Origin of the sequence: Duganella violaceipulchra (assembly GCF_019166075.1) — a bacterium.
GTDB lineage: Bacteria > Pseudomonadota > Gammaproteobacteria > Burkholderiales > Burkholderiaceae_D > Rugamonas > Rugamonas violaceipulchra.
The window spans coordinates 227,390-282,483 of record NZ_JAHTGR010000002.1 but is presented as its reverse complement, the minus strand read 5'-3'; the positions used below and the strand labels follow the sequence as shown (position 1 = coordinate 282,483).

Sequence of the window (55,094 nt, the reverse complement as noted above, 5' to 3'; positions counted from 1 at the left end):
CCTTCCTCGACGTTTGCTGGGACGGCCGGCACGGCAACCCCGAGCCCTCGGTCAACTACGTGGCCGCGTGCCAGGACGCGGCCGGCGACGCCGCCCCGGCCAACGGCGCGCTGGTGTTCCGCGACGCCGCCCGGGACGGCGCCAACCTGCGCGCGCTGGTGGCGCTGAAAAGACAGCATCCGCGCTTCAAGGTGGTGGTGTCGGTCGGCGGCTGGGACTGGTCGAACCGGTTTTCCAACGTGGCCGACAGCGCGCCGGCGCGCGCCAGCTTCGTGGCCTCGGCGGTGAAGCTGATGCGGCGCTACGGCCTGGACGGGGTCGACATCGACTGGGAATATCCGACCGAGGCCGGCGTGCCTTGCGTGGCGGGCGCGGTGTGCGCGCGGCCGGCGGACAAGCAGAACTTCATCCTGCTGGCGCGCGAGCTGCGCGCCGCCTTCGACGCCGCCGGCAAGGCCGACCGCAAGCATTACAGCATCACCATCGCGGCCGGCGGCAACGCCAACTACGTCAACGAAGGGGCGGCCGGCAGCGGCTGGATCAAACAGCTGTCGCAGAGCCTGGACTGGATCAACATCATGGCCTACGACTACCACATGCCGTGGGAGAAAAACAGCGGCCACCACGCGGCGCTGGCGGCCGACGCGGGCGATCCGGTGACGGCCAGCGGCTTCCACGCGGCGGGCTCGGTGCAGCGCTACCTGCGGGCCGGCGTGGCGGCGGACAAGCTGGTGCTGGGCGTGCCGTTCTATGGCTACGGCTGGAAGGGCTGCGCGCCGGGCGCCAACGGCGACGGCCAGTACCAGCCATGCGACGGCGGCGCCACGGGCGGCGTGGACGGCGGCAATTCGTATGGTTACAGCCATCTGCTCAAGCAGGGCTACCTGACGGCGGAGGGCGAGGGTGGCCAGGGCTATCGGCGCTACTGGAATGATGCGGCCAAGGCGCCGTACCTGTACCACGCGGCGCAGCGGGTCTGGATCAGCTACGAGGACGCGGCCTCGATCCGGGAGAAAGCCGGCTACATCAAGGCGCAGGGCCTGCGCGGGGCGATGTTCTGGGAGTTGAGCAACGACGGCGGGCATCAGCTGCTCGATGCGTTATCGGGTGCCATGCGCTCGCGCTGACCCCGTGGGCTTAAGCGATACGCCAGCCGCCCCACATAGGGGTCAGACCCCGTACGGGGTCTGACCCCGCCTGGCCGTGCGGGGTAAAAAAAACCGGCGCGAGGCCGGTTTTCGTGGATTACTTGGCTTCCGCCGGTGCCGCTTTTGGCGGGTTCTGGTACATGATCCAGTAGCGCGCCAGGTCGCCGCGGCCGTCGGCGCCGCCGATGGTTTCCAGCAGCTTGACCGATTCATCCTTCTTGCCGGCGATGGCCAGCGCGTAGGCCAGGCGCAGCTTGGCGTCCTCTGGATTCTTGGCCACGCCCTTGGCGATACCTTGCTTCATCAGCTCGATGCCCTTGTCGGCCTGGCCCAGAGTCACGAAGTTGTAGCCCAGGTTGACCATGCCGACGCCGTCCTTCGACTTGGTCGCCGATTCGATGCCCTTGTCGATGTTCTTCGCGTCGTCGGCGGCGCCCTTGTTGGCGCTGTCGCGGATTTTTTGCAGCGCGGCCTTGTTCTTGTCGGCCGGGATGGCGCCCGGGTAGCCCTTGTCCATGGCGATCTTGGCTTCGGTGAAGAAGCCGCCCAGCACCGCCAGTTCGGCGATTTCCGCGTAGTCCTCGGGCTCCATCTTCGATGGCGCGGCCAGCGCCTTCAGGCGGGCGATGTCCAGGTCCAGGCGCGGCGCGTAGGATTTCTTGCCGCGGGTGCGGTTCAGCAGGTCGAACCAGTAGTCTTCGCTTGGGTAGTAGCGGGTCAGCTCTTCCACCGCTTGCAGATACAGCTCGGTGTCCTTGGTCTTGATGCCGACGTTGCCCAGCAGGTTGAGCTCGTCCTTCGGCGGGATGGCGCCGGACTTCTTGGCCGCGGCAACGTCCTTCAGCGCTTCGGCCTTGGCGGTGGCGAAATCGTCCTTGAAGAAGTAGGAGCGCACGATGAACTGGCGCTGCTTGAGCGTGTCGCCCGACTCGACGCCGTAGCGGGTGAACCAGGCGATGGCCTGGTCGTAGTCCTTGATGTTGCTGTAGTAGATGCCGCCGACGGCGTCGATGAAGCGCAGCTTGTCGTCCGGCTTGAGGCGGCCCGAGTCGATCATGCCGGTCAGCGCCTTGACGGTGCCTGGATAGTCGCCGCTGGCCTGGCCCAGTTGCACGCGCATCTGGTTGAGGATGAAGTCTTCGTACGGCGTCACGTTCGGCATCGCGGCCGCAGTGTCGATGCGGTTCTTGAATTCGGCGTAGTTCTTGGCCGCCAGCAGTTCCTTGGTCTGGGCCGGGTCGATCAGCTTGTAGATCTCCGGACGCACGGTGTCCTTGGGCGGCTCGGCCGGCTTGGCGGCTTCGGCGGCGTAGGCAGGGGACATGCCCAGCATGGCCGGTGCGGCGTTCAGGCCGATGGCGGCCAGGATCAGGCTAATACGAGCGAGACGAATGTGGGACATGAATTATCCTTCTATCAAACAATTTAGAGAGCCGGCGGGTACGCCATGCCATCGCGACAGTGTGTAAACCCGCGTATTGTTACATAAAACCGGTTCGAATTACGAATTCAAGCGTGTGTCGGCCCGCGCGCCAGCGCCCGGCCGCCGGCGTCAAACAGCAGGCAACGCGACGGCGGCAGGTGGATGCGGGTAAGGTCGCCGGCGCGCAGCGGCAGCGCCTCGGCGGCCCGCTTGACGGCGATCATTTCGCCGGCACCGGCCAGGGTGGTGTAGACGATCGACTGGTCGCCCAGGTATTCCACGTGGCCGATGCCGACGTCGATGGTGTTGGCGCCGTCGCCGGCGCCGTCGACGATGGACAGGTGCTCGGCGCGCACGCCCAGCGTGACGCGGTCGCCGCGTTGCGGGCCGCGTTCGGAACCGCCCGCGTCCACGTCGACCACGGCGCCGCCGGGCAGCAGCACGCTGGCGTGGCCGGCCGACGTGGCGATGATCTCGCCGGCGATGAAGTTCATCTTCGGCGTGCCGAGGAAGCCGGCCACGAACAGGTTGGCCGGATGGTTGTACAGCGCATGCGGCGTGCCGACCTGCTCGATGCGGCCGGCGTTGAACACCGCGATGCGCTGGCCCAGCGTCATCGCCTCGACCTGGTCGTGGGTGACGTAGATCATGGTGGTCTTGAGTTCCTGGTGCAGGCGGCTGATCTCCACCCGCATCTGCACCCGCAGGCTGGCGTCAAGGTTGGAGAGTGGCTCGTCGAACAGGAACACCTCCGGCGTGCGCACGATGGCGCGGCCGATGGCCACGCGCTGGCGCTGGCCGCCGGACAGCTCCTTGGGCCGGCGCTTGAGCAGCGGGGCGATCTGCAGGATGGTCGCCGCGCGCTCCACCGCCGCCACCACCTCGGCCGGCTTGCGGCCGGCCAGCTTGAGGGCGAAAGCCATGTTCTCGTACACTGTCATGTGCGGATACAGCGCGTAGGACTGGAACACCATGGCCAGCTTGCGCTGCGCCGGCGCGATATCGTTGGCCAGCGCGCCGCCGATGTGCAGCGTGCCGCCGCTGATGTCTTCCAGGCCGGCGATCATGCGCAGCAGCGTCGATTTGCCGCAACCGGAAGGGCCGACGAAGACCATGAATTCGCCGTCGGCGATATCGAGGTCGACGCCGTGCACCACCGGGGTTTGGTCGTAGCGCTTGACGATCTGTTGGAGGCTGACGCTGGCCATCCGCTTAACCCGCGCGCACGGCTTGCGGCGCCGGCTCTTCCTCGGCCTGCGGACGTGCCGTCATCGGAATGAGCTGCGACAGGATCGCCACCGGAATCGCGCACAGCATCACCCACACGAAGAAGTGCTGGTAGCCCAGCGACAGCTGGATGTCGCCGCTGAACAGTTTGAACAGCACGAAGCCGAGCTGCATGATGCCGGTCGAGAAGGCATAGTGCGCGGTCTGGTATTTGCCCGGCGCGACCACCTGCATCATGTACAGAATCAGGCCGACGAAGCCGAAGCCGTAGCCGAACATCTCGACGCTGAGCGCCACGCCGATCACCGACAGCTCGGTGGGCTGGAACACCGACAGCAGGTAGAACGCGACGTTGGGCAGGTTGACCGCGAGGATCAGCCACAGGATGGCGCGCTTGAGGCTGAGCCACGAGGTGAAGTAGCCGCCGGCGATGCTGCCGACCACGAAGGCCACGGTGCCGACGGTGCCGTACACGGCGCCCACTTCGGCGGTGGTCAGTCCGAGGCCGCCGAGGTTGCGCGCCTCGCGCAGGAACAAGGGGCCGATCGACTGCACCTGCGCCTCGCCGGCGCGGAACAGGATGATGAACAGGATAGCGACCCAGATGCCGGGCTTTTTGAAGAACTCGACGATCACTTCCCACAAGGTGCGGGCGATGGCGCCGGCGTTGGTGTCGGCCGTGACTTCGTTCTTCGCGGTCGGCAGCGCCCAGCTGTTGTAAAGGCCCAGCGTCACCATGATGACGGCCAGGATGCAGAAGCTGATGGTCCATGCCGGCACCACGCCCAAGGTCTTCTCGAAGTGGCCGGCCAGCAGCAGCAGGCCGCCGGTGGTGAAGAACTTGCCGGCGTTGAAGAAGGTGCCGGTCCAGCCGGCGTATTTGGCCTGGCCTTTTTCATCGAGGCTGGAGATGTACAAGCCGTCGCAGGAGATGTCGTGCGTGGCCGACGAGATGCCCACCAGCGCGAGCATGGCCATGCAGGCGGCGAACCAGAACGGCGCGTGCAGCGCCAGCGCCACGCCGCCCAGGCACAAGCCGCCGAAGATCTGGAAGCCGACCACCACCAGCTTCTTGCTGCTGGCCAGTTCGAGGAAGGGACTCCACAGGGGCTTGAACACCCAGGCGAAGCCGATCAAGCCGGTCCAGTGATTGAGCTCGTCGTTGGGCACGCCCATGCTCTTCAACATCTGGTTGGCGACGATCGCCACCGCGAAGAACGGCAGGCCCTGCGCCAGGTACAGGCTGGGAACCCAGAACTTCGGGTCGCGTATTTTTTTGTTGTCCATATTGCCTCCTCCCCTGATTGATTGCTTATGCGAAGCCGGGCACCGGTGCGTTGCCGGTCGCTTCCAGTTCGCCGCACAGCCAGCCGTTGACCGCGTCCAGCGCCGGCTGGGCGAAGCCGTAGGTCATCAGCGATGGCGACTGGATGTCGAGCGCCTGGTACGGATTCCACAAGGCCAGGTGCAGGTCCGGCTTCCAGGTGGCGCGCGCGTGCTCGCCGTAGCGCAGGCGCGAGGTCGAGGCCAGGATCGTGTAGCGTCCGTCCTGCGGCAGCGCGCTCCAGTCGAAGGTGTCGGCGTCGGCGAAGGTGGTCAGTTCGACGTCATACAGGCGGCGCAGCGAGGCGGCCACGCCTTCGGCCGGCACGCCGGCTTCGGACACGCCGTCGCTCACCACGTCCTGGCGCACCACCAGGCGCACCCGCGCGCCCACTGGCGGCCGGGTGGGCGCGCCGTAGGCGGTCAGGCTGCGGCGCCAGCCTTCTGCCATCAACTCGCGGTCGGCGGCGTCTTCCTTGTAGGAGCGCGGCTTGCAGGGATAGGCCAGCGCCAGCGACGCCAGGCGGTCCAGCCGCAGCTTGATCTCGTCCATCGCCAGCTCGCCCGAGGCGATGGCGGCGGCGATGGCGTCCAGCGTTTCGTTCTGGGTTTCGGTGGTGCCCAGCGCCATCACCAGGTCGGCGCCGGCTGCCAGCGCGCGCACGGCGGCGTTGCCCACGCCGTAGCGGCCGGCGATGGCGTGCATGTCCATGCCGTCGGTGATCAGCACACCCTTGTATTGCCATTCATCGCGCAGCAGGTCGTGCAGGATGCGGCGCGACAGCGAAGCCGGGTTGTCGGCGTCCAGCGTCGGGTAGACGATATGGGCCGTCATCATGGCGGGCGCCTGGCCGGAGGCCATGCGGAACGGCGCGAACTCGAACTGCGCCAGTTCCTCCAGCGACTTGTTCACGGTCGGCAGGGCGCGGTGCGAATCGACGTTGGTGTCGCCGTGGCCGGGGAAGTGCTTGACGCAGCAGGCCACGCCTTCGGCATGGCTGCCGGCCATCCACGCCATCGCCAGTTCGGTGGCGCGTTTCGGATCGGCGCCGAAGGAGCGCTCGGCGATCACCGGGTTGTGCGGGTTGTTGTTCAGGTCCAGCACCGGCGCGAAGTTCCAGTTGAAGCCCAGCGCCTTGACCGCGCGCGCCACGGCGGCGCCGGTGCGTTGGGACAGGTCGGTGTCGTCGGCCGCGCCCAGGCCCATCGCCGCCGGCGGCGCCGGCACCCAGGTCGAACGCACCACGGCGCCGCCCTCCTGGTCGATGCCGATCAGCGACTCGGGGCCCATGACGGCGCGCAGGTCGGCGGTCAATTTGGCCAGCTGTTCGGAGTCGGTCATGTTGCCGCGGAATAGACAGACGGCGCGGATGCCGTTGGCCTTGATGAAATCGGCGGTGGCGGCATCGAGCGCGGTGCCGGGGAAGCGGATCATGATCAGCTGTCCGGCGATCTGTCTAAATTCGCTGAGGTTGTTTTGGGTAGGGGTCATTTCACAGCTCCGTCCATGCCACGCATGAAGAATCGTTGAGTAAAGAGGAAGGCTGCCAGCGTGGGCAGGATGGTCAAGATGGTGCCGGCGGCGATCACGCGCGTGCTGCTGCCGAAGGTGCCGCGCAAATACAGCACCCCCACCGACAGCGGGAATTCGTCCGGCTTGCTCATCACGATGGAGGGCCAGATGTATTCGTTCCAGGCCTCGACCGCCGTCAGGATGCCGACCGTGGCCAGCCACGGCGCGATCAGCGGCAGCATGATTTTACTGAAGATGGTCCATTCGGAGGCGCCGTCGACGCGGGCGGCGTCGATCAGGTCCTGCGGCACCTCCTCGAAGGCTTGCTTGAGCAGCAGGATGGCCACCGCCGTGACGACGTTGGGCAGGATCACGCCGGTGTAGGTGTCGACCAGGCTCAGTTTCGTCACGGTGATGAAGTTGACCAGGAAGTTCACCTCCGACGGCAGCACCAGCGTGGCGAGGATCAGGCCGAACACCAGCTTGCGGCCCTTGAAGTGCATGCGCGCCAGCGGGTAGGCGGCGGCGGAGCACAGCGCCAGCTTCCAGAACACGGTGCAGGCGGCGATCAGGATCGAGTTGCGGAAGAAGGACCAGATCGGAATCGCCTTGAATACTTCGATGAAGTTCTCGAACGACGGCTGGTTCGGCCAGAACGTCGGCGGGAAGGCGAAGATGTTGCCCTCGGTGGAGATGGCCGTCACCAGCGTCCACCAGAACGGGAACACGCAGACCACCGCGATCGCGCACAGCAGCAGATAGTGGGTGAAGGTCTTCATCATCGGTCTCATTGGCTATGACGCGGCTTGATGTAGCGGAGGCAGAGCAGGGCGATGCCGATGCAGAAGATCGACATGACGAAGCTGGCGGCCAAGGCGCGCGGCAGCTTCAGGTGCTTGAGGCCCTGGTCGTAGGCGTAGTACAAGCCGGTGAAAGTGGAGTTCATCGGGCCGCCCTGGGTCAGCACGTCCACTTCCTGGTAGGCCTTCAAGGCGGCCAGCACGGACAGGATGGTGCAGACCATGATGGTGGGGCGTAGCATCGGCACGGTGATTCGCCAGAAACGCTGCCAGCGGTTGGCGCCGTCGAGGATGGCGGCTTCCTGCATGTCGGCGGGGACGGCTTGCAGCGCGGCCAGGTACATCACCATGTACCAGCCCAGGCCGCGCCACAGCGTGACGAACATGATGGCGAACAGCGCCAGGCTGTCGTTGGAGAGCCAGCCGACCGGCGCGCCGACCAGCCGCATCGTCATCAGCACGTAATTGAGCGCGCCCTGTTCGTGGAACATGAAGCCCCACATGATGCCGACCACCGATACCGTGGTCACCACCGGCACATAGAAGGCGGCGCGGAAGTAGCGGATGCCGGGCAGGTGGTTGTTGACCAGTACCGCGAGCGTGAGTGCGCCGATCTGCACGAAGGGCACCATCAGCAGGAAGACCAGCGAGTTTTTCAGGCCGGTGACGAACATCTCGTTGTCGAAGATGTAGCGGAAGTTGTCCAGACCGACCCAGTGGGTGTCGCGTATCAGGCTGTAGTCGGTAAAGGCCAGCAGGGAGCCGAAGGCCACTGGCCAGAACGAGAACACGGCCAGCAACGCCAGCGCGGGGGCGAGGAACAGCCAGGCGGTGAGGTTGCCAGTGCGGTTGCGCATCAGTGGCTCCGCTGCGCGCTGAGTTTCTTGTTCCAGATCGCCACCGCCTGGTCCAGCGCTTCCTTTACATCCTGTTTGCCGGTGACGCCTGCTTCGACGGCCTTGACCAGGTAGCGGCGCAGTTCGTCGTAGTCGGTGATGCCGGCCACGTACAGCGTGTGCGAATGCGGCATCGACACGGCGCCCGCCGATACGGCCTTCTCGGCCGCGCCGGCGCCCGGCGGCACGGTCATGAAGAAGGGATCGTTGGCCGCCTGCGCCATCGCCGGATAGACGCTGGCCTGCTTGGCGAACGCCAGCTGGTTGGCGTCGTTGGTCAGGTAGCGGGCGAACTTGCCGACCGCCGGCAGCAGTTTGGCGTCGACGTTTTTCGGCACGGCGAAGTGGATCAGCCAGCCGCCGTCGGCGATGCCGGTGGGGCCCAGCGGCGCGGGGGCGACGTCGGTGATGGCATAGATGTCCCTGGCGTCGCTCTGGATGCGTTTGACGGCTGTCGGTGGCGCCAGCAGCATGCCGAGGCGGCCGCCCTTGTAGGCGTCGATCGCGGCGGGGAAGTTATCTTCGGCGAACAGCGCGTCCTTCAGCAGGCCGCCGGCCTTGTAGGTCTCGGCCAGCTTTTTGATCAGCGCGATGTGGGCGGGCGAGTTGAACACCGCCTTGCCGTTCTGGATCACGGCCAGGCCTTGCTGCATCATCAGGCCGTCGATCTTGGACAGCGCGGGGCACAGGCCGGCCTTGCCGGTGCGGGCGGCGATCTGGCGCGCGAACAGCAGCTGCTCGTCGAGATCGCGCGGCGCGCGCGCGATGCCGGCGGCCTTGAAAATCCGGGTGTTGTAGGCGATGACGGCGACGTTGCTGTACATCGGGAAGCCGTAGATGTGGCGACTGAGCTTGCCGCCGAAGGTCAGGTCTTCCAGCGTGCTGGGAAGGTAGCGCGGGCGGGCGTCGCCGAGCAGGGCGTCGACCGGCGTGAGCAAACCGTCGCGGGCGAATTCGTCGGCCCAGGGCACGTTCAGGTTGACCAGCGCGGGCGGGGTGCCGGCGACGATGCGCGTCACCAGCTTGGTCTGGATCACGTCCCACGGGAAGTCGACCCATTCCACTTTCACTCCCGGATTGCCGGCTTCGTAGTTCTTCACCAGCGTCTCGAAATAGGGAGTGAATTTGGGCTTCATGCTGAAGGTCCAGAATTCGATTTTTTCCTGGGCGGCGGATGCCGGGTTCGCGCAGAGCGCCGCAAGCGCCAGCAGCCACCCCGCACGGCGGCATGCCGGGGTCGGACCCCGGACGGGGTCCGACCCCTTCGGTTTGCGGGGTGGGCGCGGCGCAATCACGGACTTAGTTGGTCTTGGTGACTTTGCTCAGGTGGCGCGGGGCATCCGGGTCCATGCCGCGTGCCGCCGACAGCTGGGCCGCCATCACGTAGAAGGCCTGGATCGCCACGATAGGATCGAGATCCGGCGTCGCCGCCACTGGCAACGTCAGGTCGCGTTCGGCCACGTCGGCCGGTGCGGCCAGCAGCACGCGCGCGCCACGGCCGCGCATCTCGGTCGCCAGTTGCAGCAGGCTCGCTTGCGTCGGGCCACGGGTGGCGAAGATCACCAGCGGGTAGCCTTCTTCGATCAGCGCCATCGGGCCGTGCTTGATCTCCGCGCCGCTGAAGGCTTCCGCCTGCAGCGCCGAGGTTTCCTTGAATTTCAGGGAAGCTTCCAAAGCCACCGGGAAGCTGATGCCGCGGCCGACCACCATGATGTTGCGGGCCGGCGCCAGCACTTCGATGGCCGAGCTCCAGTCTTCCTTGGTCGCTGCGCGCAGTGATTCAGGCAGGGCTTCCAGGCCGGCCAGCAGCTCCGGATCGTTCTGCCAGGCGGCGACCAGGCGCGCGCCGGCGACCATGCTGGTGATGAAGCTCTTGGTGGCGGCCACGCTCTGCTCTTTGCCGGCGCGCAGCGGGATCGCCCATTCGGCGGCGTGCGCCAGCGGCGAATCGATGTCGTTGACCAGCGCGATGGTGGTGGCGCCGCCGTCGCGGAAGTAGCGGATCGGTTCGACCACGTCCGGGCTCTGGCCCGATTGCGAGATCGAGATCGCCAGCGTGTCGCGGGTGATCAGCGGCGATTTGTTCAGGGTCACCAGCGACATCGGCAGCGACGCCACCACGCGGCCCAGGCGGGCCATGATCAGGTAGGCGGCGTAGGCGCAGGCGTGGTCGGAGCTGCCGCGGGCGATGGTCAGCGCGGTCGAGAAGGACGTGCTCCTCAATTTGCGGCCCAGCTCCGCGTAACGGTCGCCATCGCTGGCCAGCTGGAGGGCTACGCAATCGGCTGCGGACAGGGCTTCTTTCAACATCATTGAGGTCACAACAATTCTCCTTCGATATAGACGGCTTTGAGATTCAGGTCACGGTCGAGCACTACAAAGTCGGCGTAGGCGCCGGGGGCCAGGCGGCCCCGCTCTTGCAGGCCGAGATAATCGGCCGCATAGGTTGAGACCCGTGCCGAGGCGTCCGCCAGATCGAGGCCGAGTCCGACCAGGTTGCGCAGCGCCTGGTCCATGGTGAGGGTGCTGCCGGCCAGCGTGCCGTCGGGCAGGCGCACGCCGCCCATGCATTTCATGACGGTGTGGCGGCCCAACATGTACTCGCCGTCCGGCATGCCGGTGGCGGCGGTCGAATCGGTCACGCAGTACAGGTGCGGGATGCAGCGCAGCGCGGTGCGGATGGCGCCGGGGTGCACGTGCAGCAGGTCGGGAATGAATTCGGCGTACTGCGCGTGGGCCAGCGCGGCGCCGACCATGCCCGGTTCGCGATGATGCAGGCCGGTCATGGCGTTGAACAGGTGGGTGAAGCCGTGCGCGCCGTGCTCCAGCGCGGCCACGCCGTCCTCGTAGGTGCCGAGGGTGTGGCCGATCTGCACGCGCATGCCGGCGTCCGACAGTTCGCGCACCAGCGCCAGGTGGCCGCCGATTTCCGGCGCCACGGTGATCAGTTTGATCGGCGCCATGGTCTCCAGGCGTTCGACGTCGGCCAGCTTGGCGGTGCGCGCGAACGGCGGCTGCGCCCCCAGCTTGCCGGAGTTGATGTACGGTCCTTCCAGGTGCACGCCGAGCACGCGCGCTTCGCCCTTGCCGCGCTGGGCGGCGGCCTTGCCTATGCCTTGCAGCGCCAGCTCGATGTCTTCCGGCGGCGCCGTCATCGTGGTGGCCAGCATGCTGGTGGTGCCGTGTTTGGCGTGGATGGCGGCGATGGTGTGGACGGCGTCGCCGCCTTCCATCACATCCTTGCCGCCGCCGCCGTGCACGTGCAGGTCGATAAAGCCAGGCAGGATATAGACGTCTTGGTTCTTCGACGGGTCGGTGCTGCTGCCGTGGATGGCGGCGATGCGGTCGCTGAAGCTGATCTCACCGCGGACCCAGCCCGCCGAGGTCAGGATATTGCCTTGGATTGCACTGCTCATCTGCGCGACTCCGCTACGAATTCATAATAATCACTGCGGCAATACGAGTGGGTCAGTTCCACCGCTGCGCCGTTGTCGAGATAACTGACGCGGGTGATGTGCAGCATCGCGGCACCCGCAGGAATATTGGCCAGGCGCGCTTGTTCCGCGCTGGCGTTGACGGCGCGGATATGCTGCAGCGCGCGCATCGGAATGGTGCCGTTGGCTTCCAGGTAGCCGTACAGCGAATCGGTCACGCTGTGCGGATTCGGCATGTACTGGGCCGGGATGGTGGTGGTCTCGATCGCCATCACCACGTCGTCGGCGGTGCGCAGGCGCTTCAGGCGCGCCACCGGCATGTTGGGCGACAGGCCGAGCGACAGCAGCTCGACCGGCGAGGCGATGCCGATGTCGCGCTGTAGCCAGCGCGAGCCGGCCGTGAAGCCGCGTTCGCGCAGCTCTTCGGAAAAGCTGGTCAGGCGGGATAAGGGCTGCTCCAGTTTCGGCGTGATGTAGGTGCCGGAGCCGCGCTTGCGGGTCAGCATGCCGCGCTCGCACAGCATGTCGATCGCCTTGCGCGCCGTCACGCGCGAGATGTTGAGCATGTCCGACAGCACGCGTTCGGACGGCAGGGCCTCGTTGGCGCGCCAGTCGCCGGCCGCGATCCCGTCGGACAGCTTGTTCGCCAGCTGCATGTAGAGGGGGGTGTCGCTCTCGGCATCGGGCTTGAAATCGCTCAACTGGGCTAGCACGGGCTTACTCCTTCAGACGTTGTTGGATCAGCCGCAAGGCGCCCGCAGCGGAATCGCCTTGCGGCGCGACGATCCGTTTCAACATCGAGACCGGCAGGTAGGGGCGCAGCGGCGCGGCCAGGCCGCCGCACAGCGCGATCGGCAGCTTGCCGCCGGCGTCGAGCGCGTTGCCCATCAACTCCACCTGGCGTCCCGCTTCGAGCAGGATGGCGCGCGCGGTGTCGTTCGATTCGCCGTGTTGCAGCACGATGCGCGCCAGTTGCGCGTACTGCGTTTGGGTGGCCTTGGCCAGCCAGTTCTGCAGCGCGTCGCGGCCGCCGCCGCAGGCTTGCGCCAGGTCGGCGCTGAAGCGGGAGGCCGGCATGCGGCCGTCCAGCACCTGCTGCACGTGGTTGACGGCGCGCAGGCCGATCCAGGCGCCGCTGGCTTCGTCGCCGGCCGGGAAGCCCCAGCCGCCGACTTCGACGTGGACGCCGTCCATGCGCTTGATCTCGCCGACGCTGCCGGTGCCCAGCGCGATGATGGAGCCCGGCTGGCCGCGATGGGCGCCCAGCACGGTGGTGTGGCCGTCGGTCTCCAGCGCGACGCGGGCGTAGCCGGGATTGGCGGCGACGAATTCGGCCGCCCAGGCGCGGTTGTGCACGCCGGCCAGGCCGAGGCCGATGGCCACTTGTTGCTTGGCGGGGATGGGCAATTCGGCGGCGCGGAAGGCCATGGCTGCCGCGTCTTCGACGGCGGCCCAGGCGTTGGCGATGCCGTGCATCAGGCCGGATGGACCGCTGACGCCTTCGGCCAGTTCAATGCCGTCGACGCGCGCCAGTCGCACCCTGGTGCCGGTGCCGCCGCCGTCTACGCCGATTAAAAATTCGATCATGATTATCCGAGAATGCTGTGCCGGGATACCCCGTGTGAGGGCACTATATGTTTGGCAAACCAGCTTGTCAACAGGTATTTAACTGGTATTATAAAATATTGAAGTGGACTGGCGTTGTCGACTTGGAATGTATTTGTAAGTGTTTGTTTTTACTGATTATTGCTGGATTTTTCGGCAAGTGGTCCGGTGTCGCATTTGCATGCCACTTTGGTCTGCTTTTGGTAGGGGGCGGGGCGAGGGAGTACACTATGGCTTTAGTGCACTTTGAAAGCAAGATGATGAACGACTACTGGGATGACTGGCAGAAGGAAGCGTTGGCTGCCGGCGTGAAGGCGCCGCTGGCCAAGCTGGGGATGGAAGTGATGAAGGCGAACCGCAAGAATCGCTGGCCCAAGCATTTCCTGGGGCGCATGGAAGATGGTCCGATGATGCTGGCGATGTGTCTGGAAGAACCGGACGAGACCGAACTGTTGTTTGTGGAAAACCTGCATCCATACGACGACAAGCTGATCGCCGCCACCAAGAAGCGCCTCTGCTTCGATTAAACCGCCGGGGGTCAAGTCTGACATTCGGACACGAGCTCTGCCGTAACAACGCTTACGGCAGAGCTCGTGTCCGAATGTCAGACTTGACCCCCGCTTTTTATTGGCTCCGGCCTTTGCGGTCGTAGGTGACGGCTTTGTCGGCGACGTTGACGATGGCGTTGCCGGGGCCGCTCACCTTGACGTCGGCCTGGCTGGTCCACAGCTGGCGGGCGTGCAGGCTGCCCGAGCCGCTCAGCTGCGCGACCAGGGTGTCGGTCTTGCCTTCGAGCTTGACCTCGCCCGGGCCGTGCATGGTGAGCTTGACGTTCTTGCAGGCGGCCGTGGCGCTCAGGTCGCCCGAGCCGCTCAACTCGGCGTCCAGCGCGTCGCTCACTTTGCTCAGGATGATGTTGCCGGGGCCGCGGCTGCGCGTGACCGCGCGCGCCACCTGCAAGGCCTGCCCCTCCAGATCGCCCGATCCGCTCACTTCCGCGCTGAGCACACCCACGCTGCCCGACAGCTTCATATTGCCCGGCCCGCTGAGCAGGGCGCGCGCGCTCGGCGCTTGCAGGCCGCGCACCGTCAGGTCGCCCGAGCCGTGCACTTCCGCTTCGAATTTCTTGATGGCGCCGGCCAGGCAGGCTTCGCCCGGACCGTGCAGCATGGCGCTGGCCGCTTCGGTGTTGAGCGAACACGCTTCCAGGTCGCCCGAGCCGGCGATCTCTGCGCGGATTTCCTTGCTGGTGCCGTGCAGCGACACCGAGCCCGGCCCGTGCATCGAGGCGTTGATCTTGCCCGCGTGCAGATCGCTGAGGTCGAGGTCGCCCGAGCCGCTGACGGTCAGGTTGACGTCCTGCGTCATGCCGCCGGCGGTGACGTCGCCGGGGCCGCTCATCATCAGGTTCAGGCTGGCCGCCTTCAGCGTGCGCAGGTCGACGTCGCCGCTGCCGGAGGCGGTGACGGTCAGGTCGCGCACGGCGCCGCTGGCGTGCACGTCGCCCGGGCCTTCCGAGGTCAGGCTCAGTTGTTGGCCCTGGAACTGTTGCAGATCAACATCACCGCTGCCGGAATTGCGTAGGCTCTTCAGGCCGGCCGCGCTGATGCGGATGGTCATCGGCGGCTTGCTGTCTTGTTTGCCCCAGCCGAAGTTGAACACCCAGCCCTTGTTCTTACGCGGCTGCCGCACGGTGAGGGTGTCGCCGCTGACCGAGGTTTCGATGTCGGCGAACTGGCGGCGCAGGCCGGAGAGCTCGATGGCGTTGCCCGGCTGCGCGGTGACGATCACCCGGAACGGGCCGCTGATGGCGATGTTGCTGAAGGCCGCCACGGTGCGGGTTTCGGTGCCGATGGTATCGTCCTGTTTGGTGTCGGCCTGGGCGGCGAAGCTGGCCAGGGATGCCACCATCAGGGCGGAAACCAGCGCGGTGTGTTTGATCGTCTGCTTCATTTTGATCTCGATTATGGGAAGTGGCGAGGATTGAACGATAGGGCAAACGCCGCCGGCCGGCGCGTGGAATGGGACGGACGCGCGGAATGGGGGGATCAGCTGCAAAAAAACGGTGATGAACTGTCATTCAACTTCAGTGCGGTACGACCGTTAATGTCATAATGGACGTAAGGATGTATTGCCGGGGAACACCTGCGCAGGTCAAAGGAGCGCACATGATCAGGTACATGGGGACCAAGAATACGGACGACGGCTCGGTGCTGTATATTTTTTTGATTAACGGCTTGCAGAAGGAAATTCGGGAAAGCGCCTTGAAACAATATCCTGGCTGTTACGAAGCCCTGCCTGCCACCGCCAAGGCGCGCATCAGCGCCAACCGGTCCTGGTTGCAGAAATTATAATGCCGCCGTTCATACGCTTGCTGCGCGGCGCCCTGTCCGCCGTGCTGGTGGCGTTTTGCTGCGCCGCCGGCGCGCAAGCGGTGCCGACCACCTTCGGCACCATCGTCGGTAACGGCCTGCTGTGCCGCGACCAGACCGACAATCTCTACTACTACGACTATCTGCGCAAGGCGTTCGGCCCGGCGTACAAGCACGACGGCGGCGCCTACTGGTTCAAGACCGACGGCGCCAATCTGTGGGGCAAGCCGATCACCGAGGTCATGGTCAGCGACGACACCAGCACCTATATCTTCGTCGGCGCCGTGGCCGAGGCCACGCCGGAGGAGCTGGAGCAGGCCATCATCACCCAGGTCGGCCTGCATTATGCGAGAATCGACAGCTCGGCCTATCCGGTGCGCGAGGCCAAGCCGGCCAGCCGCATCGTGTATTTCGATACCAAATCCAAGATTTACTGCGCCAAGTTCAAGCCCTTGCCGCCGGTGCAGCCGCCGCCGGTGCGCCAGCGCTTGAAGTAGCGCATCGCCAGGGTCTTCATGTACACGCATTTTTTTAATTTGAAGCAATCGCCGTTTTCCATCGCGCCCGATCCCCGCTACCTGTTCATGAGCGAACGCCATCGCGAGGCGCTGGCGCATCTGCTGTACGGCGTCGGCAGCGGCGGCGGTTTCGTGCTGCTGACCGGCGAGATCGGCGCCGGCAAGACCACCGTGTGCCGCTGCTTCATGGAGCAGATCCCGGAGAACTGCAAGCTGGCCTATATCTTCAACCCCAAGCTGTCGGTGGAGGAGCTGCTGTTGTCGATCTGCGACGAGTTCGGCATCGCGCTGGCGCCGCCGGGCGCGGGGGCGGTCAGCGTCAAGGGCTATGTGGATGCGATCAATGCCTACCTGCTGGCCAGCCATGCGCAGGGCCGCAACAATGTGCTGATCATCGACGAGGCGCAGAACCTGTCGGCCGAGGTGCTGGAGCAGCTGCGCCTACTGACCAATCTGGAGACCAGCGAGCGCAAGCTGCTGCAGATCATCCTGATCGGCCAGCCGGAGCTGCGCGCGATGGTGGCGCGGCCGGTGCTGGAGCAGTTGGCGCAGCGGGTGATCGCGCGCTACCACCTGGGCTCGCTGAGCGAGGCGGAGACCGGGGCGTATATCGCGCACCGGCTGGCGGTGGCGGGCGCGGCGGCGATCGCGCCGTTTCCGCGCGGCTTGATGGGGCTGGTGCACAAGCTGGCCAAGGGCGTGCCGCGCCGTATCAATCTGCTGTGCGACCGGGCGTTGCTGGGGGCCTATGTCGAGAACCAGCCGCAGGTGACGCGCACCATCCTGCGCAAGGCGGCGGCCGAGGTGTTTGCCCGGCCGGATGCGGCGATCGCCGGCGAGGGCGCGCGCGCGGCGCGCTGGCCTCTGGTGGCGGCCGGCGTGCTGGGTGGCGTGGTGTTGAGCGTGGCGGCGTGGCAGCTGGCCGCGCATGATGCGAAACCGGTTCTGCCGGGGGCGCAAGCGGCTTCGGCGGCAGTGCGGGCGACGCCGCCCAAGGCAGCGACGGTGGCTGCGCCTTTGCCTGCGCCAGTGGCAGCGGCGGGCTCGGTGCCCGTGCCGGCGCCTGCTTCGGCGGGCGGCAGCGCGGCGGCCTTGCGCCAGTTGGCGGCCATCTGGGGACTGGCGCTGCCGGATGGCGAGCCTTGTCCGACGGCGGCGCGCTTGAACCTGCGCTGCTTGCAGGTCAAGGGCGGCGTCGCGGAATTGCGTCTGCTGGACCGCCCGGCGATGCTGACCTTGCACGACGATCCCACGGCGCCGAACTACGTGCTGTTGACGGCGATCGGCGAGCACGAGGCGACCATCGTCGCGCCCGGCGGCAAGCCGCAAAGCATCAGCCTGGACGCGCTGGAGGCGCGCTTCGACGGCGAGTTCACGACCTTCTGGCGCGCGCCGCGCAGCTGGCGCGACGAGGTGCATGGCGGCGATCATGGTCCGGATGTGGACTGGCTGGCGCGCCGGCTGGCGCAGATCTATGGCCTGAAAAAGCCGCAGGAGGACCAGCCGCTGAGCAACGGCTTGCGCGAGCGCCTGACCGAATTCCAGACCGAGCAGCATCTCAAGGCGGACGGCGTGGCCGGTCCGAAAACTTTCATCCGGCTGTATCAGCTGGGCGGCGTGCAGGAGCCGCGCTTGCTGGCCAGCGCGGACGCCGGTGTCGGCAGCGGAGCAGGGAAATAATATGTCCTATATTTTGGAAGCGTTGAAGAAGGCGCAGGCGGAACGTCAACTGGGCAGTGCGCCGACGCTGCACGCCCCCACGCTGCATGGCGCGGACGGCCAGTCGGCCGGCGGCGCCTTGAAGAAGCCGGTCGTGCTGGCGCTGCTGGCGATGGGCGTGGCGATCGCGGTGTTGCTGGCGCTGGTGCTGCGCCCCGCGCAGCAGGCGGCCGCGCCGGTTGGCGTGGTCGGCGTTGCGCCAGTCGCGGCAGCCGCGCCCGCTGTCGTCGCAGCCCCGGCGCCGGTCCCGGCTGCAGCCCCGTCGGCGGACATCCCGCCGCTGGCCGCCGCCTTGCCGCCGCCGATGGCAACGGTGACGCCGGCGCCGCGCCCGCATCCGGCGCCGGAGCCGGTGGCAGCGGCGCTTGTGGCGGAAAAAGCCGCCAAGCCGGCGGTCGCGCAGGAAGAGGCGGTCCAGAACCTGCGCGATTTGCCGGAACCGATACAGCGCTCGATCCCGCATATCGCCGTAGGCGGCTATATCTATTCCAAGAATCCCGCCGACCGGCTGTTATTGATCGACAAGATACTGCGCCACGAAGGCGAGGAGGTCGCCCCCGGCCTGATTCTCGACAAGCTGCAGCCGCGCGAAGCCGTGTTCAACTTCAAGGGTTATCGCTACCGCGTCCCGTATTGAAAGCTGTCATCTGCCCGTCATGTGGGAATGATATTTTCCTATCATTGATATTCATGCACGGGAAATACGATGAAACACTTGAAACTGCTGCCCTTGCTGATCGCCGCGGCCTTCGCGGTGCCGCGCGCCCACGCCGCTGAGCAGGCACAACAGGACACCGGCTCCCACGTCGCCGGTTTCATCGGCATCGCACTGTTGCTGCTGGGTACGCGCAGAGGCCGCAGCGAACGCTTCAAGGCCTTGAACGAAGAGTAAGCCGCCATCCCCGCGTCGATGTTGCTGCGTATAATGGCGGCAACATGATGCAGCGGAGATGTAGGGAATGCAAAGAGAAATCGAGCGCACCGTGCTGGCGGTCACCGGGACCTCGGGCAGCGGCAAGACCACGCTGCTGGAGTGGCTGATCGCCGGGCTGGCCGGGCAGGGCTTGACAGTCAACGTCATCAAGCACAGCCATCACGACCTGGAGCTGGAGCCGCCGCACAAGGACAGTTCGCGCCTGCGCCGGGCCGGCGCGGCCGAGGTGATGGTGGCGTCACCGTTCCGGGTGGCGATCGTGCGCGAACTGCGCGGCGCGCCCGAGCCGTCGCTGGACGAGCAGCTGGACCGTCTCGCCCCCGCCGACCTGACCTTGCTGGAGGGCTTCAAGTCCTATCCGGTGGCCAAGCTGGAGGTGTATCGCGCCGCGACCGGCAAGGCGCCGCTGTACCCCGACGACGCGCGCGTGATCGCGGTCGCCTCCGACCAGCCGGCGCCGGCGGACTTGCGGGCCGGCGTGGCGTGGCTGGACCTGAACCAGCCGCAGGCCGTGCTGGCCTGGTTGGGCGGCTATCTGAAAAAAGTTTCAGCAAACGCCTAAAGTTACGCCCGGAACGTCCGTAAAAGAAGTGATACGCCTTACTGGAGAATCACATGGACGTTTCAGGCATTGCTCAAACAGCCACCACGATTGCAGACACCGGCACCAAGCAGGCGGTCGGCATCGCGGTATTGAAAAAAGCCCAGGATATCCAGGCGTCGAGCGCTGCTGCCCTGATCGAGGCGATTCCTCCGGTGCCGTCGGCGCCGAATCTGCCTTCGCATCTCGGCAACACCATCAACACGACTGCCTGAACGGCATCGCCGCGGCCCGCCTGGCGCCGCGTGACCGCTCTGCGCGCCGGCCGGTGCGCGGCATGCCGGCGTGTACCTGCGCCCGGCGTCCCTTCCCGAATTGAATCCTGTCAACAGAATGATGCGTAGAGGCGTTATTGCTGGTACGCTAGCTCTGCCTTCGGAACTTGCGAAAAAAAGTCTGAAAAAAAGTGTAAGGCTGGAGCGCTGTTTGTCGACTACCGTACAGTTGCAGACGATTTTCGTTGCACGTTGAACTTAACTTCCATCCTTGAGGAGACTTACCATGAACAAACGTCAAGCCCTGATCGCCGCCGCCCTGGCCACCGTATGCGCCGCTTCGGTCGGCACCGCTTCCGCCGCTGCCGCGTCGGCTTCCGCTGAAAAAGAGAAATGCTTCGGCATCGCCAAGGCTGGCCAGAACGATTGCGCCGCCGCCAACGGTGCGCACTCCTGCGCCGGCCAGTCGAAGACCGACAACGGCGCCGCCGAGTGGAAATACGTGGCCAAGGGCACCTGCGAAAAAGCCGGCGGCAAAACCGCAGCGCCAGCCAAGTAATCGCAGCGAGCGGTCGCGGAGCCATGTCCTTGCCAAGTCCAGCGCAGCCTCTGCCGGGCGTGGGCGTGGGCTTGAGGGCTCCGCATTACCGCCAGTTCATCGAGCAGCGGCCGCGCGCCGCCTGGCTCGAAGTTCATACCGAAAACTATCTCGATCAAGCCGGCTGGGACTGGCACGTGTTGCAGCAATTGCGGCGCGATTATCCGATCAGCCTGCATGGCGTCGGACTCGGACTGGGTTCGGCGCGCGGCTACTCCGGGCTGCACCTGGAGCGCGTGCGCGCCCTGGTCGAGCGGGTGGAGCCGGTGCTGGTGTCCGAACATCTGTGCTGGGGCGCCGTCGGCGACCGGCAACTCAACGACCTTTTGCCGCTGACCCTGGACCAGGCCGCGCTCGACCTGCTGTGCGCCCGCGTGGACCGCGTGCAGGACACGCTCAAGCGCCAGCTGCTGCTGGAAAACGTCTCGACCTATGTGCGTTTCCACGACGACGCGATGAGCGAGGCGCAATTCATGGCGGCGCTGGCGGCGCGCACCGGCTGCGCCCTGCTGCTGGACATTAACAATCTGTACGTCAATCAATGCAACCACGGCGAGGACGCGCTGGCCGCGCTGGCCGCGATCCGCCCCGGCATGGTGGGCGAGATGCACCTGGCCGGCCATCTGGTGACGCCGCAGGCGGTGATCGACCATCACGGCGACACCGTGGCCGAGCCGGTCTGGCGCCTGTACGAGGCGGCCTTGCAGCGCTTCGGCGCGGTGCCGACGCTGATCGAGTGGGATACCGATATTCCCGAGCTGAGCGTGCTGCTGGGCGAGGCCGGCAAGGCCGAGGCGCTGCATCGCCGCCATGCCGCGCCGGCGCCGGCGCCGGCCGCCGCGCCGTGCGCGGCCGTGGCGGCGCAGGCGCAGGCGCCGGCGGAGCAGGCGGCGCTGGCCGCCAGCCAGCAAGTGTTTGCCGGCGCGCTGTTCGACGCGCGCCAGACGCCGGCGGCGCTGGCGCTGTGCAAGGGCGAGCACAAGGAACACCGCTACGCGCTGTATCGCGGCAACCTCGGCGCCACCTGGAGCAAGACCTTGGGCGCGGCCTATCCGGTGATCCAGATGCTGGTGGGCGAAGAATTCTTCGGCGGCCTGGCGCAGGCTTACGGCCATGCGCATCCGTCCGACAGCGGCGACCTGAACCGCTTCGGTGCGCACTTCGGCGCCTTTCTGCGCGCCTTCCCGCATGTGGCCGATCTCCCCTACCTGCCGGACATGGCGGCGCTGGAGTGGACCCTGCACCGCGCCCACTACGCCCCCTCGGCCGAGGGCGTGACGGCGCAGCAGATGGCGGCGCTGACGCCGGCGCAGATCGAGTCGGCGCGGCTGCAACTGCATCCGGCCTGCACGCTGCTGGCCTCGGACTGGGCGACGGTGGCGCTGTGGCAGGCGCACCAGCCCGGCAGCGGCGTGGCGTTCCCGGCCGAGCTGGCGGCGCCGTCCCATGGACTGGTCACGCGGCCGCGCTGGAAAACCCAGGTCCTGCCGCTGAGCGCGGCCAGCCACGCGGCGTTGTCGGTGCTGGCCGCCGGCGGCGAGCTGGGCGCGGCGCTGGACGCGGCCTTCGAGCTCGACGACGACTACGACTTCGCCGCCAATCTGCGGCAGTGGATAGATTTCGCCTTGATTGTCAGGATAGACGCCTAGCGGCGACTAACTCATTTTGAAAGCGTAATGATGAAAACTATCCTCGGACTGCACCAACAAATTTCCCGCTACGACGCGGCACTGAGCGCGTGGGGCGGTTCCCTGATGAGCATGGCGCTGCGCTGGTATGTGGGCTGGCAATTCTTCAAGGCCGGCCTGGTCAAGGTGAGCGACTGGAGCGCGACCCTGGCGCTGTTCCACGACGAATACAGGGTGCCGCTGCTGCCGCCCGATTTGGCGGCCTGGTTTGGGGCGGCCGGCGAGCTGGCGCTGCCGTTGCTGCTGTGCGTGGGCCTGGTGTCGCGGCCGGCGGCGCTGGCGCTGTTCCTGGTGAATGCGATGGCGGTGATTTCCTACCCGCAGCTGTTGAGCTTTGAATGCCCGGCCGCGCTCAACGACCATTTCTACTGGGGCGTCATGCTGCTGGCGCTGGTGGCCTTTGGTCCGGGCAGGTTTTCGCTGGATGCGTGGCTGGCCGGCCGCCGGGCGGCCTAGGTCGGGCGGAAGGCGCGCAGGATTTTCGCTTCGCCGGTCAGGTCCTGGTGCAGGCGGTTGGCGGCGGCGGTCAGTGCGATCATGCGGTCGAGCTGGGTGTCTTCGAAGCGCGCCAGTTCTTCGGTGGCGGTCAGCAGCGCCTGCGCCAGCTTGGCGCGGGCCGCCTGGTACAGCGCGCCGTTGTACTGGTCTGTGTTCTTGAGCAACTCCTCGGCGTTTTCGATCACTTGCCGCAGGTCGTCGAGCAGGCGTTCCTGCGTCTGGAGATTGTGTTCAGGATCGTCCATGACGTTCCCCTGGTCGTAAGAAAACTGGTTGAACAAGCCGGGTAGCGGGCCATCCCAATATATCGGCGGTCAGGGCCGCCGGTTTGCGCCGGGTCAAACGCGCCCACCCGTCCTGACCTTCAGCTTAGGTCGTTATTGCCCAAATGCAAGATCAATTCACGCCGCTGCGACGCTGATGCGGATGTCGCCCACGCTCACTTGCTGGCCGGCGCGGATCTTGGCGGTCTTGCGCAATTCCTGCTTGCCGTCGACCTTGACGCCGCCGTCGGCGACCATCATCTTGCCGGCGCCGCCGCTGTCGCACAGGCCAACCAGCTTGAGCAGCTGATTCAGCTCAATAAATTCCCCGCTCAATTCAAAACTTACTTTCTGCATTTTATCCTCTGTTGCTATGATGTGAAATCGGCGCTGCCGCTTACTTTCAGTAGTGTAGCGGCATTCCGACAGGGCCGCAGTTTACCTCACGAATACCGTACGGTTGAGGTTGCCGTCGGGAAAAAAAGTTGCTATCCTGAGTTAACTGCTGAATTTTTGTGCAGTGTGGTTTGCTCTCAGCGAGTTGCATCATGAATAAGCTCTACTGGCCAGTCGCAGTCCTGATTTGTCCGCTTTCCGGCTTGGCGGGCGCCGCCGCTTCAGATCCTTTTTTCCTGCAAAAACCACCGCCCGCGTTTGAAAAACGGGCCAATTCGTCGCTGCTGTTCGAGGCGGCGGACCGGCAGCTGGCGCTCAGCGAGCAGGTGCAGAACGATGCCGCGCCGCGCTATGGCGCCGCCTACATCGGCGGGCCGCGCCTGCATTTCGGCGCCTTGCCGGACAACCTGGCGCTGCTCGACCCGCTGGGCCCCATGCTCAACGAGCACAGCAAGCGTTTCCTCACCAGCGCGGATTTTGAAAAGAAAATGGGGCGCGCGGTCGGCATCCTGACCATCGGTATTTTGCGCGAGACCGGTTCGGCGCTGGGCTCGCAGCAGACGCCGGCGCTGGCGATGAACACCCGGCCGACCACCACCTTCACCTCGCTGTCGCTGGGCTATGCGCTCAGTTCGCGCAGCGCGCTGATGTTGATGGCGTCCTACGGCAAGACCGAGGGCATCGGCAATCCCGACAGCCTGATCGCGCAGGTATCGTCGGTGCGCACGATGGCGTTCAGCGTGGGCCTGTCGACCCGCCAGGTGTTCAACAGCCATGACCGGTTTGCGGTGACCTTGTCGATTCCGGCCAAGGTGCGTTCCGGCACGCTGCAGTACAGCGGCTCGGCGCCGCAGTCCGGCGATCCGGGCGCGCCGGCGTTTGGCGCGCCGACCCTGAACCTGCGGCCGACCGCCACCGAGCGCGACCTGGAATTCGGCTACACCACCATGTTCGGCCGCGATGGCCGCGGGGGCAAGCTGACCGGCGCGGTGATGTGGCGGGTCAATCCCGGCCACGACGCCAGCGCCCGGCCGGATTGGCTGACCGGGGTGCGTTACTCGTACGGGTTCTGAGGCAAGCTAGCCCTTGGCGCCGGGACGGGTCATGTCCAGCGGCACGATCCACTGCTCGAACTGCTCGGCGCTGACGTAGCCCAGCGCCAGCGCGGCCTCTTTCAATGTGGTTCCCTCGTGCTGGGCCTGCTTGGCGATGGTGGCGGCCTGGTCGTAGCCGATGTGCGGCGCCAGCGCGGTGACCAGCATCAGCGAACGTTCCATCAGCTCGGCGATGCGGCCGCGGTTGGGCTCTATTCCGTGTACACAATGTTCTTCGAAGCTGCGCATGCCGTCGGCCAGCAGGCGCGCGCTTTGCAGGAAGTTGTGGGCGATCAGCGGCTTGTAGACGTTCAACTCGAAGTTGCCGGAGGCGCCGCCGACGGTGATGGCGACGTCGTTGCCGAACACCTGGCAGCACAGCATGGTCAGCGCCTCGCACTGGGTGGGGTTGACCTTGCCCGGCATGATGGAGCTGCCCGGCTCGTTTTCCGGGATGCTGAGCTCGCCCAGGCCGGAGCGCGGGCCGGAGGCCATCCAGCGCACGTCGTTGGCGATCTTCATCAGCGCGGCGGCCAGGGTCTTGAGCGCGCCGTGGGCCGACAGCAGCGCGTCGTGGCCGGCCAGCGCGGCGAATTTGTTGTCGGCGCTGCGGAAGGGCAGGGCCAGCGTGTGCTCCAGCTCGGCGGCGATGCGGTGCGCGTATTCGGGATGGGCGTTGAGGCCGGTGCCGACCGCCGTGCCGCCGGCCGCCAGCTGCAGCACGCCGGGCAGGGCGGTGCTGATGGCGCGCTCGGCGAAGTCGAGGTGGGCCACGTAGCCGGAAAACTCCTGGCCCAGGGTCAGCGGCGTGGCGTCCTGCAGGTGGGTGCGGCCGATCTTGACGATGTCGGCGAACGCCTCGGCCTTGGCGTGCAGGCTGTCGCGCAGCGCGCGCAGCGCCGGCAGCACCTGGCCGGCCAGCGCCTGGGCGGCCGCCACGTGGATGGCGGTGGGGAAGATGTCATTCGACGACTGGCCCAGGTTGACGTCGTCGTTGGGGTGCAGCTTGCGGCCTTCGCCGCGCACCCCGCCCATCAGCTCGGAGCCGCGGTTGGCCAGCACTTCGTTCATGTTCATGTTGGACTGGGTGCCGGAGCCGGTCTGCCACACGGCCAGCGGGAACTCGCCCGGGTGGCGGTCGGCCAGCACCTCGTCGGCGGCCTGGGTGATGGCGATGGCCTTGGCGCCTTCGAGCAGGCCCAGGTCCAGGTTGACGCGCGCGGCGGCGCGCTTGACGCTGGCCAGCGCGTGGATCAGCTCCAGTGGCATGCGTTCGGTGGAGATGTGGAAGTGCTCCAGCGAGCGCTGGGTTTGCGCGCCCCACAACTGCTGGTCGGGGACGTCGATCGGGCCAAAACTGTCACGTTCACTTCTGGTGTTCATGGTGTTTCCTTTGGGCGGGGAGGCAATCATGTGCGTTTGCTAAGTGGCTTCCAGTGTAGCGCAGTCCTGAAAAATTAACCTAGGGCTACAAAACCGGGAAAATCAGCCGTTATAGCTGATACACTTTAAGAATTCGCTCCAAGCGACCCCGACATGCAGCGCACACCATTCCTGACCACGATCTTTGCCTGCGCCGGCGCGCTGCTGCTGGCGGCCGCCGCGCCGGCGGCGGAACTGGGCGATATCGCCGTGCGCTCCTACATCGGCCAGCCGCTGGCGGCCGATATCGAGCTGGTGCAGCTGGCGCCGGACGAGGTGTCGGCCCTGCAGGTGCGGCTGGCGCAGCAGGATGTGTTTCGCGGCGCCAACATCAGCATGAATCCGGCGCTGGCCTCGGTGCACCTGTCGGTGGTGCGGCGCGACGGCCGGCAGTTCCTGCACATCACCACCACCCGCAATATCGATGCCGAGTACGTGCATTTGTTCCTGGAGCTGAGCGCCGCCGGGCGCCAGGATGTGCGCGCGGCAACCGTGTGGCTGCAGGCGGATCCGAATCCTGCGCCGCCGCCACCGCCGGCCATGACGGCGGCGCAGGCGGCGGCGTTGGCTCGGGTGGAGCGGGCGGCCAGGGAGACGGCGTTGGCGGCGCCGCCCGCACCCGCGCCCGCGCCTGCCGCAGCGCCCGTGCGGGACCGGACGCGGCCGGCGCCGATGCCGGCTGCGCATGAATCCGAAGTGGGCGAGCCGGGCGTTTTGCGGACGGCGCCGTCGCGGCGGCCGTCGCCGGCGGTGCGCAATTTGCCGGAGCGCATAGCCGATGCGATGGGCCAGGCGCCGCGCCCGGCGCCGCGTCCCGCACCGGCCAAGCCGTCGGCCGGCGGCGATGCGGCGCGCGACGAGGACGGCTTGCCGCTGGGCGTGGCGCAGGCTTTGCTGCCTTTGGCGCCGTTGCCGCTGCCTAAGGGCGTGAAGCGGCCGGCGGCTCCGGCCGCTTGCACCCCGTCCGGCATGAGCGCGAAAGAATGCGCGGCGCTGGATACGCACAGTGTGGAGTTGTCCAGCAAGCTGGTCGAGCTGGAGGGCAAGGTGAAGTTGCTGCAAGGGGCGTTGGCGGCGACGGGCGGGGCGGCCAGCGCGGCGGCGCACGCGGCGTCGGCCCAGGCGCCGGCGCCGGCACCAGCCGCTACGCATGGCGCGCCGGCAACGGCGCCGGCAACGGCGCCGGCATCGGCATCGGCATCGGCATCCGCGTCCACGTCGGCATCTGCGGCGAGCTCGGCGGCGTCGGAGGAGGCCTCGGCGCCGGTCAAGAAGGTGCGCGTGTTGCCCAAGCTGAAGTACAAAAAGGAAAAACCGCCGGAACCGGCCGCCAGCAATACGCCGCTGATCGCCGCCGGCGCCGGCGTGCTGGCCTTGTTGCTGGGCGCCGGCGGCTATCTCTACCTGCGCAAGAAACGCGGCAGCGGGCCGCTGAAAATCTGGCAGGGCTTCCGCCGGAAAAAGCCGGCCGGGGAGGGCGAACAGCCGGTGGAGGCGCCGCCGCTGCACGAAGTGACGCCGGAATCCATGATGCAGCAGTAATAAGTATATAACTGCACGCTCTGATTGAGGTCAGACAATCTGGGGTATAGTAATCGACCCCCTCCGTCTTCCCCATACTGAAAGAGCGCTATGACTGCAGTAGAGCAATATCAAGCTTTCAAACAACTCGGCCTGAAGCTGGACATGTCCCGCGGCAAGCCTGCCCCCGAGCAGCTGGACTTGTCGAATGGCCTGATGGCCGCGCTGGACGGCTACAAGGCCGCCGACGGCACCGACGGCCGCAACTACGGCGGCACCATCGGCCTGCCGGAAGCGCGCGAACTGTTCGGCAAGCTGCTGGACGTGCCGGCCGCGCAGGTCGTGGTCGACAGCAGCGCCCGCCTGTCGCTGATGCATGACGTGATCATCTACAGCCTGCTCAACGGCACGCCCGGCAACGCCCCGTGGGTGCGCGAGCCGGTGACCTTCCTGTGCCCGGTGCCGGGCTATGACCGCCACTTCGCCATCTGCGAAGCGCGCGGCATCAAGATGATCAACATCCCGATGAGCGAAGCCGGTCCGGACATGGATCTGGTGGAGAAACTGGTGGCCGAGGACGCCAGCATCAAGGGCATGTGGTGCGTGCCGAAGTACAGCAATCCGGGCGGCGTGGTGTTTTCGGACGCCGTGGTGGCGCGCCTGGCGGCGATGAAGACGGCGGCGCCGGACTTCCGCCTGATGTGGGACGACGCTTACCGCTTCCATCATCTGGGCGAGCAAAAGCTGGAAGTGGCCAATATCCTGGACGCCTGCGCCAAGGCCGGCAATCCGGACCGCGCGATCGTGTTCGCGTCGTCGTCGAAGGTGACCTGGGCCGGTTCGGGCATCGCCGCGCTGGCCGCGTCGCCGGCCAATATCGCCTGGTGGACCAAGCACGCCGGCATCCGCAGCATCGGCCCGGACAAGATCAACCAGCTGCGCCATGTGCGCCTGCTGAAGGACCTGCCGACGGTGGAAGCCTTGATGGAACAGCATCGTTTGCTGCTGAAGCCGAAGTTCGACGCGGTGCTGGCGCAGTTCGAGCACTACCTGGCCGACGTGCCGGGCGTGTCGTGGACGCGTCCGCAGGGCGGCTACTTCATCGACCTGGTGACGCCGGACGGTTCGGCCAAGCGCACCGTGGCGCTGGCCAAGGAGGCGGGCATCACGCTGACGCCGGCCGGTGCGGCTTTCCCTTACGGTAACGATCCGAAGGATAGCCATATCCGCATCGCGCCGAGTTTCCCGTCGCTGGACGAGATCACCCAGGCGGCGCAGGGCATCGCCTTGTCGCTGAAGCTGGCGCTGGCCGGTTAAACCCGCACTGCGGCGAACCAGGGTCAGACCCCGTACGGGGTCTGACCCTTTTTGGCTTTAAGGGGGGGGGGGGTGTCTCAAACGAAAAAAAAGCGCCGGCTTCGGCGCTTTCTGTTTTGGCGGTCGGGTTTACTGACGCGACATGCCGGGCACGTTGTTGGCCCAGGGTTCGGTGACGTCGCGGATGGCGCGGTCGTTGGCCAGGATTTGTTTCAGCAGGTCGATCTTGCGCAGGCGCGGGGCGCCGCTCAGGGCCGGCACGCCGGTGCCCCCTGCGCGGGCTTCGCTGGCGCATTGCGCCTCCAGGCGGCTCAGGCCGTCGAAATCACCCAGACGTGCGGCGGCGGCCATTTGATTGGTCAAACCGGCAATATTTTCGTACATCGAGAGGACTTCGGTGGAGGTCATGTTCTCACCCTGGCTAGTTATTGCGGATTACCGCATGTCCTGATTAACGTCGCCTTAAACGGGAACTTTAGGGTGTTTTGAAAAAATATTTGAAAAAGATCGAAAAAAAGCCCCATGCGGGGCTTTTCGTGGCCTTAAGAACAAGCTGGCTTATTTGACCAGCTCTTCCAGCCCGGCGCTCAGCTCGTCCGGCGACGGCATTTCGTCGATCAGGGCGTTGTCGTCCAGGCCCAGTTCCTCGGCCAGGTCGGCCGGGTAGCAGGCGGCGATTTCGTCTTCGCTCAGTCCGGCCTGCTCGACGCGGGCGCGCCAGGCGGCCAGCGAGACCACGGCGGCCAGGCGGTTCAGCTCGCCGTTGTGGTGCGGCTCGGGGAAGGCCAGGATGGTTTCCGAGAAGGTCAGCGGGAACTTCCAGCGCTTGGCCAGTTCGGCGCCGACGTCGGCGAAGGTGAAGCCGAACGAGGCTTGCTCGGCGTCCAGGCGGCGCGAGTCCAGCGGGCCGGCCACCTTGTCGAGCGCCATCGCCTGTTCGGCCATCGCCGAGTGGATCACCAGCTGGCCGATGGCGTGCATCATGCCGATGGTGAAGGCGAGGTCGGTGTTTTCCTTGGTTTTCTTGGCAATCCACTTGGCCGACACCGCGGTGTGCAGACTGTAGCGCCAGAATTGCTTGAGGTCGAGGCCGGGCACGGTCTTGAAGCCGCTGACCAGGCCGGAGCTGATGACCAGCGTGCGCACGGTCACGAAGCCGAGCATCAGCACCGCGTCTTCCACCGTGCCGATGCTGCGCGACACGTGGTAGTAGGCCGAGTTGGCCAGGCGCAGCAGCTTGGCGCTCAGCACCGGATCCGTCGACAGTTTCTTCGCGATCTCTTCGGTCGAAACGCTGGCCTTGTCGAAACTGCTGATCAGCTCTTCCACGACTTTGGGCGCGGTAGGCAACGCAGTTGGATTCTGGAACAGGGCATCAAGTTTCATATTTATCTCCTGGGTAATTAGCGCGTTGCTATAGGCTAACTATATAGCGATTCCCCGAATGAATGAAGCAATTTTGCTGGGCGGGCGTCTCTTTTCTGCCGTGTTGTGACCATCTATTCCGTCAAATCCACCGTTCGTCGCAAAGCTGCGTCGCCGCGCGCGCCGCGGCGCTACCGTGCACGCTGGCGTACCACGCCTGACATTCAACCAGATCCACGACCAAGGGACTCCCATGCACCCATCTACAAGCAAGTTAAGCCTGGCCATCTGCGCCGCCCTGATGCTGGCCGCGCCGTTGCGCGCCGAGCCGACCTCCGCCGCCCCATCGACCGCCGCCGCCAAAAGCGCCGTGCTGCCGGGCGACGATTTTTTTGATTACGTCAACGCCGACTGGCTCAACAGTGTCGAGATTCCGGCCGACCGCAGCGGCTGGGGCGTGGGCAACGCGCTGGTCGAGGACACCAACCAGCGCATCGTCAAATTGATCGAAGCGATGGCGGCGCAGCCGGCCGACGCCGAGGCGAAAAAAATCGCCGACTACTACGCCGCCTTTATGGACGAGTCCGGCATCGAGGCCAAGGGCCTGGCGCCGCTGCAGCCGCTGCTGCAAAAAATCGCCGCCATCGGTGACAAGGGCGCGCTGGCCGAGGCGCTGGGCGGCGCGCTGCAAGCCGATGTCGATCCGCTCAACGCCACCAACTTCTTCACCGAAAACCTGTTCGGCCTGTGGATCGCCCAAGGGCTGAAGGACTCGGCGCACTACACGCCCTACCTGCTGCAGGGCGGGCTGGGCATGCCGGACCGCGCCTACTATCTGGACGCTACGCCGGCCATGCAAAAGTTGCGCGGCCAGTACCAGGCGCACATCGCCGCCACCTTCAAGCTGGCCGGCATCGCCGACGCCGACGCCCGCGCCGCGCGCGTGTTCGAGCTGGAACGCAAGATCGCGCTGGCACACGCCAGCCGCGAGGATTCGTCCGACGTGCTGAAGGCCAACAACAACTGGAGCGCCGCCGATTTCGCGCGCAAGGCGCCGGGGCTGGACTGGAAAGCCTTCTTCGCCAGCGCCGGTCTGGGCGGGCAGAAAAAATTCATCGTCTGGCATCCGACCGCCATCGTCGGCGCGGCGCGGCTGGTGCAGTCGGCGCCGCTGGAAACGTGGAAGGATTTCCTCGCCTTCCACCGCATCAACCAGGTGAGCAGCGCGCTGCCGAAGGCGCTGGCCGACCAGCACTTCGATTTTTATGGCCGCACACTGAACGGCACGCCGGAGCAATCGGTGCGCTGGAAACGCAGCCTGGCCGCCGTCAACGCGGCCATGCCTGACGCGCTGGGCAAGGTCTATGTCGCCAAGTATTTCCCGCCGGAGTCCAAGCAGCGCCTGCAGCAAATGGTGGGCAAGATCGTCGACGCCTTCCATACCCGCATCGACCAACTGGCGTGGATGGCCCCGGCCACCAAGAAAGAAGCGCATGCCAAGCTGAAGACCCTGTATGTCGGCATAGGCTATCCCGAGAAGTGGGCCAGCTACGAGCAGCTGGAGGTGGCGCCGGGCGATGCGCTGGGCAACCTGCTGCGCGCGCGCAGCGTGCATACGCAACAGCAATTGGCCAAGCTGCATCAGCCGGTGGACCGCGCCGAGTGGTGCATGCCGGCACAGCTGGTCAACGCGGTCAACATGCCGATGCAGAACGCGATCAACTTCCCGGCTGCGATCCTGCAGCCGCCGTACTTCGATCCGAGCGCCAGCGACGCGATGAACTACGGCGGCATCGGCGCCACCATCGGCCACGAGATCAGCCACAGCTTCGACGACCAGGGCGCGCAGTTCGATGCGCAAGGCCGCCTGCGCGACTGGTGGACTGCGTCCGACGGCAAGCATTTCAAGCAGGCCTCGGCGGCGTTGGCGGCGCAGTATTCGGCATACAAGCCGTTCCCGGACCTGGCCATCAACGGCCAGCAGACCTTGAGCGAAAACCTGGCCGACCTGGCCGGACTGGCGGCCTCGTATGACGCCTACCACACCACGCTCGACAAGCAGCGCGTGACGGTGCAAGCGGACCAGCAATTCTTCACCGGCTATGCGATGAGCTGGCGCGAGAAGGAGCGCGAAGCGGCGCTGCGCCGCGCCATCCTGACCGACGGCCACGCGCCGGACAAATGGCGCACCGCCACCGTCCGCAACATGGACGCGTGGTACCAGGCCTTCAACGTGCAGCCGGGACAGACCTTGTACCTGGCGCCGAAGGACCGCGTGCGCGTCTGGTAAGCTGAGCAGGAAGGATGCGCGATGGGTGTCCCCTGCGCGCATCCTTCGCCGGACCATCCCGCACCCACCGTATATACTGGCGGCATGGAACCCGACCCTATCGAGCAGATCACTCAGACCACGCTGCAGCACTACGAGCGCAACGCCGAGCAGTTTTTCGCCGGCACCATCGACCACGACGTCAGCCAGAACATCGCCGCCTTGCTGGATGCGATACAAGGCCCCGCGCCATTCCGCCTGCTGGACCTGGGCTGCGGCCCCGGCCGCGACCTGAAGACCTTCAAGAGCATGGGCCACGAAGCGATCGGCGTCGACGGCTCGGCGCGATTCGTCGAGATGGCGCGCGCCTACAGCGGCTGCGCGGCGTGGCAACAGGACTTCGTCAAACTTGATCTGCCCGACGGTTTCTTCGACGGCGTCTACGCCAACGCCTCGCTGTTCCACGTGCCCAGCGCCGCGCTGCCGCCAGTGCTGCGGGACCTGCATGCCGCGCTGAAAACCGGCGGCGTGCTGTTCAGCTCCAATCCGCGCGGCGACAACCGCGAAGGCTGGAACGGCCCGCGCTACGGCAGCTACTACGATTACGACACCTGGCAGCGTTACCTGCTGGCAGCAGGATTTATCGCAGTCCAACATTACTATCGCCCCGAAGGTCTGCCGCGCGATCAGCAGCCGTGGCTGGCCAGCGTCTGGCGCAAAATCTGATTGCTCCCGTTGGTGCGCGATCGCACAGTACTCCAGCCGGCGTCTGCCTATAGTGGGTCCATGCACTCAGCACAGCGCTGTGTGTCCTGTTGCGTCATCACCCACCAAGGAGTTCACCATGAACAAGGATCAAGTTAAAGGTACGGCGAAAGACATCGGCGGCAAAATCCAGGAAGAGGCCGGCAAGCTGGTCGGCAGCTCGGAGCAACAAGCCAAGGGCTTGAACAAGCAAGCGGAAGGCAAGCTGCAAAAAGGCCTGGGCGACGCCAAGGAAGCGGTGAAGGACATCTCCCAAGGCAACCGCAACTAATCGCCCGTTAAACCAAAACAGCCGCTCAAAGCGGCTGTTCTCATTTGGGCGGGGCTCAAGCCGCGATGCGGTTGGTGCTCAGGTCCCAGCCGCCGGCGGTATTGCCGCCCGCGCCGCCACCGATCTTTTGCTGGGTGTAGCGCCACTTCACTTTCGAGAACTTCAGCGCCACATGCTCGCTCAGGATATCGCCTTCCTCCACGCTGGGCGACACCGCGCCGACCAGCACCTTTTCCAGTTCGATTTCGAAATACTTGACGCGCTCGCCCTGGCCGTCCGCGCGCATGAATTCAAACTTGGCCTTGGGGATGGTCTTGCCCGACGAGCAGGTTTGCAGCAACACCGGCGAGGCCAGGTCGGCCAGCTTCATCAGGGTGATGTCCTGATGCTCGCAGCGCTCGGCGGTGTGGCCGCCGCCGGTCGACGCGGTGGCCGACTTGGGCTGGCTGACCGCCCAGCTGACCGACTTGCATTCGATCCAGTCCTTGTGTTTGTCGTCGGCCGATTCGCCGCGGATACCGTCAATTTGCAGGTAGACATCGATAGCCATAATTCCTCCAGGAATATAGTGAGGCGGTGCGGAATGCACCGCAGCGGGCATTATCGAATGGCTAACAAATCGGCGCTTGTGGCCGCTCAAGCGCCCATAAAAAAAGGATCCGAAGATCCTTTTATTTCGTTTATTTCGTTTCCGGCATCAAATTCTTCTTGAAGAAGGCCTCGATGTTGCCGTACACATGGCGTTGTGGACCGCGCCCCGAGATGCCGTGCTTGGCGCCCGGATAGGTCATCAGCTCGAAGTGCACATTGCGCTTGACCAGCGCGTCGATCATGCGCGTGGTGTTGGTGAACAGCACGTTGTCGTCGGCCATGCCGTGCATCAGCAGCAGTGGCGATTTCAGGCCGTCCAGGTGCGAGTACACGCCGCCCGATTCATAGCCGGCCGCGTTCTCTTTCGGCGTGCCCATGAACTGCTCGGTGTAGTGGGTGTCGTACAGCGACCAGTCGGTCACCGGCGCCACCGACACGCCCATCGCGATCTTGTCCGACGCTTCGGCCAGCAGGCGCAAGGTCATGAAGCCGCCGTAGCTCCAGCCGAACACGCCCACGCGCCTGGCGTCGACGAAGCTCTGCTTGCCCAGCCACTCGATGCCGGTGATCTGGTCCTCGACCTCGACCTTGCCCAGGTTGTGGTAGTTGGCGTCGGTGAACACGCGCTCGCGGCGCGACGAGCCGCGGTTGTCCAGGCGCCACACCACGAAGCCCTGCTGCGCCATGTACTGGTCGAACAAGTTGCCCCAGCGGCGAGCCACGTGCTGCGAATGCGGGCCGCCGTAGGTCGACAGGTAGACCGGGTATTTCCTGGCCGCGTCGAAGCCGCTCGGCTTGATCATCGAGTAGTACAGCGTCTGGCCGTCCTTGGCCTTCAGGCTGCCGTACTCGGTGTGCAGGTGGGCGTCCAGGTACTTGCCGTACGGGTGAGACGCGTTCAGCTCGTTGTGCTCCAGCCAGCTGATCATCGCGCCGTCCGGACGGCGGATGCTGACCTGCGGCGGGGTGTCCGGATCGGAGTAGGTGTCGACGAACACTTCGCCGTTGCGGGCGAACGAGGAATCGTGCCAGCCGTCGCCCTGGGTGATGCGCAGCGGCTGGTTGGCGCTGCTGCCGTCGAGCTTGAGCGCGTAGGTCTGGCTGTCGACCACGGCGTCGCGGTTCGATTGCACGAACACGCGGCCGCCTTTTTCATCGACCGCCAGCACGCGGTCTATGCCCCATTCGCCGCTGGAGATGGCGTGCTGCAGCTTGCCGTGCATGTCGTACTGGTACAGGTGCTTGCGGCCGCTGCGCTCGGACGACCAGATGAAGCCCTTGTCGTTGCCGAGGAAGCGCAGGTCGTCGAAGATGCTGACCCAGGTCGGCGAGGTTTCGGTGATCAGCACCTTCTGCGCCAAGGTGGCGGCATCGACCGACACCAGCTCCAGCTTCTTCTGGTCGCGGCTCTGGCGCTGGAACAGCAAGGCCTTGGCGCTGCCGCTCCAGTCGGCGCGCACCAGGTAGATGTCGGCGTTGGCGCCCAGCTCCACATTGCGGATCTCGGCGCTGACCGGCGAGACGATCTTCAGCTGCACCAGCACGTTCGGATCGCCGGCGGCCGGGTAGCGCTGCTCGACCACGTCGGTGCGGTCGGCGAAGATTTCAAAGCGGCGCACCACCGGCACCGGCGCTTCGTCGTAGCGCTTGTAGGCGATGGCCGAGTCGTCCGGCGCCCAGAAGTAGCCGCTGGTCTGCGCCATTTCTTCCTGCGCCACGAATTCGGCCTCGGCGTTGTGGATGGTGCCCTTGCCGTCGCTGGTCAGCTGCTTTTCCTTGCCGCTGCTCAGGTCGATCACATACAGGTTCTGGTCGCGCACGAAGGAGACGTAGCGGCCCTTGGGCGAGATCTTGGGATCGAGCACATTGCCCGATGCCACCATGCGCGCGGCATCCGGCTTGCTGGCGTCGATCAGGTACAGGTTGCCGGCGATCGGCACCAGCAGCTGCTTGCCGTCCGGCGACCAGCTGTAGCTGAGGATGCCCTTCAGGCTGGCGGTGCGCTCGCGCTCGCGGCGGGCCTTCTCGGCGTCCGACAGCTTCTCTTCCGGCACCAGGATCTTGGAGTCGACCAGGCGGTGCGTGCTCTTGTCCTTCAGGTTGTACTCCCACAGGTCGAGCTGGAACTGGTTGTCGTCGCGGCCGCGCAGGAAGGTCACGCGGGCGCCGTCCGGCGACACCTTCAGGCTGCGCACGCCGGGGCCGCTCAGCGACGGGTCGGAATGCAGGCGGTCCAGTGTCAGTTTTTCGGCGGAGGCGTGGGCGCCCGCCAGCAGGGCGAGGAAGCAGAGGATGAAGCGCATGGGGTGAGTGTCTCTTGGTTATCAGAACCCAAGACGATACCAGACCGGCCCGTTTGTGGCGAGACGGCAATGTTCTGAATCCGCGCGGGAAAACCGTTTTTCCTTCGGCGTCGGTAACACACTGTATGGCCTCGGCCGGCGGACCCGGCCGGTCCGCCCCTCAGCCGGCCCGCGCCGCGGCCACCCGCGCCAGCGACAGCCGCTGCAGCGCCCAGCTCAGCAACACCGCCGCCACCGTCAGTCCCAGCACCAGCCCGATCCAGAAGCCGGCCGCCGCCATCGGCTGCGCCGGCGCCCACGGCAGCCATCGCGGCGCCAGCCCCAGCACGCAGCCCAGCGGCAGCGCGAAGCCCCAGAACGCCAGCAGCTGGATCTGCATCGGCTGGCGCGTGACCTTGTAGCCGCGGATCGCGCACGAGGTCGCCACCTGGGTGGCGTCCGACAGCTGGAACAGCGCGGCAAACAGCAGCAGCTGCACGCACAGCGCCTGCACCGCCGGGTCGGAGGTGTAGGCCTCGGCGATCTGCTGGCGGAACACCACGATGAACAGCGCCGACAGCACCGCGAACGCCAGCGACATCCACACCCCGGTCCAGGCCACGAAGCGCGCCCGCACCGGATTGCCTTCGCCCACCGCCTGGCCGACGCGGGTGATCAGCGCGATGCCAAAGCTGAGCGGCACCATGAACACCAGCGAGGAAAAATTGAGCGCGATCTGGTGCGCCGACATCTGCACCACGCCGTAGCGCGCGATCAAGAGGCTGATCGCGCCGAACGCGCTGACCTCGGCGAAATAGGTGACGCCGATCGGCAGCCCCAGCCGCAGCATCGCGCGGATCTCCGGCCAGTGCGGCCCCTCCCAGTGGGTGAACGGATAGGTGGCGCGGTAGGCCGGCGCCACCCGCATCCAGCCCAGCATGGCGGCCAGCATCAGCCACATGCACAGCCCGGTGGCCACCGCGCAGCCGACCCCGCCCAGCTTGGGCAAGCCCCAGTGGCCGAAGATCAGCAGCCAGTTGACCAGCACATTGAAGCCCAGGCCGAGCAGGGCGATCAGCATCACCGGCTTGGTCTCATTGATGCTGGTGCTGTAGCCGTACAGCGCGCGGTAGGCGGCGAACGGCGGCAGGCCGATGCTGATCACGTGCACGAACAACTCGGCCTGGCGCTGCACATGCGGCGTCAGGTACAGATGGTCGAACACCAGGGTCGCCAGATTGGCCAGCAGCATCGCCGCCACGCCCACGCCCAGCGCCTTCCACAGCGCTTGCCGCACCGCGTGCGGAATGCGTCCCAGCTCGCCGGCGCCGACGTCGTGCGCCACCACGCTGTTGATCGCCATCATGGTGCCGCTGACGGTGACCAGGATGATCGACCAGATCGACGCCCCCAGCGACACCGCGCCCAGCTCGTCGGCGCTGGCGTGGCCGGTCATCGCCACGTCGGCCACGCCCATGCCGACCGTGGCCAGCTGGCCGATCAGCATCGGCCAGGCCAGGCGCCACAGGGCGGCGGTTTCACGGCGGAGATTGGGCAGGGTGAAGGCGTGGGGCATGCGCGGCGGTCAAGAAAAGGGCGGGCGACAATTCTACCCCGGTCCGGCCGGGGCCGCCGCGCTGTATCATTACATTTTCTTGCAAATTAGCCATATTGTCTTGTCGGCCGACACGCTAGCATAGGCGTTGTTGGTGCATGGCACTGGCTGAACAACTTTTTACCTGAGAACGACATCATGAAACCATTCCTGCACCGTCTGACCCGCGCCGCGCTGTTGCTGGCCGCGACCGCGACCGCCGCCGCCCACGCGGGTGAACTGACGCTGTACACCCACTCCAACTTCGCCGGCCCGCCGCTGACCCTGCGCGGCACCACGCCCGACCTCGAGCCGCTCGGCTTCAACGACCGCACCTCGTCGGTGATCGTGCGTTCCGGCACCTGGCAGCTGTGCGAGCACGCCAACTTCCAGGGCCGCTGCATGATGGTCGAGCGCGGCGAGTATCCGGCGCTGGAAGGCTTCAACGACGCCATCTCCTCGGTGCGCGAAGTCAGCGGCCGCGACGGCCGTGACGAGCGCGGCGAGCGCGACGGCCGCCGCGGCGAGCGCGACGACGACCGCGGCTACGGCTATGGCCACCGGCGCGAAGCCATCGTGCTGTTTTCCAAGTCGCGCTTCGGCGGCGCCAAGCTGGAGCTGCACAACAATGAGGTGCGCACCCTGGAGCGCTACGACTTCAACGACCAGGCCGGTTCCGTCATCGTCAACGAAGGCCGCTGGGAACTGTGCGAGCACGCCGACTTCGGCGGCCGCTGCATCGTGCTCGATCCGGGCCGCTACGAGCGCCTGGACGACATGAACAACCAGATCTCCTCGCTGCGCCGGGTGCGCTGACATGGAAGGCCAGGCCATGAAACTGTTGGTGTGCGCCACCCTGCTGGGCGCCGCCGCGGCGGCGCAGCCGGGCGACATCACGCTCTACACGCGCGAGCATTTCGGCGGCCCGGCCTTGCAGCTGCACGGTTCGGAGCCGGACCTGGACAAGCTCGGCTTCAACGACAAGACCTCCAGCGTGATCGTGCAGAACGGCATCTGGGAAGTCTGCGAGAGCAAGCACTACAAGGGCAAATGCCTGGTGCTGGAAAAGGGCGAGTACGCCCAGCTGAAAAATTTCAACGACATGATGTCGTCGGTGCGGGAAGTCGATGCCAAGCCGGCCGCCAAGGACCAGCGCGAACATAAATGACAACGCGGACGGCGCTGGCGCCCGATAGGCGCTAGACTGTGGCACATGCATGACGGGAGCGCGCAACGTGGAATACAAGGATTACTACCAGACCCTGGGCGTGGCCAAGACGGCCACCGAGGATGAAATCAAGAAAGCCTACCGCAAGCTGGTCCGGAAATACCATCCGGACGTCAGCAAGGAGGCCGACGCCCAGCACAAGACCCAGGAACTGAACGAGGCCTACGGCGTGCTGGGCGACGCCGAGAAGCGCGCCGCCTACGACGAACTGGGACGCGGCCACCAATACCGCGCCGGCCAGGAATTCCGACCGCCGCCGGACTGGGGGCGCGGCTTCGGCAACGGCGGCGGCGCTGGCGGTTTTGGCGGCGACGCCATGGGCAGCGATTTCTTTGCCGACCTGTTCGCCAACCTGGGCGGCGGCGGACGCCGGCGCCAGGCGCCGCCGCGGCGCGGCGAGGACAGCCACGCCAGCATCACCATCGACCTGGCCGACAGCTACCACGGCGCCACCCGCAATATCACCCTGACGGTGGCCGAGCGCGACGCCCAGGACCGCATCGTCACGCGCGAGCGCAACCTCAGCGTCAATATTCCGAAGGGCGTGACGGCCGGCCAGCAACTGCGGCTGTCGGGCCAGGGCCAGCCGGGCGCGGCCGGGCCGGGCGACCTGTATCTGGAAATCCAGTTCCGCCCCAACGCCCGCTACCGCATCGACGGCCGCGACGTCTACGAAACGGTGCCGGTGGCGCCGTGGGAGCTGGCGCTGGGCGGCGAGATCGACGTCGCCACGCCGTCCGGCAAGGTCAACGTCACGGTGCCGGCCGCCTCGCAGACCGGCCGCAAGCTGCGCCTGCGCGGGCGCGGCATCCCCGGCAAGGAGACCGGCGACCTCTACCTGCTGCTGGAGGTGGTGCTGCCGCCGGCCACCAGCGACAAGGCCCGCGAACTGTATCAAACCATGGCGCGCGAACTGGCGTTCAACCCGCGCGCGGGAGGATGAAATGGGACAGGCAATCTTGAATCCGGTGCTGGTCGACGAGGCCGCGCTGACCGTGGAAGAACTGGCGCAAGCCTGCGCCGTCGAGCCGGACTGGGTGGTGCAGCATGTGCGCACCGGCATCCTGCTCGACTGCGCCGACGGCGACTACGTGGCCTGGCGCTTCACCAGCGCCGACCTGGTGCGCGCGCGCCGGCTGTGCCAGGTCGAGCGCGACTTCGACGCCAACGACGACGTCGCCGCGCTGGTGGTCGATCTGTCGGAGGAAATCCGCCGCCTGCGCGGCAAGCTCAACGCCGCCGGAGTGAAATAGGCGAGGGCGCCGCCTTGGCCGTCGTGGCCGGGGCGCTGAGGCGGTGATAGCCATGGCTGGCGCCCGCATCGCCGGCCACCGGCACCGGCCGCATGTCGTGGTTGGGCAGCGGCGCGCCGGGCTGGGCCTGCTCGAGGAATTGCTGCATCAGCCAGCGCGTGGCCGGCCCCGGCTCCTCGTCGCCGCGCCGTATCACATACAGCGGGAAGCTGAACGCGCTGCCCTCGCTGATGTGCAGCTGCACCAGCCGTCCCGCATCCAGGTCCCACTGCACGAACTCGACCGGCATATTGCCCCAGCCGATGCCGCTGCGCAGCAGCGCGTGCTTGGAGCTGAGGTCGCCCAACCGCCAGTCGCGCAGCGCCAGCACGCCGAAGTCCTGGCCCTTGGTCAGGGTGCTGCGGTCGGTCAGCACCAGCTGGGTGTGCTCGCGCAGCACCGTGCTGGGGATGATGCCCTCGATCTGCGCCAGCGGATGCTCGGGCGCGGCCACCGGCACCATGGTCACGTAGCCGCAGCTCTGGCGCTCGATGATGTCCGGCGTGCCCGGCATCCAGCCGCTGATGCCGATGTGGCACTGCTGCTCCAGCACCAGCTGGGTGACGGCGCCCAGCGCCTCGGTGCGCAGGCGCATCGCCACGGTCGGGAACTCCTGCTGGAAGGCGTGCAGGATGCGCACCAGCTTGCAGGTCGAAAACATCACGTCGACCACCACCGACACCTCGGCCTCCAGCCCGGCCGACAGCGCCTTGGCGCGGGCCCGCATGCCGTCCACCTTGAGCGACACCGCGCGGGCGTCGGCCAGCAGCGCCTTGCCGGCCTCGGTCAGCACCGGCTTGCGCTTGCTGCGGTCGAGCAGCGCGATGTTGAGCTGCTCCTCCAGGTTGGCGATGGTGTAGCTGATCACCGACTGCGTGCGGTGCAGCGCCCGCGCCGCGTGGGCGAAGCCGCCATGGTCGATGACGGCGATGAACACGCGCAACTGGTCGAGGGAGGGGAGGCCGGGATCGCGCATGCAGCACCTTGTTGAGAGATTGATATCGAATATATCGATAGGTAGGATTTAAATTTACCTAGTTTCATCGATATTAAACTCGTTCTATGATGAATGCAATCCCTCCCAACCGAAAGGAAACAGCATCATGGCAACCGTACTCCACATCAATAGCAGTGTTCGTCAAACCGGCTCCCTGTCGCGCCAGCTGGGCGGCGAGTTCGTGGCAAAATGGCAAGCGGCCAACCCGGACGGCACCGTCGTCACGCGCGACCTGGCCTCCAGCCCGGTGCCGCACCTGACCGAACAGATGATGGGCGCCTACTTCACCCCGGCCGAGCAGCGCAACGCCGACCAGGCCCACACCATCAAGACCTCGGACGCGCTGGTCGACGAACTGCTGGCCGCCGACACCATCGTCATCGGCGCGCCGATGTACAACTTCTCGGTGACCTCCGGCCTGAAGGCGTGGATCGACCACGTGGCGCGCGCCGGCCGCACCTTCAAGTACGGCGCCAACGGCCCTGAGGGCCTGGTGCACGGCAAGAAAGTCATCGTGTTCGTCGCCAGCGGCGGCGTCTACAGCGAAGGCCCCGCCGCCGCCTACGACCACGTCACCACCTACCTGCGCTCGGTGCTGGGCTTCCTCGGCATGACCGACGTCACCTTCGTGGTCGCCGAAGGCGTGGCCATGGGCGAAGAAGCGGTGGCCGCCGCGGTCGCCAAGGGCCGCTCGAAGATCGACGCGATCGCCGCATAATTCCTGCTCCGGCAATCAAAAACTCCCTGCCGGCGGCCGCCGGCAGGGAGTTTTTTTGCGTCGGCCGCGGCTGCCGGCCGCTTTCTGTGGGGCGCTTGTATGCCAATTTGTGTGGCTTGGCAGATAATCATCACTGTCGGCCCGCGCGATCGGGCAAAATCATATACAGTTAAGCAAGCATCGGAGCCCCCATGAAACGGAACCTGCATCTGCTGGTCATCGATCCGCAAAACGACTTTTGCGATCTGCCGGCCAGCTACCTGCCGCTCAACCCGGCCACCCGCGCGCCGCACGCGCCGGCGCTGCCGGTACCCGGCGCCCACCAGGACATGCTGCGCCTGGCCGGCCTGATCAACCGTGGCCGCGCCGGCCTGACCGCCATCAGCATCACGCTCGATTCGCACCACCGCTTCGACATCGCCCACCCCACCTTCTGGATCGCCCGCGACGGCGCGCTGGTGGCGCCGTTCACGCAGATCAGCGCGGCCGCCCTGCGCGCCGAGACATTCCGGCCGCGCCACCCGGCCGCCCTGCCGCTGGCGCTGAACTACCTCGACAAACTGGAAGCGGCCGGCCGCTACCGGCTGATGGTGTGGCCGGTGCACTGCGAGATCGGCACCTGGGGCAACAACGTCCACGAGGACGTGCGCGCCGCCTACGGCGCCTGGGAAGAGGCCGCGCTGGGCATCGTCGCCAAGCTGGTCAAGGGCTCCAACCCGTGGACCGAGCACTATTCCGCCGTGCAGGCCGAGGTGCCGGACGCCGACGACCCGGACACCCAGCTCAACCGCAAATTCATCGCCACCCTGGCCGAGGCCGACCAGGTCTACATCGCCGGCGAGGCCGGCAGCCACTGCGTCAAGGCCACCGTCGAGCACATCGCCGACCACCTCGGCCAACCGCTGTCCAAGCTGGTGCTGCTGACCGACTGCATCAGCCCGGTCGCCGGCTTCGAGCCGCAATACCAGGCCTTCCTGCAGGCGATGCAGGCGCGCGGCGTGCAGCTGATGCAAACGGCCGACGTGCTGCCCGAACTGCTGGCCAACGCCAGCCGCGCGCTGGGAGCGGACCCCGCATGAATCAGCCCATCGTCCGCAGCCTGCTGGAAACCGATTTATACAAGTTCACCATGTGGCAGGCGCTGCTGCACGGCCATCCGAACTCGCACACCGAGTACGAGTTCGTCTGCCGCAACGCCACCGCCTATCCGCTGACCGAGCTGCTGCCCGACATCGAACGCGAGCTCGACCATCTGTGCTCGATGAGCTTCCGCGACGACGAGCTCAACTACCTGCGCTCGCTGCGCTACATCAAGAGCGACTTTGTCGACTTCCTCACCGTGTTCCGCTTCCAGCGCAAGTTCATCGAGGTGCGCGCCGACGGCGCCACGCTGGTGATCCACGCCAGCGGCCCGCAGGTGCACGTGATGGGCTTCGAGATCTACGTGCTGTACATCGTCAACGAGCTGTACTTCCGCCGCTTCGACGCCGCCGCCGCGCTGGAGGAAGGGCGCGCCCGCCTGGCCGCCAAGATCGCCGCGCTGCAAGCCTTCGGCGCCGAGCCGGCCAGGCGCCACCCCTTCGAATTCTCCGACTTCGGCACCCGCCGCCGCTACTCCAGCGCCTGGCACGACGAAGTGGTGCAGCGGCTGGCGCGCGAAGTGCCGCAATACTTCAAGGGCACCTCCAACGTCTACCTGGCGATGAAGTTCGGCCTGGTGCCGATCGGCACCATGGCGCACGAATACATGCAATCGTTCCAGGCCTTCGGCGTGCGCCTGCGCGATTTCCAGAAAGCCTCGCTGGAGGCGTGGGTGCAGGAATACCGGGGCGACCTCGGCGTCGCCCTGACCGATGTGGTCGGCATGGACGCCTTCCTCGACGACTTCGACCTGTACTTCGCCAAGCTGTTCGACGGCCTGCGCCACGACTCCGGCGACCCGGTGGTGTGGGGCGAGAAGGCGCTGGCTCACTACGGCGCGCTGCGGGTCGACGCCAACACCAAGCGCCTGGTGTTCTCCGACGGCCTGAAGCTCGAGACCGCGTTCGCGCTGTACCGCCACTTCGCCGACCGCATCATGACCGGCTTCGGCATCGGCACCCACCTGACCAACGACGTCGGCCTGACGCCGCTGAACATCGTCATGAAGCTGGTGTGCTGCAACGGCCAGTCGGTGGCCAAGCTGTCCGACTCGCCCGGCAAGACGCTGTGCAAGGACGAGACCTTCCTGGCCTATCTGCGGCAAGTGTTCAACCACCCGGCGGCCTGACATGAACAGCATGAGCTACCTGTACCTGATCAACGCCGCCATGTACGCCCTCGTCGGCGCGGCGCTGCTGCTGGTATGGCGACGCCACCGCAGCCAGACCTTCGCCCACCACATGGGCTGCTCGACGCTGTTCGCCGCGCTGGTCCCGGTCGCCTACCTGATCCACACCACGGCGCCGTCGCCGTTCGACCAGCTGGGCGTGCCGCTGGTGCTGGTCGGCGCCATCCCCAACCTGCTGTTCCTCGGCTCGGGCGTGATGCAGCTGGCCGGGCGCCGCCTGCCGCGCGGCGTCGCCATCGCCATCGGCGTGGCCGCCGCCGCCGCGCTGATGGCGCCCAAGGTCGCCGACAAGCTGTTCTACTGGCCGCTGTGCAATATGCTGGTGTTGGGCGGACTGGGCGCGCTGGCCAGCCGCTGGCTGTGGGCCACCCACGCGCTGGAGCGCCTGGTCGGTCCGCTGCTGATCCTGCTGGGCCTGAACCAGCTGCTGCTGGTGCTGTACGGCGAGCAGGGCATCGCCGCCAACATCGTGTTCGGCACCGTGCTGCGGGCCGCGATCGGCACCGTCTTCATGCTCAGCGCGCTCGACGGCGCACTGCGCGACACCGGCAAGCTGGCCGCCCGCTTCCAATTGCTGACCGAGCACTCGGTGCAGGGCGTGGTGGTCACCGACGGCCTGCGCATCCTGTACGCCAATCCGGCGGTGCGCGCCATCTACGGCATGCCGCTGGGGCAGGGCAACTACACGGTGTTCGCCGACCTGCCGCCGGAGAGCTTCAGCGACGAGCAATTGCAGCGCCAGCACCGCCTGCTGCAGCAAGGCGAGCTCGATATCGCCAGCTGGGAAGGCCGGCGCGAGGTCGCCGGCGGCCGCGAGCTCGAGCTGCGCTTCGAGGCCTGGCGGGTCGAATGGGACGGCGTCGGCGCCACCCAGATCCTGATCACCGACGACACCGAGCGCAACGCCAGCGCCCGCGCGCTGGTGCACCAGGCCACGCACGACAAGCTCACCGGCCTGCCCAACCGCGCCGTGCTGATGCAGCGCCTGCGGGAATACTGCTACCTGGCCGACGGCTCGCTGCACTGCACGCTGGTGGTGCTCAATATCGACCGGTTTAAACTGTTCAACCAGAGCCAGGGCCATGTGACGGGCGACCACGTGCTCAAGGCCTTCGCCGCCAAGCTCAAGGACGCGCTCGGCGCGCGCGCCGAACTGATACGGCTGGGCGGCGACGAATTCGCCATCGTCGACCCCGACGAAGGCAACGCGCGCGACATCGCCGAGCGGCTGAAAAACGCCTGCGTGCAGGCGCTCGCGGTGCCGGGCGGCGAATACTTCATCGACGCCTCGATGGGCATGGCGGTGTTCCCCGACAACGCCGGCAACGCCGAAGCGCTGCTGCGCGCCGCCAACGCCGCCATGTACCAGGCCAAGCGCACGCCGGGCACGGCGCTGGCCATGGCCGAACAGCGCTTCGAACAGATGTCGAGCCAGACCCTGGACAACGAGCAGGCGCTGCGCAAAGGCATCAAGAACAACGAGATTTATCTGGACTACCAGCCCAAGATCGACGCCACGACCGGCAAGCTGCTGGGGTTCGAGGCGCTGGCGCGCTGGGTGCGGCCGGGCATCGGCTGGGTCAGTCCGGTGGAATTCATCGCCATCGCCGAGCGCACCGGGCTGATCCCGGAACTGGGCGCCATGCTGCTGGGGCAAGCCTGCCGCCAGATCGCCGTCTGGTGCGCCGAGCTGGGCGACTGCGTGCCGGTGGCGGTCAACGTCTCGCCGATGCAGCTGCTCAACCGCGGCTTCCTGCAGATCGTCGAGCAGACCTTGATCGACACCGCCATCCCGCCGCGCTGCCTGACCCTGGAGATCACCGAAAGCGCCGCGGTCGACAATCTCGACGACACCCGGCTGCAACTGCAACACCTGAGCACGCTGGGCATCGACGTCGCGATGGACGATTTCGGCACCGGCTTCTCGTCGCTGAGCATGCTGCGCCAGCTGCCGCTGAGTACGGTGAAGATAGACCGCGGCCTGATCGACCCGCTGCCGGCGCCGGACGCGGTGGCGGTGGTCAAGGCGATCTGCCAGCTGGCCGCCGCGCTCGACCTGCAGGTGGTGGCCGAGGGCATCGAAACGCTGGAGCAAGCGGTGGCCGCGCGCGACGCCGGCTGTCACGCCTTGCAGGGATTCTTCTACGCGCGGGCGCTGACCGTGGCCGACGCCGGCGAATGGATGCGGCGCCAGCAAGGCGAAGCGGCGGGCCTGCTGGCGACGTGAGTGTGGACCGCTAGGCCGCCGTGGCGCCGAAGCCGCTCATGATGGTGTCGGCCTTGGCGCCTTCGTCCTCGTCGTAGATATCGATGGTCAGCATGGCGCCGCTGCGCTGGCGCGCGTGCGCGGCGGCGGCCGGGCCGCCCGGCGTGAGCGAGTCCAGCAGGTTGCCGACCATGCTGGTCGACACGCTCGGCGGCAGCGTCAAATGCTTGGTCAGCTTGACGCAGGACGGCGGGAAGCCGCTCGACAGCAACGCACTGCGGGCGCTTTCGGCGTCCGTCACCTGGTCGAAATTGCGATGGATGGTACGTGTCATGATAAGCCTCCGTCTTGAGACTGGACAGCGATGGGCGGCTTAAAAGCCGGGGACCACGGTTTCGAAATGTTCCACTTTCGGCGGCAGGGCGAAATGGCTGCCCACCAGCCCGCGCCAGACCAGGAAGCCCTGGCTGGCGCGAAAATCGACCAGATGGTTGTCCAGCGTTTCCCAGCCCACCACCAGATGATACGTGTCCGGCACCTCGATGTCGCGGTCCAGGCGCATCGACAGGCAGCCGATGGCGGCGCGGAACACCGGCACCGCCTCGGCCACCGCGGCCTGGAAGGCGGCGTGGGACTCGGGTTTGATGTACAACTCGGCGATTTCATAGATCATAGGGCATTCCTTTTAAGATACGCCTCTATTGTGCCTCAAGCGCGGCCGGCGTGCGCAAGATGAACAGCATTGCCTGCTGGGCCAGTTGCGCGACGTCGACGCCGCTGCCGGGTTTGTACCATTGCACCGTCCAGTTCAGCGCGCCGAAGATCAGCAGGCGGTCGAATTGCGACGGCATGGCCCAGTCGCCGGAGCGGTGCAGCGCGGCGATGGCATGGTCCCACACCGCCTCGTAGCGGTCCTTGAGGGCGACGATGCGGGCGCGCGACGATTCGTCCAGCGAGCGCCATTCGTACAGCAGCACGGCGATGAAATGGTGGTCGGGCGCCAGCAGCGTCTGCAGATGGGCCTCGACCAGCTGGCGCAACAGGTCGCGGGGCGGCAGCGGCTGGCGGGCGATGGCTTCGATCTCGGCCAGCGAGCGGGCCAGTCCCTGCTCCATGATGGCGGCCAGGATGTCCTGTTTGGTCTTGAAATGGTAGAACCAGCTGCCGGCCTGGATGCCGGCGGCGGCCGCGATTTCGCGCACGGTGGTGTTGTCGTAGCCCTTGGTGCGGAACAGCTGGGCCGATTTCTCCAGCAATTCGACGCGCAGGCCACCGCCTTCCCCCTTGTGGGGCCGCCCGCGTTTCTTGGGGCTGGGAGCGGCGAGGACGGCGGCATCGGGCATGGCGTGGGGCAGGCGCGGGAAGTGTGGCTTTCATTTTAATGCAGAGCGCCGCTTGCACCCGAAAAAGCATGCAGAAATCCTATTTTATGCTGCGTCGCAACAACGCTGGTCAAGGATGGGCTTGAGGCAGATCAGAGGAGTGGCGTGGAGCCGGGATTAAGCTGGCTGGATAGGGTAGGGGGGGCGTTCCATGCAGGCGAAAAATAACGCGTTAGCTCAGCTTGACAACGGCCCCGATGGTGCCGAGGATGGAGATATGAGCCCGGAGATGGAAACACTAAGGCAGGAGATGGGTGACGGCTTCAGGGAAGTCAACGCCCGGATCGATGCACTGCGCCAAGAGACCATGGCGCGGATAGATGAGACGCGTCGCGAGGTCACCGCGCGGATAGACGATTTGCGTAAGGAAACCGCAGACAATTTCAAGGCGGTCGATGCCAAGATAGAGCAGGTTCGGCAGGAGACTGCGGACAACTTCAGGGCGGTCGATGCCAAGATTGAGCAGGTTCGGCAGGAGACAGCGGCCAACTTCAGGGTGGTCGATGCCAAGATAGAGCAGGTTCGGCAGGAGACAGCGGCCAACTTCAGGGTGGTCGATGCCAAGATAGAGCAGGTTCGGCAGGAGACTGCCGTCAGGATAGAGCAGGTCCGGCAGGAGACTGCGGACAACTTAAAGGCGGTCGATGCCAAGATAGAGCAGGCTCGGCAGGAGACTGCGGACAACTTCAAGGCGCTCGATGCCAAGATGGAGCAGGCTCGGCAGGAGAACGCGGCCCACTTTTTGGCAATGAATACTCAAAATTATGAATTACAAAGAGACACCGCAGGTCGTCTGGATGGCATGCACAGGGAAATCAGTAGCCATATTGATAACATGCACCGTGAAACCACCATCCGCATCGATACAGTGATACATGAAAGCCAGAAGCGCATGGATCGCAGCGACGCCCAGTTTCGATGGCTGGTGGCGTTGATGGTCTCGGGCTTTCTCGGGATTTTGGGCTTGCTGGCCAAGGCTGGACAGCTGCTGTAACGAGCGGAGAGTGTTGGTGCCGGTATATTTCCCGACCGCCGGCGCCGGTAGTAGCCGCCTCAGGGAGGCGCTAAAAGGTCGTTCTGTGTGAGAACTGCACCCATCATAGCGGGCAAATATGACGGGCGTTTGACGTGCTCTGCCGGGGAGGGTGCGAAGGTGGGGAAAGTGCGGTAGAATGGAGTTCTGTGGGGTCGACCTGGTTTCGACGTGGGTTGCAAAGCAGCGCAGGGCATACCGAGGGCGGGCTACCTCGTAAATACAACCTGAAAAAACTTAACTGCAAACGATAACTCGTACGCACTGGCAGCTTAATTGCTGTTAGCTCCACAACACCTCGTCCCTGGGGTGGGCCGTTAAAAGCTGTGGAGTCATTTACAGGGACTCGCGCTGTGAGGGGTCACTTCAATCCGCGCTAAATCTAAGGTGAATCGCTTGTCCAGAACGTGCACATCCGTGCTGTACAGGTTAAATTAAATGATAGTGCTAAGTATGTAGAACTGTCTGTAGAGTGCTTGCGGACGCGGGTTCGATTCCCGCCGACTCCACCACTGATTAAAAACAAAGGCCCCTGCGCGCAAGCGCAGGGGCCTTTGTTTTTAATCAGCGCTGTCGCCGGGCGGGAATCGAAACCGCGTCCGGTACGGACGTCGGGGCGGAGCGGGGACTTCGTCCCGCATGCGGGGCGCCCGCGCAGAGGGTTGCGCTTGCAAGCGCAACCCTCTCCGATTCGACTGACTTCAAAATCGCCTTTGGCGATTTTGCGCTGGCGTCATCTATAAAAAAAAATCGCCGCAGGCGATTTTTTCCTCTCAGCATCAATTTCCATGCGGAAGTCTGAAGCGCTCAGCCGTTTGATTTGCTAGCATGAGCCGTTATCCCCTACAGCGATGTTCTGAACATGATTAGCCGGCAGCCAGCACCCACCGTTCCCAACGAAGTGGTCGGCAAGCTCATCCAGGATGACGCCACGCCGATCCGCGCCTGGCTCGAGTATCTTGGGCTGACGCAAACGGAGGTTGCTAGATGTATTTTTGAAGCCCGAAGGCATTGAATTATTATAAATCAACCCAACTTACCTATCTGCAGTCAAAAACGTCGATGGCCGCAGGCGTAATGAAGTTGGTTTTAGGCAATCCATTGAAAATCGATATTTTTAATCAGGAAAAAGCATGTCCAACCACATCAATCCAGGCCCAAAGCCAAAACGCGAAGATGGCAAAGATGACCAGAGGCATCATGTAAACCCGCTGAACAAACCGAAGCACCCATCGCTTCCTGTGCATAAACCGCCTCCAAAGAAGTAGGCTAAGGGCCGGACGCTGGGGAGAATTGAAGCTAAATCTGCGATTCTCCCTAGATATACGCGCTAAGTAAGCGTCGTACCGACACGGAACCAGCAAAGGAGCCGTCAAATTGCAAATGACAAAACTTGAGGCCGCGACCCATCAACTGTCCGTGGCGATCCAACTTTTTTACAGCGGCGATTATTTGTCGTCCCTTACCTTGGCCGGGGCGGCCGAGGAGATTCTTGGAAAGTTGTCTCAGCGTGCGGGTAAACCCGTTGCCGTTGACGAAATAACCCAATTTCACGCTGACGATATCGACGCCGCAATTCCCGAAAATCAACGGAAGACCGTCTTACTTGGCGTCTTGAATCGCGGCAGAAATCAGGCAAAGCACGCCAATGATCCTGAAGAGACACACATTGTGTTTGATCACACAGAACCTCTTCAAATGATCATGAGGGCCTTGCCCATGGCTTTCAACCTGGATGAATCCATGTTGGTACACAAGCCAAAATTGGATGCTTGGATTCAAGCGCACCCTGATGCTTTTGATTAATATGAATCGGAGCGGGCTAGTCAATCGGTCGGCAAACGATACACGACCTTGATGAACTCGTCGCTGTCGATAACGTAGCCGCTCAGTGCCTCGAAACCTCGCTTGGTGTTGCGTTCGTAGGCGAACTTACCCGCCGATATTTCGGCAACCTCGCGCAGGTTGTTTGGCCGCTCACCGTCAGACACGGTAATTCTCCATGCCGACTCACCAACGCGCTTCAAGATTAAGCGATTGGTCGTGGAGGATTTTTGGAAAAGTTCGCCGATGGTGGCGATGGATGTAATGGTTCCGGTAATTTCATTCATTTGCAACTCCAAGCAAGATAGTCAACCGCAAATCCTTGCGGTCGAGGTGCCAATCATCCGATTAGCACTTGCATTTCACTCCTGATTCGTCCAGCTTGCCATTGTGAGTGAGCATACCCTGCATGTCGCGTTTGGCCCGTTAATTCTGGCGCGGGTGGCCAGTTGCTCTGGCATACGCAGACCATATCGGCTGCCGTATGCCTACCTGCGCGGGCAGCCAATCCGGCTAAGGATTCCTGCCATAAAAAAATCGCCGCAACCCTTTGCGACCATATGCGAGATGACGCACAGTGCGCTCTTCCTGAGCGGGGGATGATGCCTGAAGTCGATCCAGAGTGAATGGAACTTCCATGACGAGCATTACTACTTTGAGTCCGAAAAAGAAGTCTTACGCGATGAATAGAATGATCATCGCGCTTGGCCGCGCTATTGCCACGCAATCGATACCTCGGAAAGATCGGGCGTCACGGTGGGCCGCCGCCTGGGGCCTTCTGGCGGGCATCGAAACGAAAGGCGTACGCTTACGCCGCTCGACCTTGCCACCGAACGTGCCTTACGAACGGCGTAAATCGGCGCGTTAGGTGGCCTCAGTAATTGAGCAAGCCACTCGCCAACTCATCGCCGATGTGGCGCTTGAAGATCGTCAACAGCGTGCCGTCATTGCGCATCGACTCGATCGCCTTGGCCATGCGCTCAGCGGTTGCGACCGGAATCCGTTCGCGCGACACGATCAGCCCGTGGACCAGGTGCTCCCTGGGTGCCCAGTCCAGCACGCGGACCGACTCGCTCAATCCCTCCCGTTTCAGGATCGGCACCCAACTGACGGGCAAGGCCAGGATCGCGTGTACGCGGCCTATCTTCAGCAAGCGCACCACGGCAGGAAAATCGGCGGCCTCATACACCCGTCCCTGCGCCCGCAATTTATCCAGCCAGAGATCGTACGCGGCGCCATGCTTGTAACTCTTGACCACCGCGACCTTGTACTCCCGAGCCGCCAGGAAACCCTCCGCCGTGCTGGCGGACGCCGGCACGCTCTGGTCCAGCAGCGCGTAGTTGCGGGTGGCGAAGTAGGGGATGAAACGGGCGAATTTTTCCCGCGCCGGGGTCGCAATGCCGGACATCGACATGTCCAGTTTGCCGCCGGCCAGCATGGTCCAGATGCGCACCCGCGATTCCAGCGAGGGCAGGAAACGGCAGCCCGTGCGCTTTCCCAGCTCATCGACGACATCCTTGTCGATGCCGGTCCAGCCGCCGTCCGGGGCGCGATAGTACAGGGCGCCGACCTGATGGAACGCCACGTTGATGTCCCGGCATGCGCCAGGATCGGCCAACGCCGCTCCACCCAGGCATAACAGTAGTCCGCAAGCCAGCATCCGCATGAACATGGAACCTCCCTCAGTTCATGCAACAGTAGCCCAACGGCAAGGCAGGGTCAACCCACCCGGCATGTTGCCACGATCGTGGAGACGTTAATCCGCTTTTTGCACCCGATTGCGGCCGGCGCGCTTGGCGGCATACAGCGCCGCATCGGCGCGCGACAGCAGATCGGTCATCGATTCGCCGATCCGATGCTCGGCCACGCCGACGCTGATCGACAGCGTCAACCCGGCCAGCTCGCCGTCGAGCCGCGTGGCGCTCACCGCCTCGCGGAAGCGTTCGCCAAACGCCATGCATTCCCGGTCGCCGACACCGGACTGGAACACGGCAAACTCGTCGCCGCCAAAACGCACGGCGACATCGGCCCGGCGCGAGTGCTGCTTGAGCAGCAGCGCGATATGGCGCAGCACCGTATCGCCGCCGAGATGCCCGTGCGCATCGTTAATGTCCTTGAAGCGATCAATGTCGAACACCAGCAAGGCCAGGCGCGTGGATGCGTCGCGCTCATGCAGTTCGATCAGGCGCGCCGCGGCGTCTTCCATGTAGTAGCGGGTGAACAAACCGGTCAGTGGATCGCGCACCGCCAGTTGATAGTAGCGGCGCCGGTCCTCTTCCATCGCGGCGTAGCTGATCTGGGCCAGCCGCAGATCGTCATAGGCGACCTGAAGCTCCTTGTTGGCGGCCAGCAGATGCTGCGCATGCTGGTGCTCGCGCGTGACATCCTGATAGATGGTGACGAAGCCGATCGCCTGCCCATCGTGGTCATGGATCACCCGGCCGGTGATGTCGAGGACGGTGCCGTCGGCGCGGGTGCGGGTGAACTGATGCGGTTGAAACATCATGCTCAGCCGAATGCGCTCGCTGGCCTGCTCGTCGGGATCGCCGGGGCCGTAGTCGCCGCGCCTGGCGTTAAACAGGAACAGCTCCTGCAAGGTCACGCCCGTGTGCATAATCTCTTGCGGGAAATCGAGCAGGCGGCAGAACGCGTCGTTCCAGAAGCGCATCTTCAAGCTGCTATCGATGATGGTCACGCCCACCGGCATGCACTGCATCGCTGCAACCAACTCGATCGTGCCGAGTGGCGAGCTGTTGTGGTACGTGGGTTGATGTGTCATTTTTTTTGGGTCGCTACAAGTTGAGGACTGACGTCTGAAGTTTGTGGCAGTTTGATGGTATCACCGGGCGTCGCCGCGCTGGTAGAATCATCTTCCCAGTTTCGTCGCCCAGACCACAACCATGCTCAAATTCGCCCAACCCCAACTCGATGAAGACACTATCCAGGCGGTCGCCGCCGTGCTGCGTTCCAATTGGATAGCCACCGGACCCAACGTCACGGAACTGGAGCGCGCACTGTCGGAGAGTTTCGGCGCCCGGCCCACGCGCGTGCTGACGTCGGCGACGGGCGCGATGGAGATCGCGCTGCAGGTGTGCGGCATCGGCGCCGGCGACGAGGTGATCACCTCCGCCCAGACCTTCTTCTCCGCGATGAACATGATCGTCAAGGTCGGCGCCACGCCGGTGTTCGTCGATTGCGACCTGCACACCCGCGCCATCGACCTGGCGCAGGTGGAGGCGGCCATCACGCCGCGCACCAGGGCCATCATGCCGACCCACTTCCCCGGCGCGCTTGGCGACCTCGACGCCTTGTACGCGCTGGCCAAACGCCACCAGCTGCGCGTGATCGAAGATGCCGCGCTGGTGCAAGGCTCGTACTGGAAAGACCTGCCGGTGGGCGGCTTCGGCGACATCGCCGTGTTCAGCTTCCATCCGAATAAAAACATGACCACCATCGAAGGCGGCGCCATCGTCGTCGCCAGCGAGGACGAAGCCAAACTGGTGGACCTGCTGCGCTTCCACGGCATCAAGCGCCTGCCGGACGACACCCGCGACGTCGCCATCGCCGCCGGCAAATTCAATATGTCCGATGTGTCGGCGGTGATCGGCGTCCATCAACTGAAGCAGCTGCCGCGCTTCCTGGCGCAACGCGCCACGCTGGTCGAGCGCTACTTCGAAAAGTTCCCGCCGGTGCCGGGCGTGGTGCTGCCGCCGCAAGGCGTGCCGCGCCAGAGCTGGAACATGTTCAACGTGCTGATCCCCTACGAACAGTTCGGCCTCACGCGCCAGAGCTTCCGCGCCGCCTTGCAGGCGCAGGGCGTCGGCACCGGCATGTCGTATGAAGCCTGCCACCTGACCACGGTCGGCCGTGGCTACGGCTACACCGATGGCCAGTTTCCCAACGGCGAACGCATCGCGCGCGAAACCGTCACCCTGCCGCTGCACGCGGCGATGACGCTGGACGATGTCGACCACGTCTGCGCCGTGGTCGCACAAGTGCTCAAGCGCTAAGCTTACATGCCGGGCGCCGGCACCTCAGGGATCTGGTTGCGCAGGCTGGCGTTGATGGTGTTCCAACCCTTGATGACGGCGATGGTGTAGCTGATCTCGGCGATTTCGCCATCGGTGAAATGCTGCTGGAGCAGGGCGAAGTCGTCGTCGCTCGGATGCCGCTGCGGGATCGCGTTGACCGCCTCGGCCCAGTTCAGCGCCGCCCGTTCGCGGTCGCTGAAGAACGGCGCCTCGCGCCAGCCGGCGATGGCGTTCAGGTGGCGCGGATTGGCTTCCTGCTTGATCAGGTCACGCCAGTGCATGTCGATGCACACGCCGCAGCCGTTGATCTGCGACACGCGCAGATTGATCAGCTCCACCAGGCGCGCGCCCAGCGAACTTTTCTTGACGGTGCCGGACAGCGCGATCATCGC

At 65.4% G+C, this 55,094-nt stretch carries 57 protein-coding genes and 1 other RNA gene (2 of these 58 running past the window's edge); 30 read left to right on the top strand and 28 right to left on the bottom strand.

The genetic code is table 11. The features are described from left to right. On the top strand, positions 1-1,127 hold the 3' portion of the coding sequence (locus KVP70_RS04175) for a glycoside hydrolase family 18 protein (protein ID WP_263011139.1). Its footprint begins 184 nt before the window's first position; only the last 1,127 of its 1,311 coding nucleotides appear in the window; its start codon lies off the left edge, out of view; it ends in the stop codon at positions 1,125-1,127. 118 nt (positions 1,128-1,245) lie between these two features. Here the strand turns inward: KVP70_RS04175 and KVP70_RS04170 are convergent, their stop codons facing one another. The 11 genes from KVP70_RS04170 to KVP70_RS04120 all read right to left on the bottom strand — a co-directional run bounded on the left by KVP70_RS04170 (position 1,246) and on the right by KVP70_RS04120 (position 13,351). Beyond that, positions 1,246-2,550: a hypothetical protein gene (locus KVP70_RS04170; protein WP_217940834.1), complete on the bottom strand. Its 1,305-nt coding sequence runs from the start codon at positions 2,548-2,550 to the stop codon at positions 1,246-1,248. Positions 2,551-2,657: 107 nt separating this feature from the next. Next, on the bottom strand, positions 2,658-3,779 hold the full coding sequence (locus KVP70_RS04165; RefSeq protein WP_217940833.1) for an ABC transporter ATP-binding protein: 1,122 nt from the start codon (positions 3,777-3,779) through the stop codon (positions 2,658-2,660). A 4-nt stretch (positions 3,780-3,783) separates the two neighbouring features. Next, positions 3,784-5,085 carry an MFS transporter gene (locus KVP70_RS04160; RefSeq protein WP_217940832.1) on the bottom strand — a complete coding sequence of 434 codons (1,302 nt, stop codon included), beginning with the start codon at positions 5,083-5,085 and terminating at the stop codon, positions 3,784-3,786. Positions 5,086-5,110: 25 nt separating this feature from the next. Further along, positions 5,111-6,613 carry a beta-N-acetylhexosaminidase gene (gene nagZ, locus KVP70_RS04155; protein ID WP_217940831.1) on the bottom strand — a complete coding sequence of 501 codons (1,503 nt, stop codon included), beginning with the start codon at positions 6,611-6,613 and terminating at the stop codon, positions 5,111-5,113. Further along, entirely contained in the window at positions 6,610-7,413 is an 804-nt protein-coding gene (locus KVP70_RS04150) for a carbohydrate ABC transporter permease (RefSeq protein WP_229224587.1), read from the bottom strand. Before KVP70_RS04150 ends, nagZ begins: the two co-directional genes overlap by 4 nt. 8 nt (positions 7,414-7,421) lie before the next feature. Further along, entirely contained in the window at positions 7,422-8,291 is an 870-nt protein-coding gene (locus KVP70_RS04145) for a carbohydrate ABC transporter permease (protein WP_217940829.1), read from the bottom strand. Next, a complete protein-coding gene (locus tag KVP70_RS04140; protein WP_229224586.1) occupies positions 8,291-9,466 on the bottom strand; it encodes an ABC transporter substrate-binding protein in 1,176 nt (391 codons plus the stop codon). The genes KVP70_RS04145 and KVP70_RS04140 overlap by 1 nt, the downstream gene beginning before the upstream one ends. Positions 9,467-9,629: 163 nt before the next feature. Beyond that, complete coding sequence (locus KVP70_RS04135; protein ID WP_217941148.1) at positions 9,630-10,643, bottom strand: SIS domain-containing protein; 1,014 nt, start codon at positions 10,641-10,643, stop codon at positions 9,630-9,632. Between the two features lie 5 nt (positions 10,644-10,648). Beyond that, on the bottom strand, positions 10,649-11,746 hold the full coding sequence (gene nagA, locus KVP70_RS04130) for an N-acetylglucosamine-6-phosphate deacetylase (protein ID WP_217940828.1): 1,098 nt from the start codon (positions 11,744-11,746) through the stop codon (positions 10,649-10,651). Continuing rightward, positions 11,743-12,477: a GntR family transcriptional regulator gene (locus tag KVP70_RS04125; RefSeq protein ID WP_116993485.1), complete on the bottom strand. Its 735-nt coding sequence runs from the start codon at positions 12,475-12,477 to the stop codon at positions 11,743-11,745. The genes nagA and KVP70_RS04125 overlap by 4 nt, the downstream gene beginning before the upstream one ends. Before the next feature lie 4 nt (positions 12,478-12,481). Then, the gene (locus tag KVP70_RS04120; protein ID WP_217940827.1) at positions 12,482-13,351 is read right to left on the bottom strand and encodes a glucosamine kinase nucleotide-binding domain-containing protein; all 870 of its coding nucleotides are present in this window, start codon (positions 13,349-13,351) and stop codon (positions 12,482-12,484) included. 248 nt (positions 13,352-13,599) lie between these two features. On the opposite strand from KVP70_RS04120, the gene KVP70_RS04115 reads away from it, so the two are divergent. Further along, a complete protein-coding gene (locus tag KVP70_RS04115; RefSeq protein ID WP_229224585.1) occupies positions 13,600-13,896 on the top strand; it encodes a hypothetical protein in 297 nt (98 codons plus the stop codon). Between the two features lie 97 nt (positions 13,897-13,993). On the opposite strand, the gene KVP70_RS04110 is transcribed toward KVP70_RS04115, so the two are convergent. Then, positions 13,994-15,322, bottom strand: coding sequence for a GIN domain-containing protein (locus KVP70_RS04110; RefSeq protein WP_217940826.1), 1,329 nt, complete (start codon positions 15,320-15,322; stop codon positions 13,994-13,996). Between the two features lie 215 nt (positions 15,323-15,537). Here KVP70_RS04110 and KVP70_RS04105 point away from each other — a divergent pair, with 215 nt between their 5' ends. From KVP70_RS04105 to KVP70_RS04060, 10 genes are all read left to right on the top strand, one after another. After that, positions 15,538-15,723, top strand: a complete 186-nt coding sequence (locus tag KVP70_RS04105) for a hypothetical protein (RefSeq protein WP_043480370.1) — start codon at positions 15,538-15,540, stop codon at positions 15,721-15,723. Further along, positions 15,723-16,238 (top strand): hypothetical protein, encoded by a 516-nt coding sequence (locus KVP70_RS04100; protein ID WP_217940825.1) that lies wholly within the window; start codon positions 15,723-15,725, stop codon positions 16,236-16,238. Before KVP70_RS04105 ends, KVP70_RS04100 begins: the two co-directional genes overlap by 1 nt. 18 nt (positions 16,239-16,256) lie before the next feature. Then, positions 16,257-17,939 carry an ExeA family protein gene (locus tag KVP70_RS04095; protein ID WP_217940824.1) on the top strand — a complete coding sequence of 561 codons (1,683 nt, stop codon included), beginning with the start codon at positions 16,257-16,259 and terminating at the stop codon, positions 17,937-17,939. A 1-nt stretch (position 17,940) separates the two neighbouring features. After that, positions 17,941-18,615 carry a general secretion pathway protein GspB gene (locus KVP70_RS04090; protein ID WP_217940823.1) on the top strand — a complete coding sequence of 225 codons (675 nt, stop codon included), beginning with the start codon at positions 17,941-17,943 and terminating at the stop codon, positions 18,613-18,615. 69 nt (positions 18,616-18,684) lie between these two features. Further along, positions 18,685-18,870, top strand: coding sequence for a hypothetical protein (locus KVP70_RS04085; protein WP_217940822.1), 186 nt, complete (start codon positions 18,685-18,687; stop codon positions 18,868-18,870). Positions 18,871-18,937: 67 nt separating this feature from the next. Then, the gene (gene mobB / locus KVP70_RS04080) at positions 18,938-19,474 is read left to right on the top strand and encodes a molybdopterin-guanine dinucleotide biosynthesis protein B (protein WP_217940821.1); all 537 of its coding nucleotides are present in this window, start codon (positions 18,938-18,940) and stop codon (positions 19,472-19,474) included. A 53-nt stretch (positions 19,475-19,527) separates the two neighbouring features. Continuing rightward, on the top strand, positions 19,528-19,728 hold the full coding sequence (locus KVP70_RS04075) for a YjfB family protein (RefSeq protein ID WP_020705444.1): 201 nt from the start codon (positions 19,528-19,530) through the stop codon (positions 19,726-19,728). A gap of 286 nt (positions 19,729-20,014) precedes the next feature. Continuing rightward, a complete protein-coding gene (locus KVP70_RS04070) occupies positions 20,015-20,287 on the top strand; it encodes a BufA1 family periplasmic bufferin-type metallophore (RefSeq protein WP_020705445.1) in 273 nt (90 codons plus the stop codon). A gap of 23 nt (positions 20,288-20,310) precedes the next feature. Continuing rightward, entirely contained in the window at positions 20,311-21,975 is a 1,665-nt protein-coding gene (bufB, locus tag KVP70_RS04065; protein ID WP_217940820.1) for an MNIO family bufferin maturase, read from the top strand. A gap of 27 nt (positions 21,976-22,002) precedes the next feature. Then, entirely contained in the window at positions 22,003-22,470 is a 468-nt protein-coding gene (locus tag KVP70_RS04060; RefSeq protein ID WP_307730260.1) for a DoxX family protein, read from the top strand. On the opposite strand, the gene KVP70_RS04055 is transcribed toward KVP70_RS04060, so the two are convergent. Together KVP70_RS04055 and KVP70_RS04050 are read right to left on the bottom strand one after the other, a co-directional pair. Beyond that, positions 22,467-22,757, bottom strand: a complete 291-nt coding sequence (locus KVP70_RS04055; RefSeq protein ID WP_217940819.1) for a DUF883 family protein — start codon at positions 22,755-22,757, stop codon at positions 22,467-22,469. The genes KVP70_RS04060 and KVP70_RS04055 overlap by 4 nt on opposite strands. Positions 22,758-22,913: 156 nt before the next feature. After that, the gene (locus KVP70_RS04050; RefSeq protein WP_217940818.1) at positions 22,914-23,132 is read right to left on the bottom strand and encodes an RNA-binding S4 domain-containing protein; all 219 of its coding nucleotides are present in this window, start codon (positions 23,130-23,132) and stop codon (positions 22,914-22,916) included. A gap of 191 nt (positions 23,133-23,323) precedes the next feature. Here KVP70_RS04050 and KVP70_RS04045 point away from each other — a divergent pair, with 191 nt between their 5' ends. Further along, the gene (locus KVP70_RS04045; RefSeq protein WP_217940817.1) at positions 23,324-24,244 is read left to right on the top strand and encodes a hypothetical protein; all 921 of its coding nucleotides are present in this window, start codon (positions 23,324-23,326) and stop codon (positions 24,242-24,244) included. Between the two features lie 6 nt (positions 24,245-24,250). Here the strand turns inward: KVP70_RS04045 and fumC are convergent, their stop codons facing one another. Next, entirely contained in the window at positions 24,251-25,648 is a 1,398-nt protein-coding gene (fumC, locus tag KVP70_RS04040) for a class II fumarate hydratase (RefSeq protein ID WP_217940816.1), read from the bottom strand. A gap of 153 nt (positions 25,649-25,801) precedes the next feature. On the opposite strand from fumC, the gene KVP70_RS04035 reads away from it, so the two are divergent. Beyond that, the gene (locus KVP70_RS04035) at positions 25,802-27,229 is read left to right on the top strand and encodes a type IV pilus assembly protein FimV (RefSeq protein ID WP_217940815.1); all 1,428 of its coding nucleotides are present in this window, start codon (positions 25,802-25,804) and stop codon (positions 27,227-27,229) included. Positions 27,230-27,319: 90 nt separating this feature from the next. Next, the gene (locus KVP70_RS04030) at positions 27,320-28,525 is read left to right on the top strand and encodes an aspartate aminotransferase type Ic (protein ID WP_217940814.1); all 1,206 of its coding nucleotides are present in this window, start codon (positions 27,320-27,322) and stop codon (positions 28,523-28,525) included. A gap of 129 nt (positions 28,526-28,654) precedes the next feature. Here the strand turns inward: KVP70_RS04030 and KVP70_RS04025 are convergent, their stop codons facing one another. Both KVP70_RS04025 and KVP70_RS04020 read right to left on the bottom strand, forming a co-directional pair. Continuing rightward, positions 28,655-28,933 (bottom strand): flagellar protein FliT, encoded by a 279-nt coding sequence (locus KVP70_RS04025; protein WP_217940813.1) that lies wholly within the window; start codon positions 28,931-28,933, stop codon positions 28,655-28,657. A 150-nt stretch (positions 28,934-29,083) separates the two neighbouring features. Then, entirely contained in the window at positions 29,084-29,911 is an 828-nt protein-coding gene (locus KVP70_RS04020; protein WP_217940812.1) for an HDOD domain-containing protein, read from the bottom strand. Between the two features lie 232 nt (positions 29,912-30,143). On the opposite strand from KVP70_RS04020, the gene KVP70_RS04015 reads away from it, so the two are divergent. The 3 genes from KVP70_RS04015 (at position 30,144) to KVP70_RS04005 (ending at position 33,195) form a co-directional block, all read left to right on the top strand. Further along, positions 30,144-32,180 carry a M13 family metallopeptidase gene (locus KVP70_RS04015; RefSeq protein WP_217940811.1) on the top strand — a complete coding sequence of 679 codons (2,037 nt, stop codon included), beginning with the start codon at positions 30,144-30,146 and terminating at the stop codon, positions 32,178-32,180. Positions 32,181-32,264: 84 nt separating this feature from the next. Then, a complete protein-coding gene (locus KVP70_RS04010) occupies positions 32,265-32,885 on the top strand; it encodes a class I SAM-dependent methyltransferase (RefSeq protein WP_217940810.1) in 621 nt (206 codons plus the stop codon). 118 nt (positions 32,886-33,003) lie between these two features. After that, a complete protein-coding gene (locus KVP70_RS04005; RefSeq protein WP_217940809.1) occupies positions 33,004-33,195 on the top strand; it encodes a CsbD family protein in 192 nt (63 codons plus the stop codon). Between the two features lie 55 nt (positions 33,196-33,250). Here the strand turns inward: KVP70_RS04005 and KVP70_RS04000 are convergent, their stop codons facing one another. The 3 genes from KVP70_RS04000 to KVP70_RS03990 form a co-directional block, all read right to left on the bottom strand. Next, positions 33,251-33,745, bottom strand: a complete 495-nt coding sequence (locus tag KVP70_RS04000) for an Hcp family type VI secretion system effector (RefSeq protein ID WP_217940808.1) — start codon at positions 33,743-33,745, stop codon at positions 33,251-33,253. 130 nt (positions 33,746-33,875) lie between these two features. Further along, positions 33,876-36,089, bottom strand: a complete 2,214-nt coding sequence (locus tag KVP70_RS03995) for a S9 family peptidase (RefSeq protein WP_217940807.1) — start codon at positions 36,087-36,089, stop codon at positions 33,876-33,878. Positions 36,090-36,249: 160 nt separating this feature from the next. Beyond that, on the bottom strand, positions 36,250-37,644 hold the full coding sequence (locus KVP70_RS03990; RefSeq protein ID WP_217940806.1) for an MATE family efflux transporter: 1,395 nt from the start codon (positions 37,642-37,644) through the stop codon (positions 36,250-36,252). 177 nt (positions 37,645-37,821) lie between these two features. On the opposite strand from KVP70_RS03990, the gene KVP70_RS03985 reads away from it, so the two are divergent. The 4 genes from KVP70_RS03985 (at position 37,822) to KVP70_RS03970 (ending at position 40,143) form a co-directional block, all read left to right on the top strand. Further along, positions 37,822-38,478, top strand: coding sequence for a beta/gamma crystallin family protein (locus KVP70_RS03985; RefSeq protein ID WP_217940805.1), 657 nt, complete (start codon positions 37,822-37,824; stop codon positions 38,476-38,478). Positions 38,479-38,494: 16 nt separating this feature from the next. Then, the gene (locus KVP70_RS03980) at positions 38,495-38,830 is read left to right on the top strand and encodes a beta/gamma crystallin-related protein (RefSeq protein WP_217940804.1); all 336 of its coding nucleotides are present in this window, start codon (positions 38,495-38,497) and stop codon (positions 38,828-38,830) included. A 67-nt stretch (positions 38,831-38,897) separates the two neighbouring features. Further along, the gene (locus tag KVP70_RS03975; RefSeq protein WP_217941143.1) at positions 38,898-39,833 is read left to right on the top strand and encodes a DnaJ C-terminal domain-containing protein; all 936 of its coding nucleotides are present in this window, start codon (positions 38,898-38,900) and stop codon (positions 39,831-39,833) included. Position 39,834: 1 nt separating this feature from the next. After that, the gene (locus KVP70_RS03970; RefSeq protein WP_217940803.1) at positions 39,835-40,143 is read left to right on the top strand and encodes a chaperone modulator CbpM; all 309 of its coding nucleotides are present in this window, start codon (positions 39,835-39,837) and stop codon (positions 40,141-40,143) included. Here KVP70_RS03970 and KVP70_RS03965 read toward each other — a convergent pair. After that, positions 40,121-41,158 (bottom strand): LysR family transcriptional regulator, encoded by a 1,038-nt coding sequence (locus KVP70_RS03965; RefSeq protein ID WP_229224583.1) that lies wholly within the window; start codon positions 41,156-41,158, stop codon positions 40,121-40,123. The genes KVP70_RS03970 and KVP70_RS03965 overlap by 23 nt on opposite strands. A 127-nt stretch (positions 41,159-41,285) precedes the next feature. Here KVP70_RS03965 and KVP70_RS03960 point away from each other — a divergent pair, with 127 nt between their 5' ends. From KVP70_RS03960 to KVP70_RS03945, 4 genes are all read left to right on the top strand, one after another. Further along, complete coding sequence (locus tag KVP70_RS03960) at positions 41,286-41,897, top strand: FMN-dependent NADH-azoreductase (protein ID WP_217940802.1); 612 nt, start codon at positions 41,286-41,288, stop codon at positions 41,895-41,897. Between the two features lie 191 nt (positions 41,898-42,088). Then, complete coding sequence (locus KVP70_RS03955) at positions 42,089-42,976, top strand: cysteine hydrolase family protein (RefSeq protein ID WP_217940801.1); 888 nt, start codon at positions 42,089-42,091, stop codon at positions 42,974-42,976. Beyond that, positions 42,973-44,166, top strand: coding sequence for a nicotinate phosphoribosyltransferase (gene pncB, locus KVP70_RS03950; RefSeq protein ID WP_217940800.1), 1,194 nt, complete (start codon positions 42,973-42,975; stop codon positions 44,164-44,166). The genes KVP70_RS03955 and pncB overlap by 4 nt, the downstream gene beginning before the upstream one ends. Position 44,167: 1 nt before the next feature. Next, a complete protein-coding gene (locus KVP70_RS03945) occupies positions 44,168-46,453 on the top strand; it encodes a putative bifunctional diguanylate cyclase/phosphodiesterase (protein ID WP_217940799.1) in 2,286 nt (761 codons plus the stop codon). A gap of 10 nt (positions 46,454-46,463) precedes the next feature. On the opposite strand, the gene KVP70_RS03940 is transcribed toward KVP70_RS03945, so the two are convergent. Genes KVP70_RS03940 through KVP70_RS03930 form a run of 3 tightly spaced genes read right to left on the bottom strand, consistent with a single transcriptional unit; the run spans position 46,464 to position 47,775 of the window. Then, positions 46,464-46,766, bottom strand: a complete 303-nt coding sequence (locus KVP70_RS03940) for a hypothetical protein (RefSeq protein WP_217940798.1) — start codon at positions 46,764-46,766, stop codon at positions 46,464-46,466. A 39-nt stretch (positions 46,767-46,805) separates the two neighbouring features. After that, the gene (locus KVP70_RS03935; RefSeq protein WP_217940797.1) at positions 46,806-47,105 is read right to left on the bottom strand and encodes an antibiotic biosynthesis monooxygenase family protein; all 300 of its coding nucleotides are present in this window, start codon (positions 47,103-47,105) and stop codon (positions 46,806-46,808) included. 25 nt (positions 47,106-47,130) lie between these two features. Next, positions 47,131-47,775: a TetR/AcrR family transcriptional regulator gene (locus KVP70_RS03930; RefSeq protein WP_217940796.1), complete on the bottom strand. Its 645-nt coding sequence runs from the start codon at positions 47,773-47,775 to the stop codon at positions 47,131-47,133. A gap of 190 nt (positions 47,776-47,965) precedes the next feature. Between KVP70_RS03930 and KVP70_RS34150 the strand changes: the two genes are divergently transcribed. From KVP70_RS34150 to KVP70_RS03915, 3 genes are all read left to right on the top strand, one after another. Beyond that, the gene (locus tag KVP70_RS34150; RefSeq protein WP_229224582.1) at positions 47,966-48,808 is read left to right on the top strand and encodes a hypothetical protein; all 843 of its coding nucleotides are present in this window, start codon (positions 47,966-47,968) and stop codon (positions 48,806-48,808) included. 190 nt (positions 48,809-48,998) lie between these two features. Then, positions 48,999-49,359, top strand: a transfer-messenger RNA (tmRNA) gene (gene ssrA / locus KVP70_RS03920). A gap of 871 nt (positions 49,360-50,230) precedes the next feature. Next, the gene (locus KVP70_RS03915) at positions 50,231-50,653 is read left to right on the top strand and encodes a hypothetical protein (RefSeq protein WP_217940795.1); all 423 of its coding nucleotides are present in this window, start codon (positions 50,231-50,233) and stop codon (positions 50,651-50,653) included. Between the two features lie 20 nt (positions 50,654-50,673). Here the strand turns inward: KVP70_RS03915 and KVP70_RS03910 are convergent, their stop codons facing one another. The 3 genes from KVP70_RS03910 to KVP70_RS03900 form a co-directional block, all read right to left on the bottom strand. Beyond that, complete coding sequence (locus KVP70_RS03910; protein ID WP_217940794.1) at positions 50,674-50,958, bottom strand: hypothetical protein; 285 nt, start codon at positions 50,956-50,958, stop codon at positions 50,674-50,676. Between the two features lie 587 nt (positions 50,959-51,545). Then, positions 51,546-52,343, bottom strand: a complete 798-nt coding sequence (locus KVP70_RS03905) for a substrate-binding periplasmic protein (protein ID WP_217940793.1) — start codon at positions 52,341-52,343, stop codon at positions 51,546-51,548. Positions 52,344-52,427: 84 nt separating this feature from the next. After that, positions 52,428-53,450, bottom strand: a complete 1,023-nt coding sequence (locus KVP70_RS03900) for a sensor domain-containing diguanylate cyclase (RefSeq protein ID WP_229224581.1) — start codon at positions 53,448-53,450, stop codon at positions 52,428-52,430. Positions 53,451-53,571: 121 nt separating this feature from the next. Between KVP70_RS03900 and KVP70_RS03895 the strand changes: the two genes are divergently transcribed. Then, complete coding sequence (locus KVP70_RS03895) at positions 53,572-54,681, top strand: DegT/DnrJ/EryC1/StrS family aminotransferase (RefSeq protein WP_217940792.1); 1,110 nt, start codon at positions 53,572-53,574, stop codon at positions 54,679-54,681. A gap of 2 nt (positions 54,682-54,683) precedes the next feature. On the opposite strand, the gene KVP70_RS03890 is transcribed toward KVP70_RS03895, so the two are convergent. After that, positions 54,684-55,094: the 3' portion of a carboxymuconolactone decarboxylase family protein gene (locus KVP70_RS03890; RefSeq protein WP_217940791.1), read on the bottom strand. Its footprint extends 54 nt past the window's final position; only the last 411 of its 465 coding nucleotides appear in the window; its start codon lies beyond the right edge, outside the window — the gene reads right to left on this strand; the stop codon is at positions 54,684-54,686.

Coding starts and splice junctions, on each gene's coding strand:
- KVP70_RS04105 (WP_043480370.1), top strand. CDS start 15,538: ATGATCAGGTACATGGGGACCAAGAATACGGACGACGGCTCGGTGCTG.
- KVP70_RS04090 (WP_217940823.1), top strand. CDS start 17,941: ATGTCCTATATTTTGGAAGCGTTGAAGAAGGCGCAGGCGGAACGTCAA.
- KVP70_RS03895 (WP_217940792.1), top strand. CDS start 53,572: ATGCTCAAATTCGCCCAACCCCAACTCGATGAAGACACTATCCAGGCG.
- KVP70_RS04025 (WP_217940813.1), bottom strand. CDS start 28,933: ATGACCTCCACCGAAGTCCTCTCGATGTACGAAAATATTGCCGGTTTG.
- KVP70_RS04030 (WP_217940814.1), top strand. CDS start 27,320: ATGACTGCAGTAGAGCAATATCAAGCTTTCAAACAACTCGGCCTGAAG.
- KVP70_RS04005 (WP_217940809.1), top strand. CDS start 33,004: ATGAACAAGGATCAAGTTAAAGGTACGGCGAAAGACATCGGCGGCAAA.
- KVP70_RS03945 (WP_217940799.1), top strand. CDS start 44,168: ATGAACAGCATGAGCTACCTGTACCTGATCAACGCCGCCATGTACGCC.
- KVP70_RS04085 (WP_217940822.1), top strand. CDS start 18,685: ATGAAACACTTGAAACTGCTGCCCTTGCTGATCGCCGCGGCCTTCGCG.
- KVP70_RS03965 (WP_229224583.1), bottom strand. CDS start 41,158: ATGCGCGATCCCGGCCTCCCCTCCCTCGACCAGTTGCGCGTGTTCATC.
- KVP70_RS04050 (WP_217940818.1), bottom strand. CDS start 23,132: ATGCAGAAAGTAAGTTTTGAATTGAGCGGGGAATTTATTGAGCTGAAT.
- KVP70_RS04120 (WP_217940827.1), bottom strand. CDS start 13,351: ATGATCGAATTTTTAATCGGCGTAGACGGCGGCGGCACCGGCACCAGG.
- KVP70_RS04035 (WP_217940815.1), top strand. CDS start 25,802: ATGCAGCGCACACCATTCCTGACCACGATCTTTGCCTGCGCCGGCGCG.
- KVP70_RS03955 (WP_217940801.1), top strand. CDS start 42,089: ATGAAACGGAACCTGCATCTGCTGGTCATCGATCCGCAAAACGACTTT.
- nagA (WP_217940828.1), bottom strand. CDS start 11,746: ATGAGCAGTGCAATCCAAGGCAATATCCTGACCTCGGCGGGCTGGGTC.
- KVP70_RS04045 (WP_217940817.1), top strand. CDS start 23,324: ATGAATAAGCTCTACTGGCCAGTCGCAGTCCTGATTTGTCCGCTTTCC.
- KVP70_RS03960 (WP_217940802.1), top strand. CDS start 41,286: ATGGCAACCGTACTCCACATCAATAGCAGTGTTCGTCAAACCGGCTCC.
- KVP70_RS03970 (WP_217940803.1), top strand. CDS start 39,835: ATGGGACAGGCAATCTTGAATCCGGTGCTGGTCGACGAGGCCGCGCTG.
- KVP70_RS04150 (WP_229224587.1), bottom strand. CDS start 7,413: ATGAAGACCTTCACCCACTATCTGCTGCTGTGCGCGATCGCGGTGGTC.
- KVP70_RS04140 (WP_229224586.1), bottom strand. CDS start 9,466: ATGAAGCCCAAATTCACTCCCTATTTCGAGACGCTGGTGAAGAACTAC.
- KVP70_RS03910 (WP_217940794.1), bottom strand. CDS start 50,958: ATGAATGAAATTACCGGAACCATTACATCCATCGCCACCATCGGCGAA.
- KVP70_RS04160 (WP_217940832.1), bottom strand. CDS start 5,085: ATGGACAACAAAAAAATACGCGACCCGAAGTTCTGGGTTCCCAGCCTG.
- KVP70_RS03990 (WP_217940806.1), bottom strand. CDS start 37,644: ATGCCCCACGCCTTCACCCTGCCCAATCTCCGCCGTGAAACCGCCGCC.
- KVP70_RS04000 (WP_217940808.1), bottom strand. CDS start 33,745: ATGGCTATCGATGTCTACCTGCAAATTGACGGTATCCGCGGCGAATCG.
- KVP70_RS04100 (WP_217940825.1), top strand. CDS start 15,723: ATGCCGCCGTTCATACGCTTGCTGCGCGGCGCCCTGTCCGCCGTGCTG.
- KVP70_RS03995 (WP_217940807.1), bottom strand. CDS start 36,089: ATGCGCTTCATCCTCTGCTTCCTCGCCCTGCTGGCGGGCGCCCACGCC.
- KVP70_RS04110 (WP_217940826.1), bottom strand. CDS start 15,322: ATGAAGCAGACGATCAAACACACCGCGCTGGTTTCCGCCCTGATGGTG.
- KVP70_RS04075 (WP_020705444.1), top strand. CDS start 19,528: ATGGACGTTTCAGGCATTGCTCAAACAGCCACCACGATTGCAGACACC.
- pncB (WP_217940800.1), top strand. CDS start 42,973: ATGAATCAGCCCATCGTCCGCAGCCTGCTGGAAACCGATTTATACAAG.
- KVP70_RS04135 (WP_217941148.1), bottom strand. CDS start 10,643: ATGATGTTGAAAGAAGCCCTGTCCGCAGCCGATTGCGTAGCCCTCCAG.
- KVP70_RS04020 (WP_217940812.1), bottom strand. CDS start 29,911: ATGAAACTTGATGCCCTGTTCCAGAATCCAACTGCGTTGCCTACCGCG.
- KVP70_RS03935 (WP_217940797.1), bottom strand. CDS start 47,105: ATGATCTATGAAATCGCCGAGTTGTACATCAAACCCGAGTCCCACGCC.
- KVP70_RS03985 (WP_217940805.1), top strand. CDS start 37,822: ATGAAACCATTCCTGCACCGTCTGACCCGCGCCGCGCTGTTGCTGGCC.
- KVP70_RS04170 (WP_217940834.1), bottom strand. CDS start 2,550: ATGTCCCACATTCGTCTCGCTCGTATTAGCCTGATCCTGGCCGCCATC.
- KVP70_RS04055 (WP_217940819.1), bottom strand. CDS start 22,757: ATGGACGATCCTGAACACAATCTCCAGACGCAGGAACGCCTGCTCGAC.
- KVP70_RS03900 (WP_229224581.1), bottom strand. CDS start 53,450: ATGACACATCAACCCACGTACCACAACAGCTCGCCACTCGGCACGATC.
- bufB (WP_217940820.1), top strand. CDS start 20,311: ATGTCCTTGCCAAGTCCAGCGCAGCCTCTGCCGGGCGTGGGCGTGGGC.
- KVP70_RS03905 (WP_217940793.1), bottom strand. CDS start 52,343: ATGTTCATGCGGATGCTGGCTTGCGGACTACTGTTATGCCTGGGTGGA.
- KVP70_RS03940 (WP_217940798.1), bottom strand. CDS start 46,766: ATGACACGTACCATCCATCGCAATTTCGACCAGGTGACGGACGCCGAA.
- KVP70_RS03930 (WP_217940796.1), bottom strand. CDS start 47,775: ATGCCCGATGCCGCCGTCCTCGCCGCTCCCAGCCCCAAGAAACGCGGG.
- KVP70_RS04165 (WP_217940833.1), bottom strand. CDS start 3,779: ATGGCCAGCGTCAGCCTCCAACAGATCGTCAAGCGCTACGACCAAACC.
- KVP70_RS04070 (WP_020705445.1), top strand. CDS start 20,015: ATGAACAAACGTCAAGCCCTGATCGCCGCCGCCCTGGCCACCGTATGC.
- KVP70_RS04115 (WP_229224585.1), top strand. CDS start 13,600: ATGGCTTTAGTGCACTTTGAAAGCAAGATGATGAACGACTACTGGGAT.
- mobB (WP_217940821.1), top strand. CDS start 18,938: ATGCAAAGAGAAATCGAGCGCACCGTGCTGGCGGTCACCGGGACCTCG.
- fumC (WP_217940816.1), bottom strand. CDS start 25,648: ATGAACACCAGAAGTGAACGTGACAGTTTTGGCCCGATCGACGTCCCC.
- KVP70_RS03915 (WP_217940795.1), top strand. CDS start 50,231: ATGACAAAACTTGAGGCCGCGACCCATCAACTGTCCGTGGCGATCCAA.
- nagZ (WP_217940831.1), bottom strand. CDS start 6,613: ATGACCCCTACCCAAAACAACCTCAGCGAATTTAGACAGATCGCCGGA.
- KVP70_RS04060 (WP_307730260.1), top strand. CDS start 22,003: ATGATGAAAACTATCCTCGGACTGCACCAACAAATTTCCCGCTACGAC.
- KVP70_RS03980 (WP_217940804.1), top strand. CDS start 38,495: ATGAAACTGTTGGTGTGCGCCACCCTGCTGGGCGCCGCCGCGGCGGCG.
- KVP70_RS04015 (WP_217940811.1), top strand. CDS start 30,144: ATGCACCCATCTACAAGCAAGTTAAGCCTGGCCATCTGCGCCGCCCTG.
- KVP70_RS04095 (WP_217940824.1), top strand. CDS start 16,257: ATGTACACGCATTTTTTTAATTTGAAGCAATCGCCGTTTTCCATCGCG.
- KVP70_RS34150 (WP_229224582.1), top strand. CDS start 47,966: ATGCAGGCGAAAAATAACGCGTTAGCTCAGCTTGACAACGGCCCCGAT.
- KVP70_RS04145 (WP_217940829.1), bottom strand. CDS start 8,291: ATGCGCAACCGCACTGGCAACCTCACCGCCTGGCTGTTCCTCGCCCCC.
- KVP70_RS04010 (WP_217940810.1), top strand. CDS start 32,265: ATGGAACCCGACCCTATCGAGCAGATCACTCAGACCACGCTGCAGCAC.